This is a genomic window from Ruegeria sp. H4 (genome assembly GCF_056533065.1).
This window is the reverse complement of record NZ_JBQFOC010000006.1, coordinates 1-54,956: the sequence shown is the minus strand read 5'-3', so window position 1 is coordinate 54,956 and position 54,956 is coordinate 1. Positions and strand designations below refer to the sequence as shown.

At 56.1% G+C, this 54,956-nt stretch carries 63 protein-coding genes and 1 pseudogene (1 of these 64 running past the window's edge); 30 read left to right on the top strand and 34 right to left on the bottom strand.

Features of this window, described 5'->3' with window-relative positions:
* Nucleotides 1–264, bottom strand: partial view of a lysylphosphatidylglycerol synthase domain-containing protein gene (locus ACR0KG_RS20025; RefSeq protein ID WP_170417940.1) — the beginning only. 765 nt of this gene lie to the left of the window's left edge; the window shows 264 of its 1,029 coding nt (coding positions 1–264); its start codon is at nt 262–264; its stop codon lies beyond the left edge, outside the window.
* Nucleotides 265–353: 89 nt separating this feature from the next.
* Between ACR0KG_RS20025 and ACR0KG_RS20020 the strand changes: the two genes are divergently transcribed.
* The gene (locus ACR0KG_RS20020) at nt 354–767 is read left to right on the top strand and encodes a heavy metal-responsive transcriptional regulator (RefSeq protein WP_170417943.1); all 414 of its coding nucleotides are present in this window, start codon (nt 354–356) and stop codon (nt 765–767) included.
* A gap of 437 nt (nt 768–1,204) precedes the next feature.
* Entirely contained in the window at nt 1,205–1,528 is a 324-nt protein-coding gene (locus ACR0KG_RS20015; protein WP_480828231.1) for a DUF411 domain-containing protein, read from the top strand.
* A 211-nt stretch (nt 1,529–1,739) separates the two neighbouring features.
* Here ACR0KG_RS20015 and ACR0KG_RS20010 read toward each other — a convergent pair whose 3' ends face one another.
* Nucleotides 1,740–1,958, bottom strand: a complete 219-nt coding sequence (locus ACR0KG_RS20010; protein WP_237215937.1) for a GDCCVxC domain-containing (seleno)protein — start codon at nt 1,956–1,958, stop codon at nt 1,740–1,742.
* Nucleotides 1,959–1,962: 4 nt separating this feature from the next.
* Nucleotides 1,963–2,286, bottom strand: coding sequence for a hypothetical protein (locus ACR0KG_RS20005; protein ID WP_170418031.1), 324 nt, complete (start codon nt 2,284–2,286; stop codon nt 1,963–1,965).
* A 145-nt stretch (nt 2,287–2,431) separates the two neighbouring features.
* On the opposite strand from ACR0KG_RS20005, the gene ACR0KG_RS20000 reads away from it, so the two are divergent.
* Nucleotides 2,432–2,851: a MerR family transcriptional regulator gene (locus ACR0KG_RS20000; protein WP_170417953.1), complete on the top strand. Its 420-nt coding sequence runs from the start codon at nt 2,432–2,434 to the stop codon at nt 2,849–2,851.
* 263 nt (nt 2,852–3,114) lie between these two features.
* Here the strand turns inward: ACR0KG_RS20000 and ACR0KG_RS19995 are convergent, their stop codons facing one another.
* The 3 genes from ACR0KG_RS19995 to ACR0KG_RS19985 form a co-directional block, all read right to left on the bottom strand.
* Nucleotides 3,115–4,068, bottom strand: a complete 954-nt coding sequence (locus ACR0KG_RS19995) for a LuxR family transcriptional regulator (protein WP_170417956.1) — start codon at nt 4,066–4,068, stop codon at nt 3,115–3,117.
* A gap of 187 nt (nt 4,069–4,255) precedes the next feature.
* Complete coding sequence (locus ACR0KG_RS19990; protein WP_170417959.1) at nt 4,256–5,545, bottom strand: helix-turn-helix domain-containing protein; 1,290 nt, start codon at nt 5,543–5,545, stop codon at nt 4,256–4,258.
* 367 nt (nt 5,546–5,912) lie between these two features.
* Complete coding sequence (locus ACR0KG_RS19985) at nt 5,913–6,635, bottom strand: hypothetical protein (protein ID WP_170602107.1); 723 nt, start codon at nt 6,633–6,635, stop codon at nt 5,913–5,915.
* Nucleotides 6,636–6,790: 155 nt separating this feature from the next.
* Between ACR0KG_RS19985 and ACR0KG_RS19980 the strand changes: the two genes are divergently transcribed.
* From ACR0KG_RS19980 to ACR0KG_RS19900, 17 genes are all read left to right on the top strand, one after another.
* Nucleotides 6,791–7,147 carry a hypothetical protein gene (locus ACR0KG_RS19980; protein WP_142638830.1) on the top strand — a complete coding sequence of 119 codons (357 nt, stop codon included), beginning with the start codon at nt 6,791–6,793 and terminating at the stop codon, nt 7,145–7,147.
* Nucleotides 7,148–7,195: 48 nt separating this feature from the next.
* Nucleotides 7,196–7,609 (top strand): thermonuclease family protein, encoded by a 414-nt coding sequence (locus ACR0KG_RS19975; protein ID WP_170417964.1) that lies wholly within the window; start codon nt 7,196–7,198, stop codon nt 7,607–7,609.
* A gap of 462 nt (nt 7,610–8,071) precedes the next feature.
* On the top strand, nt 8,072–8,755 hold the full coding sequence (locus ACR0KG_RS19970) for a lytic transglycosylase domain-containing protein (protein ID WP_331252774.1): 684 nt from the start codon (nt 8,072–8,074) through the stop codon (nt 8,753–8,755).
* The gene (locus ACR0KG_RS19965) at nt 8,752–9,033 is read left to right on the top strand and encodes an HAD family hydrolase (RefSeq protein WP_152460685.1); all 282 of its coding nucleotides are present in this window, start codon (nt 8,752–8,754) and stop codon (nt 9,031–9,033) included. Before ACR0KG_RS19970 ends, ACR0KG_RS19965 begins: the two co-directional genes overlap by 4 nt.
* Nucleotides 9,034–9,036: 3 nt before the next feature.
* The gene (locus ACR0KG_RS19960; RefSeq protein WP_152460684.1) at nt 9,037–9,315 is read left to right on the top strand and encodes a VirB3 family type IV secretion system protein; all 279 of its coding nucleotides are present in this window, start codon (nt 9,037–9,039) and stop codon (nt 9,313–9,315) included.
* Nucleotides 9,308–11,674, top strand: a complete 2,367-nt coding sequence (locus ACR0KG_RS19955; RefSeq protein WP_170417967.1) for a VirB4 family type IV secretion/conjugal transfer ATPase — start codon at nt 9,308–9,310, stop codon at nt 11,672–11,674. Before ACR0KG_RS19960 ends, ACR0KG_RS19955 begins: the two co-directional genes overlap by 8 nt.
* The gene (locus tag ACR0KG_RS19950; protein ID WP_170417970.1) at nt 11,671–11,808 is read left to right on the top strand and encodes a hypothetical protein; all 138 of its coding nucleotides are present in this window, start codon (nt 11,671–11,673) and stop codon (nt 11,806–11,808) included. The genes ACR0KG_RS19955 and ACR0KG_RS19950 overlap by 4 nt, the downstream gene beginning before the upstream one ends.
* The gene (locus ACR0KG_RS19945) at nt 11,808–12,554 is read left to right on the top strand and encodes a type IV secretion system protein (protein ID WP_170417973.1); all 747 of its coding nucleotides are present in this window, start codon (nt 11,808–11,810) and stop codon (nt 12,552–12,554) included. Before ACR0KG_RS19950 ends, ACR0KG_RS19945 begins: the two co-directional genes overlap by 1 nt.
* Entirely contained in the window at nt 12,551–13,051 is a 501-nt protein-coding gene (locus ACR0KG_RS19940) for a hypothetical protein (RefSeq protein ID WP_170417977.1), read from the top strand. Before ACR0KG_RS19945 ends, ACR0KG_RS19940 begins: the two co-directional genes overlap by 4 nt.
* Nucleotides 13,048–14,103, top strand: a complete 1,056-nt coding sequence (locus ACR0KG_RS19935) for a TrbL/VirB6 family protein (protein ID WP_170417979.1) — start codon at nt 13,048–13,050, stop codon at nt 14,101–14,103. Before ACR0KG_RS19940 ends, ACR0KG_RS19935 begins: the two co-directional genes overlap by 4 nt.
* A 17-nt stretch (nt 14,104–14,120) precedes the next feature.
* Nucleotides 14,121–14,765, top strand: coding sequence for a VirB8 family type IV secretion system protein (locus tag ACR0KG_RS19930; protein ID WP_170417982.1), 645 nt, complete (start codon nt 14,121–14,123; stop codon nt 14,763–14,765).
* Nucleotides 14,765–15,580 (top strand): TrbG/VirB9 family P-type conjugative transfer protein, encoded by an 816-nt coding sequence (locus ACR0KG_RS19925; RefSeq protein WP_170417985.1) that lies wholly within the window; start codon nt 14,765–14,767, stop codon nt 15,578–15,580. Before ACR0KG_RS19930 ends, ACR0KG_RS19925 begins: the two co-directional genes overlap by 1 nt.
* Nucleotides 15,580–16,260 carry a hypothetical protein gene (locus ACR0KG_RS19920; protein WP_170417989.1) on the top strand — a complete coding sequence of 227 codons (681 nt, stop codon included), beginning with the start codon at nt 15,580–15,582 and terminating at the stop codon, nt 16,258–16,260. Before ACR0KG_RS19925 ends, ACR0KG_RS19920 begins: the two co-directional genes overlap by 1 nt.
* Before the next feature lie 11 nt (nt 16,261–16,271).
* A complete protein-coding gene (locus ACR0KG_RS19915) occupies nt 16,272–17,105 on the top strand; it encodes a TraB/TrbI/VirB10 family type IV secretion system protein (RefSeq protein WP_170417992.1) in 834 nt (277 codons plus the stop codon).
* Between the two features lie 205 nt (nt 17,106–17,310).
* Nucleotides 17,311–18,324 (top strand): ATPase, T2SS/T4P/T4SS family, encoded by a 1,014-nt coding sequence (locus ACR0KG_RS19910; protein ID WP_170417994.1) that lies wholly within the window; start codon nt 17,311–17,313, stop codon nt 18,322–18,324.
* 12 nt (nt 18,325–18,336) lie between these two features.
* Nucleotides 18,337–18,495, top strand: a complete 159-nt coding sequence (locus tag ACR0KG_RS19905; protein ID WP_170417997.1) for a hypothetical protein — start codon at nt 18,337–18,339, stop codon at nt 18,493–18,495.
* Complete coding sequence (locus ACR0KG_RS19900; RefSeq protein ID WP_170418000.1) at nt 18,488–20,380, top strand: type IV secretory system conjugative DNA transfer family protein; 1,893 nt, start codon at nt 18,488–18,490, stop codon at nt 20,378–20,380. Before ACR0KG_RS19905 ends, ACR0KG_RS19900 begins: the two co-directional genes overlap by 8 nt.
* Before the next feature lie 214 nt (nt 20,381–20,594).
* Here the strand turns inward: ACR0KG_RS19900 and ACR0KG_RS19895 are convergent, their stop codons facing one another.
* The 3 genes from ACR0KG_RS19895 to ACR0KG_RS19885 all read right to left on the bottom strand — a co-directional run bounded on the left by ACR0KG_RS19895 (nt 20,595) and on the right by ACR0KG_RS19885 (nt 22,350).
* Complete coding sequence (locus ACR0KG_RS19895) at nt 20,595–20,954, bottom strand: c-type cytochrome (RefSeq protein WP_170418003.1); 360 nt, start codon at nt 20,952–20,954, stop codon at nt 20,595–20,597.
* A 224-nt stretch (nt 20,955–21,178) separates the two neighbouring features.
* The gene (locus tag ACR0KG_RS19890; protein WP_170417767.1) at nt 21,179–21,646 is read right to left on the bottom strand and encodes a DUF411 domain-containing protein; all 468 of its coding nucleotides are present in this window, start codon (nt 21,644–21,646) and stop codon (nt 21,179–21,181) included.
* A 74-nt stretch (nt 21,647–21,720) separates the two neighbouring features.
* Nucleotides 21,721–22,350: a cation efflux transmembrane domain-containing protein gene (locus ACR0KG_RS19885; protein ID WP_170417770.1), complete on the bottom strand. Its 630-nt coding sequence runs from the start codon at nt 22,348–22,350 to the stop codon at nt 21,721–21,723.
* Between the two features lie 74 nt (nt 22,351–22,424).
* Here ACR0KG_RS19885 and ACR0KG_RS19880 point away from each other — a divergent pair, with 74 nt between their 5' ends.
* On the top strand, nt 22,425–22,841 hold the full coding sequence (locus ACR0KG_RS19880; RefSeq protein WP_170417773.1) for a MerR family transcriptional regulator: 417 nt from the start codon (nt 22,425–22,427) through the stop codon (nt 22,839–22,841).
* 209 nt (nt 22,842–23,050) lie between these two features.
* On the opposite strand, the gene ACR0KG_RS19875 is transcribed toward ACR0KG_RS19880, so the two are convergent.
* The 10 genes from ACR0KG_RS19875 to ACR0KG_RS19830 form a co-directional block, all read right to left on the bottom strand.
* The gene (locus tag ACR0KG_RS19875; RefSeq protein ID WP_170417776.1) at nt 23,051–24,088 is read right to left on the bottom strand and encodes a hypothetical protein; all 1,038 of its coding nucleotides are present in this window, start codon (nt 24,086–24,088) and stop codon (nt 23,051–23,053) included.
* Between the two features lie 87 nt (nt 24,089–24,175).
* Nucleotides 24,176–26,011, bottom strand: a complete 1,836-nt coding sequence (locus ACR0KG_RS19870; protein WP_170417779.1) for a relaxase/mobilization nuclease domain-containing protein — start codon at nt 26,009–26,011, stop codon at nt 24,176–24,178.
* The gene (locus ACR0KG_RS19865) at nt 26,008–26,427 is read right to left on the bottom strand and encodes a hypothetical protein (protein WP_170417782.1); all 420 of its coding nucleotides are present in this window, start codon (nt 26,425–26,427) and stop codon (nt 26,008–26,010) included. The genes ACR0KG_RS19870 and ACR0KG_RS19865 overlap by 4 nt, the downstream gene beginning before the upstream one ends.
* A gap of 472 nt (nt 26,428–26,899) precedes the next feature.
* Complete coding sequence (locus ACR0KG_RS19860; protein ID WP_170417785.1) at nt 26,900–27,100, bottom strand: hypothetical protein; 201 nt, start codon at nt 27,098–27,100, stop codon at nt 26,900–26,902.
* 683 nt (nt 27,101–27,783) lie between these two features.
* Nucleotides 27,784–28,326, bottom strand: a complete 543-nt coding sequence (locus ACR0KG_RS19855; RefSeq protein WP_170417788.1) for a hypothetical protein — start codon at nt 28,324–28,326, stop codon at nt 27,784–27,786.
* Nucleotides 28,327–28,348: 22 nt separating this feature from the next.
* On the bottom strand, nt 28,349–28,639 hold the full coding sequence (locus ACR0KG_RS19850; RefSeq protein WP_152460667.1) for an addiction module antidote protein: 291 nt from the start codon (nt 28,637–28,639) through the stop codon (nt 28,349–28,351).
* A gap of 5 nt (nt 28,640–28,644) precedes the next feature.
* Nucleotides 28,645–28,938, bottom strand: a complete 294-nt coding sequence (locus ACR0KG_RS19845; protein ID WP_170417791.1) for a type II toxin-antitoxin system RelE/ParE family toxin — start codon at nt 28,936–28,938, stop codon at nt 28,645–28,647.
* Nucleotides 28,939–29,053: 115 nt separating this feature from the next.
* Nucleotides 29,054–30,919, bottom strand: a complete 1,866-nt coding sequence (locus ACR0KG_RS19840; protein ID WP_170417794.1) for a ParB/RepB/Spo0J family partition protein — start codon at nt 30,917–30,919, stop codon at nt 29,054–29,056.
* Nucleotides 30,920–31,137: 218 nt separating this feature from the next.
* Nucleotides 31,138–31,542, bottom strand: coding sequence for a DUF3768 domain-containing protein (locus tag ACR0KG_RS19835; protein WP_152460664.1), 405 nt, complete (start codon nt 31,540–31,542; stop codon nt 31,138–31,140).
* A 527-nt stretch (nt 31,543–32,069) separates the two neighbouring features.
* Complete coding sequence (locus tag ACR0KG_RS19830; RefSeq protein ID WP_237215935.1) at nt 32,070–32,357, bottom strand: WGR domain-containing protein; 288 nt, start codon at nt 32,355–32,357, stop codon at nt 32,070–32,072.
* Nucleotides 32,358–32,572: 215 nt separating this feature from the next.
* On the opposite strand from ACR0KG_RS19830, the gene ACR0KG_RS19825 reads away from it, so the two are divergent.
* The 4 genes and pseudogenes from ACR0KG_RS19825 (at nt 32,573) to ACR0KG_RS19810 (ending at nt 35,188) form a co-directional block, all read left to right on the top strand.
* Entirely contained in the window at nt 32,573–32,965 is a 393-nt protein-coding gene (locus ACR0KG_RS19825; protein ID WP_152460663.1) for a GFA family protein, read from the top strand.
* A 102-nt stretch (nt 32,966–33,067) separates the two neighbouring features.
* Nucleotides 33,068–33,370 (top strand): SH3 domain-containing protein, encoded by a 303-nt coding sequence (locus ACR0KG_RS19820; RefSeq protein ID WP_152460662.1) that lies wholly within the window; start codon nt 33,068–33,070, stop codon nt 33,368–33,370.
* Nucleotides 33,371–33,525: 155 nt separating this feature from the next.
* Nucleotides 33,526–33,666: pseudogene (locus ACR0KG_RS19815) on the top strand (DUF6429 family protein); the annotation flags it as partial.
* A 115-nt stretch (nt 33,667–33,781) separates the two neighbouring features.
* The gene (locus tag ACR0KG_RS19810; RefSeq protein ID WP_174819503.1) at nt 33,782–35,188 is read left to right on the top strand and encodes a DUF7986 domain-containing protein; all 1,407 of its coding nucleotides are present in this window, start codon (nt 33,782–33,784) and stop codon (nt 35,186–35,188) included.
* A 482-nt stretch (nt 35,189–35,670) separates the two neighbouring features.
* Here ACR0KG_RS19810 and ACR0KG_RS19805 read toward each other — a convergent pair whose 3' ends face one another.
* Nucleotides 35,671–35,970 carry an MBL fold metallo-hydrolase gene (locus ACR0KG_RS19805; RefSeq protein ID WP_170417797.1) on the bottom strand — a complete coding sequence of 100 codons (300 nt, stop codon included), beginning with the start codon at nt 35,968–35,970 and terminating at the stop codon, nt 35,671–35,673.
* A gap of 84 nt (nt 35,971–36,054) precedes the next feature.
* Between ACR0KG_RS19805 and ACR0KG_RS19800 the strand changes: the two genes are divergently transcribed.
* On the top strand, nt 36,055–36,966 hold the full coding sequence (locus tag ACR0KG_RS19800) for a homocysteine S-methyltransferase family protein (protein WP_170417800.1): 912 nt from the start codon (nt 36,055–36,057) through the stop codon (nt 36,964–36,966).
* A 464-nt stretch (nt 36,967–37,430) separates the two neighbouring features.
* On the opposite strand, the gene ACR0KG_RS19795 is transcribed toward ACR0KG_RS19800, so the two are convergent.
* Genes ACR0KG_RS19795 through ACR0KG_RS19760 form a run of 8 tightly spaced genes read right to left on the bottom strand, consistent with a single transcriptional unit; the run spans nt 37,431 to nt 44,811 of the window.
* A complete protein-coding gene (locus ACR0KG_RS19795) occupies nt 37,431–38,258 on the bottom strand; it encodes a citryl-CoA lyase (RefSeq protein ID WP_170417803.1) in 828 nt (275 codons plus the stop codon).
* On the bottom strand, nt 38,255–39,451 hold the full coding sequence (locus ACR0KG_RS19790) for a CaiB/BaiF CoA transferase family protein (protein WP_170417806.1): 1,197 nt from the start codon (nt 39,449–39,451) through the stop codon (nt 38,255–38,257). Before ACR0KG_RS19790 ends, ACR0KG_RS19795 begins: the two co-directional genes overlap by 4 nt.
* Complete coding sequence (locus tag ACR0KG_RS19785) at nt 39,451–40,896, bottom strand: aldehyde dehydrogenase family protein (RefSeq protein ID WP_170417809.1); 1,446 nt, start codon at nt 40,894–40,896, stop codon at nt 39,451–39,453. The genes ACR0KG_RS19790 and ACR0KG_RS19785 overlap by 1 nt, the downstream gene beginning before the upstream one ends.
* Entirely contained in the window at nt 40,893–41,588 is a 696-nt protein-coding gene (locus ACR0KG_RS19780) for a hypothetical protein (RefSeq protein ID WP_170417812.1), read from the bottom strand. Before ACR0KG_RS19780 ends, ACR0KG_RS19785 begins: the two co-directional genes overlap by 4 nt.
* Nucleotides 41,585–42,595, bottom strand: a complete 1,011-nt coding sequence (locus tag ACR0KG_RS19775; protein WP_170417815.1) for an agmatinase family protein — start codon at nt 42,593–42,595, stop codon at nt 41,585–41,587. The genes ACR0KG_RS19780 and ACR0KG_RS19775 overlap by 4 nt, the downstream gene beginning before the upstream one ends.
* Nucleotides 42,592–43,467 (bottom strand): arginase family protein, encoded by an 876-nt coding sequence (locus ACR0KG_RS19770; RefSeq protein ID WP_170417818.1) that lies wholly within the window; start codon nt 43,465–43,467, stop codon nt 42,592–42,594. Before ACR0KG_RS19770 ends, ACR0KG_RS19775 begins: the two co-directional genes overlap by 4 nt.
* Nucleotides 43,467–44,141, bottom strand: coding sequence for a hypothetical protein (locus tag ACR0KG_RS19765; RefSeq protein WP_170417821.1), 675 nt, complete (start codon nt 44,139–44,141; stop codon nt 43,467–43,469). The genes ACR0KG_RS19770 and ACR0KG_RS19765 overlap by 1 nt, the downstream gene beginning before the upstream one ends.
* On the bottom strand, nt 44,134–44,811 hold the full coding sequence (locus tag ACR0KG_RS19760; RefSeq protein WP_170474326.1) for an arginase family protein: 678 nt from the start codon (nt 44,809–44,811) through the stop codon (nt 44,134–44,136). The genes ACR0KG_RS19765 and ACR0KG_RS19760 overlap by 8 nt, the downstream gene beginning before the upstream one ends.
* Before the next feature lie 178 nt (nt 44,812–44,989).
* On the opposite strand from ACR0KG_RS19760, the gene ACR0KG_RS19755 reads away from it, so the two are divergent.
* The gene (locus tag ACR0KG_RS19755; protein WP_170417827.1) at nt 44,990–45,697 is read left to right on the top strand and encodes an IclR family transcriptional regulator; all 708 of its coding nucleotides are present in this window, start codon (nt 44,990–44,992) and stop codon (nt 45,695–45,697) included.
* A gap of 8 nt (nt 45,698–45,705) precedes the next feature.
* Here ACR0KG_RS19755 and ACR0KG_RS19750 read toward each other — a convergent pair whose 3' ends face one another.
* Genes ACR0KG_RS19750 through ACR0KG_RS19735 form a run of 4 tightly spaced genes read right to left on the bottom strand, consistent with a single transcriptional unit; the run spans nt 45,706 to nt 49,626 of the window.
* Complete coding sequence (locus ACR0KG_RS19750; RefSeq protein ID WP_170417829.1) at nt 45,706–46,509, bottom strand: ABC transporter permease; 804 nt, start codon at nt 46,507–46,509, stop codon at nt 45,706–45,708.
* 10 nt (nt 46,510–46,519) lie between these two features.
* A complete protein-coding gene (locus ACR0KG_RS19745) occupies nt 46,520–47,422 on the bottom strand; it encodes an ABC transporter permease (RefSeq protein ID WP_170417832.1) in 903 nt (300 codons plus the stop codon).
* On the bottom strand, nt 47,419–48,507 hold the full coding sequence (locus ACR0KG_RS19740; RefSeq protein ID WP_170417835.1) for an ABC transporter ATP-binding protein: 1,089 nt from the start codon (nt 48,505–48,507) through the stop codon (nt 47,419–47,421). The genes ACR0KG_RS19745 and ACR0KG_RS19740 overlap by 4 nt, the downstream gene beginning before the upstream one ends.
* 60 nt (nt 48,508–48,567) lie before the next feature.
* Complete coding sequence (locus ACR0KG_RS19735) at nt 48,568–49,626, bottom strand: ABC transporter substrate-binding protein (protein WP_170417838.1); 1,059 nt, start codon at nt 49,624–49,626, stop codon at nt 48,568–48,570.
* Between the two features lie 520 nt (nt 49,627–50,146).
* Between ACR0KG_RS19735 and ACR0KG_RS19730 the strand changes: the two genes are divergently transcribed.
* Nucleotides 50,147–50,779: a tyrosine-type recombinase/integrase gene (locus ACR0KG_RS19730; protein WP_093037018.1), complete on the top strand. Its 633-nt coding sequence runs from the start codon at nt 50,147–50,149 to the stop codon at nt 50,777–50,779.
* 122 nt (nt 50,780–50,901) lie between these two features.
* Here ACR0KG_RS19730 and ACR0KG_RS19725 read toward each other — a convergent pair whose 3' ends face one another.
* On the bottom strand, nt 50,902–52,563 hold the full coding sequence (locus ACR0KG_RS19725) for a caspase family protein (protein WP_170417841.1): 1,662 nt from the start codon (nt 52,561–52,563) through the stop codon (nt 50,902–50,904).
* A gap of 386 nt (nt 52,564–52,949) precedes the next feature.
* On the opposite strand from ACR0KG_RS19725, the gene ACR0KG_RS19720 reads away from it, so the two are divergent.
* On the top strand, nt 52,950–53,546 hold the full coding sequence (locus ACR0KG_RS19720) for a DUF6088 family protein (protein ID WP_170702629.1): 597 nt from the start codon (nt 52,950–52,952) through the stop codon (nt 53,544–53,546).
* Nucleotides 53,537–54,556: a nucleotidyl transferase AbiEii/AbiGii toxin family protein gene (locus ACR0KG_RS19715; RefSeq protein ID WP_170702628.1), complete on the top strand. Its 1,020-nt coding sequence runs from the start codon at nt 53,537–53,539 to the stop codon at nt 54,554–54,556. The genes ACR0KG_RS19720 and ACR0KG_RS19715 overlap by 10 nt, the downstream gene beginning before the upstream one ends.
* 55 nt (nt 54,557–54,611) lie before the next feature.
* Here ACR0KG_RS19715 and ACR0KG_RS19710 read toward each other — a convergent pair.
* On the bottom strand, nt 54,612–54,956 hold a 345-nt coding region (locus ACR0KG_RS19710; RefSeq protein ID WP_480828230.1), incomplete at its 5' end, for a DnaA N-terminal domain-containing protein.

Here is a 54,956-nt window from a genome sequence, read left to right as displayed (position 1 = left end):
GCCATAACCTGCCAGTAGCGCCCCCGTCAGCCGCAGGGTGCCGACGGGTTTCACGTCGAACAGGATCTGCCGCCACTTCCAGCCGCTCATCAGCTGCTCCAGCAGGATGGTGGCGGCAAGAATCGCGATCCAGAACATGTTGGCTCCGCGCAGGCCCTGCAGAAACAGCGCAAAATCGAGGCTGCCGTAGAGCGCAAACACCAGATAGAGCGCCAGGGCGGAGCCGAATATCGGCAGCAGCCACCGTTTCAGGAAGGTCCGCATTTGACATCCTCGCAACTACCAAGACCTCAATGTTTTAACCTCCGTATCATGATACGGTGTCAAGATGACGGTGACGGAGGGAGACTGCGATGCAACCACTCAAGATCGGCCAGGCCGCGCGCGAGACCGGGATAGGCGTCGAGACGATCAGATTTTATGAAAAGAAGGGCCTTGTCACTCAGCCGCCGCGCCCAATTGACGGCGGCGCGCGGGACTATGGTGGTGACACGCTTTGGCGGCTGAAATTCATATCCGGCGCTAAGAAGCTCGGATTTTCGCTGGCAGAAATCGCGGAAATTTTGGAGTTGCGCACGGCACCAAATACCGAGTGCGTCGCGATGCAGGCCAGAGCGCGCAAAAAGCGGGACGAAATTCAGGAACGGATCGAAGGGCTTGCACGGTTGAGGAACAATCTGGACGAGCTGATCGCGGCGTGTCCGGGGCGTGGTGGAATTCAGAACTGTTCGATCGTGGGCGCCATAGAACGCAGCAGTGAGAAATAGGCGCAATTCCGGCCTTGAACGGAGGGTAGCGGCGTTGCTTGCGAACCGGGTTATTGCCAAGCAGGACCCAGAACGGCAGGTGCAGCGAAAAAAGGAGAGCGAGGGTTCCGCTTCCGAGCAGAGTTTGCGCCAGATCATTGTGAGAAATCCCTGCGTCGCCCAGAAAGCCATATCTGATGAGTGTCGGAGGGTGACGGACAAGTCGGCCCTGTAAATGCGGTCCAGCTTTTATCCTACCGGTGCGATTTTATATCGGTTTAAGACAAGTTTACCCAAGAGGGAACATGACAATGAATAACCTGAGCCGCCGCCGCTTGATGCAAGGAGCCGCGGCAATTGCGTGCAGCGCGGCGCTTCCCGCCTTCGCGAAAACCGGTCCCTCAATCCATGTCCTGAAGGATCCGAATTGTGGGTGCTGCGGATCGTGGATCAAAATCATGCGGGCGGAAGGTTTTGAAGTAGGCGTGGAAAACAGTGCTTGGGAGGCCTTGAACGCTTACAAAACCGCCAATGGGATTCCGGAGGGCATGATGTCATGCCACACGGGTCGCGTGGAGGGCTACATGATCGAAGGACACGTCCCATCCGCTGACATTCGGCGCCTGCTGGGCGAACGCCCGAATGCTGTCGGACTGTCGGTTCCGGGAATGCCTTTCGGCTCACCGGGCATGGGGCCGGAAAGTGAACGCGAAGCCTTCGACGTCTTTCTGATCCGCAAGGATGGAACCACAGAGGTGTTCGCCAGCTACCCGGCCGCATAATTTCCCGATGGCGCTGGCAAGATCCTGACAAACACGGCGCTCGCTTCTGCTGCCTGGTTTACGTGACATTCTTCACGGCAAACCAGTTGATCCGTGACTTCACGCCTGCCTTGTCCTACCGGGCAAGTTCCAGCCTACGGTGAAAAAATACCTGCGTCCGCAAAGCCTGATGACCGGCTTTGCGGACAAAACCGACATCCCGGTCGCCGTATCAACCGCAGCATTTGTCGCCCGCCTGAATTGGCGGGCATGGGGCCGATCCGTAGGAACAGTAGACGCAGCAATCGCCGGGAAGTGGCTTCAGGACTTTTCCGCAAGATGTGCATTCGTAGAACCACTGGCACGCGTCTGTTGGCATCGTTTCAGGCCTTGAATGTCCACATTCCGGGCAGATGATCGTGCTGACAAGGTTCGGGTGCTTTTCACTCATGGCGTCACATCAAGGTTATCAGGAAATCATTTATTCGGATTTCGTTGAGCACGATAACCCAAGCGATGGCCGTCAACGCAAAACTGCCTGTCAGCCACCATTTGAAGCGGTCGAGCGAACCACGGCGATACGCGACGATGCCAGAGAGAAACAGCAGGGCCGTCGAACCGCCGAGCACGTAATAACTCGCGGCGGCGATCTTGCCGAATACGGCCAGCCAGCTCCCTCCCAAGCCAAGCAAAATCAAGGCCATCGGCAAGATGCAGCAGGTCGCAACGCCAAGTGCGGTAAACGATCCAAGAAAGCTTGCGCCAACAAACTTGCTCATGGTCAGCTTTCTCCGGCTTTGACGAACTCGAGCGGAAGCCGGTTCGACTTCCTCGATTTTTGCTTCGCGCGGTATGTGAAATTCGACATCATGACCGACAACATGCACCCTGTAGTAGCTACAGGTTCAAGGGAAAGGTCATCACATGATTGCGATTGGCGAAGCGGCGAGATTGACCGGTCTGTCGGTCGAGACGATCCGCTACTACGAACGGGAAGGCATAGTCGAGAAAGCCGGTCGAACCGCCTCGGGACGCCGCGCATACACGGAACGGGAAATCTCCGAGCTCAGATTCATCAAACGCTGCCGCGATCTTGGCTTTACCATTCAGGGTGCATGCGCACTTCGCGAATTGTCCAAAGCGCCCGAGCAAGCTTGTCGTGACGTCGAAGACGTCGCAACAAGACATCTCGACAACGTCAGGTCAAAAATCGCCGCCCTCCAACGGTTGGAGCAAGCACTGGCAGAACTTGTGCAGACCTGCACCGAGGGTACGGCCTCATGCCCCCTGCTAACGGCGTTGCTCAACGAGCCTATCGCCAAAGAAAAAATAAACGACACCTAATTGCAACGCCCGGAAAGGATCGAATCTGGCCAACTCAGTTTGCGGAAAGACTACAATGCGGCTCAAATCCGGCTCGCTCATCATTACCCACCCCATGCCCGAACTCTCTGCCTGTCCTCATCGCAGGCGAGAGTGACATTCCTGAATTGCTCATGGGTGACATTTGAGCTTTGCGGCTACAGATTGCGGAAGCATAAGTGAAATTATGTGAAACTTGCCCCTGCTCACAATTTTGCAAATCAAGCGGTGCACGTGGGCCGAACTCAGAGATGCCTGATCCACACGCATTGATCCCGGTTGGGTCCAAGTTCTTCGAGGATCCTTTCAGCATCCAGATTGAAGTCTTTGGCAATTTCCTGGACCTGAACCGCCTGAAAGCTATCCAAGTTCCGCACCGTTCGACCATCTTCAAAGGTGATCAACTCGTGTGATCTTCCAGACCAACGCACGATCCCGCCGCAAAGGGTCTGTCCTTCAACATCCGCAAGTTCGGCGACCGGGTCGGCAAAGAAATCGGTCCATTTAAGAATACCTGTGCTGACAGCTCTCGCCACTGCTTGTTCCGTTGTCCGGCACTTGAGTTTTGTGACGATCGAAGACGTCAAAGCATGCACCATCCTGGAGGAGAGCCCCGTCTGGCCAGCAACTACGGATGGGATCAATCCTGATGCGAGCATCTTCAGAACATCCATCTCCTGATCGGACAACGCATCCGTAGGAAAGTTGAAAACTGTATCAATCACATCGAGCGCGAGTAGATGCAGGACCTGCGCTTCGTGGCGAAGGGCAGGGAGCATACTCCCGACCAAGGCGTCCCAGTCGGATCGGCGCAGGTTGGAGGTAACCGTAAAGACACCACGCTCCCCAAACGGATTGATAACCGGAATGGATAGTCCGTGCTGACCCACACCAAATTTTCTCGCTGCATCGAATAGCGGTGCGTGTTCACGCTGATCATCAAACACAGCCCAATCAATTGGTGCGATCATTGCGGCGCCAAACCGGATGAGGGGATCGACCAGGACCATGTCGTTGTCGACGTAGTGCCTGACCCATTCGGCCGGGAACGTGGTGCAGCCGTGGACAACGTTGTGATGCTTGTCGATATGGGCGTAGGACGCATTCTCCAGTCCGAACCTCGAACAAATTTCCTGAAGGCGCGCCTCCCCGGTCTGCCTGAAATCCAGTTCAGAATTGCCAATGTCCGCGATTTTCATAGATCGTCTTTCTGTTCCGCGTTGCCGTCGAGGCCGCTTAGCAACCTAAAGCTGAACAAACCACTCGGGAATTCCCGTAGCCAATCATGCATTTGAATACAGTTCTGTTCTGGAGGCGGAAACGGAGCGAAAACCTGCCGATGAGACACATGAATTGGAGAAGCTGGCGGCTCATAACCCGGCACGGCTAAAACCCGCTGCAGTGATCTTGCGGAAGCCCGTCTTCCTCCTCTCGGGCTCTACGCGCCAAAAGCCCCATGAAACTGGAAATCAGGTTCAGTTCACCGCGCTCATCTGCGTGCACCATACCGCGCAGATATCCGCCCGGATTAACCACTGGCGGCAACCGTGGATCGCTCAGCCTCGCGTCTGTGATCAACCCGGCCAGGATTGCACCCATCACGGTCAATCGGTCAATCGCCGTACGCCAAGCCGAGGCATTGGCGCCGATCTCCGACAATCGCGACCAAACGCCGGTCTCAATCGCGTAGAGCGACGGGCTGGAATTCTGATCTCCGCCACCCGCGATATCGATATGCATGCGCAGCTCGGGTGAGGCCAGTTCATATAGGATGCGGTTATTCACCCGCGGTAGTTTTTGGGCCTTGCGCGATGCCGTATCTGTCGGATGATTGCTTTCTAAGCAATGCGGAGGGCCGTCAGGCCCGGAGCCGGAACAATCTGGTTCCGAGGCTTTTGCCGAGGACATTGAACTCTCGCCATCGGCGTTACAGGACAGAATTGTTTCTTCAATTTGGTCTTGTATATGGCACCCGAAACAAGCTTCGGGTTCACCCGAAATTTCACCGGGTTTTGCGACATGCTCTTCGATCCGGCTCCAAAGGTCGTAAGCCGCCTGAACATGTAGCTTGAGCGCCTCCAGCGTCATGTATTTCAACTTGTCGGCGCGCGGCCAGGATCGAAGTTCCTCCTTCATGCCTTCCAGACTTTCAGGAGGGCAGGGGAGTAAGAGAAGCACGGCCAGACTATGTTTCACATATCGGTAAAGCCGTGATCGATCCCCGCGCAGCTCGTCCTGTTCTTTCTTCTCGGCCTTGCTGCGCACGTCCGCGTCGCGCATCTCGGGAATGAGGTTCAGGGCAGGGGTCAGGAAGAGTCCAAGCTTCTTGCGCTTACAGCGCGCGCCATTTGCGCCAAGCCTGCGTTCGATCAGACCAATCCTTTCCAGCTCACGTTCGTGATTGTGGATTGTCCGATCTGTCACGCCTCGCCCGGCAATGAGGGTTTCCTGGCGCGCGTAGCAAAAGGGTTCCTGAGACGGGTCTCGAAAAGCACATGGCGTAATCATATCGATGATGATCTCTAAGGTGCGAATACACTGGGCTGATGCGCCTCTGATCTGCGCATATCCCACGCAGAGCTGACGTAACCTGTCACGGTTCCAGCCCTCAGGAAGGCCGTTGTGAAAGCGAATATTATCGTGGTGATGGGCGGATGCGATCTGCCGAAAGCTCATGGATTTGGCCTCATTTGGCAAAGGTCAGTGTTGATATCGCGGCTTCGCGGGGCAGGGTGTTCGGAATGGTTCAACGGTCTCATGGTCTGCTTCTCATTGGGGAAGCAAGGCGGCTCGAACCTCAGCAAAAAGACACAGAAAAACCGTTCGCACAGATGCGTTTGTCCTTGTCAGTAATTTTGGAGTTTCCTATAAATCAGGTGATCAAACGTGACTTAAGAAGATCCCCGCTGAGGCCCCGCCTTGCGGGGGTTTTTGTTTCTGGGATTAAGTTTTTCCTCCGGGCCAATCGGCCTGGTTTAAAAATGCAGCTGGCGATTTTTGGTGGCATAGCCAGGAGCAACGCGTTGTACCGCAGGTCAGCACCTCAATATCGGATGAGTTCGTAGTCGCTGAACCCGAATGTGTCGGTCCACTCGACGCCAACGCCGCGGAAGTAGCTGGGAGGTTCACAGCGATTGCCCAGTGGCAGCCAGTAAGGGATTGGGGCAGGAGCGCGCTCGGACCAGCGAAAATTCGTATTATCGTCGTAGGTGCCAACCACAAGATCAAGCGAACGCTCGCAATCTCCCTCCCTTGAACGACGGCGATAGCTGTAGTGGCGCACATCCCAAACCCTGATGGATCTCACAACGTCGAAATCGGAAGAAGAAAGATCGACGCTGATCGGGGTGGCTTGGAAACCGTCACCGTATTGGCCGTGATGTGCATCGATCCTTCCTATCGAGATCGCTGCGTCTACCAGTATTGGCTTAGCGGTGTCATCCGATGGAAGCTCTGGAACTGGGCTAGCACTGGTGCGCTTGATGGCTTCCAACCGTTCCATAGGACCCAAGTCCGAGGGGCTGTGTGACGTATTCATCGGACAGCGCCAGAGTTGAAGCGGCGGTTCGACCGGGTAGGGTGTGATGCGCCGAATGAACTCCGCCTTGGCTGCGACGCAATCAGCCGAACTTGGCCAACCCCCGGCGAGGCAAAGGAATATGGCACAGTCAATTGGATAGGCACGAGCCTGCGTGGCTGGCAGTGCAGCGAGTGCAACTGCAAGGGCCTTCGCGCGAGTTCGATTTCCGGATTTTGAGTGTTTCAAGATGGTCTCTCCTGCTTGCGAATCGCCTAAGCAATATCCGGCCAATATATTTCTGACAATCCAATATCGTATATTGGCGGGTTTTCTTATATTGACGTAGATTGTGTTTTAGTCCACAACTTTTGGATGTAGAAGACGGCCCATAGGGGGTCGTCATGGCGGACAACAAGAGACAATACACTGTGGTAACCATCGAGATGGTCCGGGGCCTGAAAGAGGATCAGGTTCCCTTTACATGCCGCTACGAATTTATCGGACTCGCTTCCCTTGGACGACCTAAGTACCACTGCATTTACAGCTCGCCGAACTATGTCGGGGCCTTGTGCAAGTCGAAGATCTCTCGAGCGGGCGCTGAGCCCAGAGAGTTCGATCTTTGGCCGGGCCTCTTCAAGCATCATCAGGAATTTGGTGATGGGCGCATTCTCTGCGTCAAATCAGACTATACGATCGAGTCGATTACCCCAGAGGGTCTCGAAGCAGCTCAGGCCCTGGACGCGAAATCCAAAACCTGATCGGTCACGTTCGAGAACCCGGCTCATCAAAATGCTGGGGCAGGGCGCATGAAACGGCTCTTGTTTCTCAGCGCTGCACTCGCGTCCTTGTTCATTGCTGCAGTTTGGATTGAACCAGCTAGGAAAACAAAGACTCTCGGCGCATCCGAGGTGATTGCCGTTGACGGTGACACGATCGACCATGGTGACGACCGATACCGGCTTATTGGGTTTGATACGCCTGAGACATTCCGGGCTCAGTGCGATGCTGAGAGAGCTTTGGGTCTACGAGCCAAGGACCGGCTGACGGAGCTCATCAACTTCGCGGGCGTAATTGAACTTGAGATTGAGCTGCACTTTGACGTCCACGATCGCTTCTTGGCGCTTGGGCGCGTGTCTGGACAGAACGTCGGGGCCATCCTGATTTCTGAAGGTCTGGCGCGCCCGTACTCGGGTGGCAAGCGCCAGTCCTGGTGCGGCTGAAAGAAAGGATAAAACAACGATTTATGACAGCAGAGAGAAACGACTAAGCAATAAGCAGTCCTGCCGATTGCGCCAACAATCGACAGGACAAGAAACGCCCTTAATCCATCCGGGCATTCCTCCAACATCAAGAGAGAACTGTACTATGGTAAAAACAGTAGTCCGAGATGCCGGTCCTAGATTGGGCAGCACCGCGACAGAGTCAATGGGTGCAAACCTAGACAACGCGTCTGCACCTCCGATCCCTTAGCGCTGTCTGACGATTGAGGCGCGCGGGACATCCGAACGTTCCAGCCAAAACATCTGACTAAGAGATCCGAACCAGACATTGGTCTTTTGCGGCGCCACTGAAGGTTCAGTGCTGTGTCCCAGCACCCGATTCCCCACCGCTCAGATGACCTGAAGTCGACCCCATAATAGTAATTATGTAAAAACTACTGACCTAATTTGGAGGACAAATTAGTGACCAGCTCCATCAAAAGCTTCACCGATAACAGATGTCGGATCAACGCCGTTTGGCCGTTGTTGGCGTTCTTGACGGCGACTTTCGGAACGGATGTCTGTGCCCAGGTCATTGAATACGAACCTGATGGAAGCGTGTATCTAAACGGCATTCGCGCAGAAATCGTTGATGGCGTCGTTCGTCCAATCCGGATGCGTGAATACACGCTTAATGAAAAGCCGGAAGCACCAACCCCCAAACCGCAGGCAAAGATCGAGATTGCGGGCAAAGCACCGCGGCCTCGCAGATCCTCGGGCGGCTGGTCGCAAGAGCGGATCGTCAAAGAAATCCATGCAGCGGCAAAACGGCACGACATTCCGGCCGAGTTGTTCATGGCACTGGTCTGGCAGGAAAGCCGGTATCGCGCTGATGCTCTGTCGCCCAAGGGTGCCTATGGCTTCGCACAGCTCATGCCCGGAACGGCGAAAGACCTGGGCGTGAACCCAAAGAACCCTGCAGAAAATCTCGACGGTGGTGCCCGCTATTTGGCGGCGCAGTACCGCGAGTTCGGAACCTGGAAGCTGGCGCTTGCCGCCTACAACGCCGGGCCTCACCGCGTCGTCGAATACGGCGGCGTCCCCCCCTTCACCGAAACCCGCAACTACGTGCGGATCATCCTAAGCAAAGTGAGTAAAGACCTATGAAAAGAACCCACTTCTACCAGCAGATGGCGTTTTTCGCGATCACTGCGTTCATCATCACCGCAGCGCCCGCCTCCGCTGGCTGGCTGCAAGATGCCATTGGCGATTTCATCAACGAAACACTGGCCGACTCGAAGGTCGTTGGCGTCAGCCTTGCCGCTGTCGGCTTCATCTGGGGCTGTCTCGCCTATGTGTTCGGCTGGGGTTCGTTGAAAGGCCCGGTAATCGCTATCGTCGTCGGCGCTGTTATCGGCCTCGCTGATACATTCATCGGAGGCTGATTGATGCCGCGCCGCAATACGGTCTTTCGCGGCCTGAGCCGCCCCGCAGAATGGGGCGGCCTACCCGTGATCTATCTGCTGGTGATCCTCGGGATGACCATGCTTTCGTTCTTCATGTTCGGGATAGCGCCAGCAATCATTGCGGGTTTTGTTTTCTACACCGGGCTTCGCCTCTTTTACGAATGGGAACCGGCTTTCTTCCGCGTCCTGTCCGTAACCCTTTCCAAAACTCCGCGCACCAAAAACCGCCAGCATCATGGGGGAGATTACTATAGTGCCTAAGCCTGCTGCACAGGATTTGTGGACCCTTGCCCGCTCGTTGATCGAGCCGAGCTGGCGCAAGGATGAAATGAGCCTCTTTCAGATGTTGCCTTATGGCTATGTCGTGGACGATGAGGTTATTTCCACACGCAACGGTGGCCTTATCGCCGCTGCAGAAATCACCGGAATCAATGCAAACACGCTGGACGAAAACGAGTTCGAGTTCCTGGCCGAACGGTTTGAGCGTGTGTTGCGCACAACACCCAATGAGGTGGCATTCTACGTTCATCGACTGACCGTCCCGGCTGAGACGGGTCATGTCATCACAGATCCAACCGGCTTTGCCGGTGCAGTGGCACAGGCCATGCGCTCAGCTTCCGTCGATGCAGAGCTGAAAGAACGCAAGATCATCATCAGCGCCATTCTGCAAAAGCGGCAGGATGAGCGGGCAAAACAGATGTTCGGCATGTCGTCTGGAACGATAGACGAGGAACGCCGCGAAATGATCGAACAGCTCGACGGTGTTTTCACAACACTGGCGGGCACGCTGGGCGAAAGCCGGGTGCGCCGGCTGAAGCTCAGCGAGGGGCGTTGGCTCGGCTATTATGGAATGCTGTTGAACGGTCGGTATCAGCCGATCATTCACACGAACATTGCAGAACCCATCGCCTTCAACATGCCGCAAGAGGATGTGCTGTTTCAGGGCAAGACCGGCAAACTGGTCACGGGCGACGATCAGGAACGCTCCATCCGTGTCTATTCCCTGAAGAATTACCCGATGGCTTCGTTCCCCGGCATTTTCGACGGGCTGGACCTGCCGGTTGATGTTGTGATTTCGCAATCCTTCCTGCCGATCAGCCGCGCCCAGGCGCAGGAAATGGAACGCCGCAAGTCGGGACAAATGCGCTCGGCAGGCGACAAAGCGAAGTCGCTTGAAGAAGATTTGTCCATTCTGGCGGACGGCATTGCCTCCGGCACCATGTCACTCGGCAAGCACCACCTGTCGATCTGTGTGTTTGGGAACGAGGAAGATCTGAAAACCGCCGAAAAACACATCATCGGTGAAATCCAGATTTCGGGCGGCACGGTCAAACGCGAAGCGATGTCGGCGCGGTCGGTGTACTTCGCGCAGCACCCCGGCAACTTCGCATTCCGTCCTCGTGAAGAACTGATCACGGACCAGAACTTTGCGGACATGGTTGCGTTCCACATGCGCCCTAAAGGGTTGGATGCGGAAAAGCTGCCCTGGCCGGGGCCATTGGCGACTTTGCCGACAACGCACGGGGACAGCTACGATGTTTCGCTGCACCTTCCCAAGACCAGCAAAGACGCTGAAAACCTGCCCTCCGGCCACACAATCGTTCTGGGGCCGAACGGATCGGGTAAAACTGTGACCGCGATGCTGCTGGCGACAACGGCGGTTGCACAGGGCGCGCGGATCATCGCTTTTGACAAAGACCGGGCGATGGAGGCCCCCATGCGTGCGCTCGGCGCACAGTACACCCGCGTCCGAGTTGGTGAACCAACCGGCATGAACCCGTTTCAGACCGAGACGGATGAGGCTGGGCAAAGCTGGCTCGCCAATTGGGTCATTGCCCTGTTGAGCTATGACGAACCACTGACCACCGATCAAAAGGATGAAATCACGCGGGCTTGCCAAGCGAATGCCACTTTGCCGCCTGCGCTTCAGAACTTCGATTCATTGGTGGAACGGTTCAGAGCCTTTGACGATGACAAGAACCTGTACAAGCGTGCAAGTGAATGGGCTGGCGAAGGCCGCTTGTCCTGGATGTTTGGCGAGGGTGGCTCAGATCCGTTTGCTGCTGGCGCCCGTCATCTTGTTTTCGACATTTCCGAGGTTCTGGATGACGAGTTGGTGCGGCTGGCATGGATCAGCTACGTCATGCGCCAGATCGAACGCCGCTGCGCCACCAAGATACCCACTGTCTTTGTGATTGATGAAGCATGGGTAATTGCTGGCAACCCTTATGGCGCTGGCATTCTCATAAATGCCTACACCACGTATCGGAAGCTGAACGTCATGATGATGATGATGACGCAGATCCCCGATCACCTCCTGTCGTCGGCGGCAAGTAAGTCGATCCTGGAAAACACCAGCACGCAGCTCTTGTTCCCCTCTCGATCCGGCAATGAAGCAGACTACCGGGCAATCGGCTTGAACGATTCAGAGCTGGCCGCGCTGAGGGCGCATTTTGGCGACCGCGTAATGCTCATGAAAAAGGGTGATGAGAGTGTTTGGCTCGATGTCGATGTCGGCGCTCTCGGCCCGCTTCTCCGTGTTCTGAGCGGATCAGACGGAAAATCGTTCCCTGATCCTGACTGGCGAAAAAACCCCAACTTCTGGAAGGAAATCACATGAAAACCCGCCTTGTAATCGCCCTTGTAGTTCTGGCCGCTGTCTCAGCCTGCACCAGCACCTATTCGGGCTATCGCAGCAAATGCGCCTGCGACTTTGAGCGCATGACCCCCCCTGAAAACTTGGAGCTTGTCTGATGAATATTTCAAAGAAATTCCGCACAACCATTGCTGTTTCAGTTCTGGCCGCCCTGCCCGTCATGGCATCGGCCCAGGGTGTTCCGGTGGTGGACTCTGCATCCATCACGCAGGACGCCGCCAATTCGGCCAAAGAAATCGCTGAAATGGTCCGCCAGTACGAGCAATTGCTGGAACAGTACGAGAAACTGGAACAACAGCGGGCATTGCTCGAAAACTCCTTCAAAACCATCAGCGGTTTGACAGATCTGGATGAGTTCAACAGCCGCAGCTTTTTGAAACTGGCGACTGCTGCTGACACGCTCGGCTACGCACTGGATGCAGCGGAGGGCGGTATCTCCGGCCTGCCCGATGTCGCTGCGCAGGCAATGGAACGTCGATCAATCAACCTCGGCCTGAACGATGGCATCTTGTCCGACTTCAGCGGATCGGATGTGCAGGCTCGCCGCATCCTGTCTGAGCGTGGTGGTGCGGGCCTGATGGCGTCGGCGTTGGGTGAGAATGGCTATGACATGGCCGGTCAGCTCTCCGAAGATGCTGAAAAACTGCGCGGTGAAATCGGTCAGCAAGAAGATCTGAAGGATGCAATCGACTATAACACGGCGGTTCTCCTGAAACTCCTGCAAGTTGAAATTGAAATCTTGCGCGCAACCTCGGCTAATGCTCTGGCGTCGGGCACGGATCTGGCTGCAACCGCTGCTGATCTTTCGACACTCAGCAACTATGTACGAGGAACCTCACAATGAAACTCCGCTCAACTCTCATCCTGACCATTGCAGCCGCCGTCGTTATGTCGGGTGCTGCATCGGCACAGGTGAAGCTGCGCCCGTCACCCAAGGTCGATATGCCGTTCGATGAATATCGTAAGTGCCTTGGGTACTCGGGCGCGAGTGAGTACGGTCGTCAATTCGTCAAAGACGATCAAGCGCGCATGGCCGAAGCGGGCCAATCCGCAGACAAGCAGCCTCTTGTGACCAACTGGTCGGTGGTGATCCTGAATGAACAGGTCATAGCAGCGCACGAGGCCACCATCGAGCAATGTAATCTGCGCAAGTCTGGCGAGACCTACAGCACCGAATGTCCGCTGGGTGGTTTGAGCCGTGAGGACGCGGCCCAAAAGGTCGGAGCTGACCAAGACGAGTTTTGGACCCAACCGTCCGACAATCTTGCCGCGCTTAAAAAAGAGCAACGGACCCGTCTGGAAGCTCTGCGCCCTGCAATTGAGGAGGCTTGTGGGCCGTGATCCAAGATTTCGTCAGCTCGATTGAGGCTGCGCTTAATAACTTCTCGCAGCAAGCATACAACAGCCTGGCGGCGGATCTTGCATCCGCCCTCTGGGCAATAGCCGCGCTGATCTTCGTGGCAATGCTGATCAACGGTGTGCTTCAAATCCGGGAAATCGGGTTTGGTGGCTATGTCGGCTGGATCATTCGGGCGACGATCATCATTGGTATGGCTTCCAGCTGGAGCTTCTTTCAGCCCATTTATCAGGGCATTTCGAGCCTCCCAGACACGATTGCCGGAGAATTGACCGGCACAACAAATGTCTGGGAAGCACTCGATGACATTGCGCTTCAGTGTTTCTTGATGGGCCAGCAGGCCATTGAAAACGCGACCTGGGGCCTGAGCATCACCGGGGCTATTCTCTGGGTTGTTGGGGCTGTCATCGTAGCTTTTGGCACCGGCATGGCGCTGATCGCAAAAGGCGGTCTGGCGGTCCTGCTGGGACTAGCGCCTGTTTTCATCGCAACGCTGCTCAGCTCAGCAACAGCCAATATCTTCGCAGCCTGGGCGAAAACGACTGTTGGCCTGATCATGGTCATCGTCGTTCTGACAGGTATTGTTTCTCTTATTCAGGCCCTTTTCAGCTCAGAACTGACCGCTGTTGAGGATGTGAACAATATGGAGGCCAGTGGCCGGTTTTTGGCGATCTGCATTGTGTCAATCGTGATGCTCACGCAGATCCCATCGCTCGCGGGCGGAATGTCGGGTGCAATCGTTTCGGCATCCTCGGGTCTTGCCGTGGCAACTGGTGCCGTCGCTGCCGCAAGAAGTGCATTGGGCACTGCAAGCGACGGCGCAAGGGGTGCAGTAGCCGGTGGGAAAACCGCCGCCGCGATGGCCTCCGCAGCCCGCGATGGGACAGGTGTTCGTGACAGCGCCTCGCGCGCGATGCAAGCGCGTCGGGACATTGCACACAGAGCCCGCAATCAGGATGGGGCGGCTCGACAGAGCTACGCCGCTGACCGTTACCGGCAGAGCATTCGACAAGCTCGCGTCAATAAATCTTCCTAAATCGAGGTATTGAGCTGATGTCACACGTGACAGATCACGAAAAAGAACTCTTTCTGGGTGCACGCCGCGATGCCTTCAAATGGCAGGTATTCGGCATGGTCGGCATGGCAATGGGCGTGGCCTCTATGATTGGTTGGGCGATGCTCCTTCCCTTGAAGGAAATCCGCGCGGTGCCATTCTCCATTGATCCGGACACGAAACTGCCGGTCCTGCTGACTGAAAAAGTCGAAGAACTGGAACCTTCTGAGGCGATGGCCTTCCGTGAAGTCGCAAATTATGTGCGCGACCGGGAAACCTATGATGTCCAGGACAACAACGAGCGCCTGAAATCGGTGCTGCGTCGTTCTGATGAGCTGGCCGAAACGTCCTACCGCGAACTGTGGGACGGGTCGAACGACAACCATCCGGACGAAATCTATACGCCCAAGACAAAGGTGCAGACCGAAATTCTGGGCGTGTCGCCGGTCAACGATGCGACGGTGCAGGTCGAGATCCGCAAGTCCCTGATCGTTCCAAACCAAGCAACGGCCTCAGCCCGCTACGTGGTCACAGTGACCTATGGGTTTGAGGAAAAAATCGTGACGTCGATGGACGAACTTTTGGAAAATCCATTCGGCTTCGTCGTCACCAACTATCGCGTAGACGCAATGGGAGACATCTGATGCAGCGTTCTTTCAAAACACTCACCGCCACCGCCGCAGCAGTTTTGGCATTCTCTACGCCTCTGCTCGCTGAAATCACACCGACACCGGACGGAAAGAACGCGGATCACCGCATCACGCATTTCCATTACGTCGAGAACCAGGTGTACCGCATCCCTGTGGGTGAACGCCTGATTACCTATGTTCACTTTCCGCAGGGCGAAACCGTCCGCAGCATTGGTGCGGGCGACACTGAAAGTTTTCAGATCACTCGCCTTCAGGAAGGTCGCGTTATTGCGTTCAAGCCGGAAATCCTGAACTCGGATTCAAACCTGACTGTCCTGACCAATCGCGGCACATACAACTTCTATCTGGTTCCGGCCGAGAGCGCCGCCGAACGCAAACGTGTTCCGTTCCGGGTCACGTTCTACAACAAAAACAACAGCGGCGGGACTACAACGCGCCGTGGCACGGTAGCGCGCAGCGAACCGAAACCAACAGGCCGCTTCGTCAACCAAAACTACTCGCGCTCGGGCAAAGCTGACTTCGCGCCTACTGCCGTGTGGGACGATGGCGTTCACACCTATATGCAGATCCCGCAGGATGCGGAGTTGCCGGGGATCTTCCGTGTCCTGCCTGATGGCCGCGAGCTGATGGTGAACACCACAGTCAAAGAGCGCGGCATTATCCAGGTGCAAGGCCTTTCAGATCTTTGGACACTGCGCATCGAGGACACTTCGATCTGTGTACGAAACGATGGCGACGCGTTTCAGCAGGCAAGTGTGAGCGGTCGGCCCGTCACTTCACAGACAGTTAAACCGGGGGGCAGCAAGTAATGAACCGCGATCAGACAATTGCGGCACGGGCGGCGGCTGAACAGCCGTCGCAACGTGTCCGGAAGAAGTTCGACCCAAAGAAGCTGATAACTGTTGCAATCGCAGGGGCGGTGTTCCTGGGCTTTGTATGGTTTGTCATGGGCGACGAAAACAAAAGCACCAACACGGGTGTCCGCGTTGACGCTTTGCAACAAGGCGGTGGCGAGCGATACGGGCTTTTGACCGCACGGGGACCAGAGGTCGATGAGCCGGAACAAGAGGCTTTGCCCGAGGAAATTGCGGTGGCAACACCGGTAGCAGTGCCGCAGGTCGATTCCGAAGGGCTGAAACAAGCCCTGAAAACAATCGAGCAACAGAATGGCCGGATTTCCGATCTGCAAGACGAGCTGACGGACGCCAAAGTTTCGCTGTCAGAAAAAGACGGTGAAATCGCAACGCTGAACCTGACCAATGAACGCCTTCAGGTCAGATATGATGAGCGCGAGAAAAAGTTTCAGACTGAGCTTGCCCAGGCGGTTGCTGATGCAGAGGCCCGGGCGCTCGCCAGTATGAGCCACTTGCAGACTACGGGTCTGACTGATGATGAGCGGCGCAGGCTTGAAGAACTCAAGCGGATGCGCGAGCGCCAGAACCAGTCAGACGGCATCGTGTTCGATGAAAACCCATACGGCAGAAACTAATGGAGCTGACGATGAACAGAACAGCACTCACCCTCGCCCTGGTTGCTTTGGCGTCAAGCGCGATGGCACAGGAAGCACCCGGTCAAAACTACCAGCCGATCAATGGTGGATCGCAGCCGGTCATTTTCCAACCCTTCCCTGCTGCGCCGCAGCCGGTTCAAGTCCAGCCAGACGACACCCGCTTACCTGAAGAACAGCGCGGCTATCAGGAAAACCCGAATACGACATGGCAAAACAATCTGGTCGAAGAATATCCACCCATCGTCGGGGCCTCGATCATTGACGATCCGTCGCGCACCTTAACGCAAGGCACGGTCTTGTCGGCGCTATTCGGTGGGGCGGTCAGCTCGGAACTGCCCGGTAGTGTCGTGGCAACGATCACACGCGGCGTCTACTCGATGGACGGCACACGTTTGCTTCTGCCTCGTGGATCGAAGCTCTATGGCGAGTATCGAGCGGATACGACATTGGCGCAAACGCGCATCATGATTGTTTGGAGCCGTGTCATTACACCGGATGGCCTTTCCGCTCAGATCGGCTCAGTTGGCACGGACGGACAGGGCCGCACCGGCGCGACCGGCAGGGTGAACACACACTTTGGGAAGCGGTTCGGCACGGCTGCGTTGTTGTCCATCATCGGTATTGCCCCTGTGGCGCTGGTGTCTGACAGCGACAGCAACAACTCGGTCAGAACGGATCTGGCAACCCAAGTGGGGTCTAACCTGCAGAACGCCACGGCAGCGGCGCTTGATGAATACCTGCGCATCACTCCGACAATCTTTGTCGATCAGGGCAGTCGTATCAACGCGATCCTGCAGCGCGACGTTGTGTTCGATAGCTTCTGAGAGCGAGCCAATGAGCCGACCGCCTCAGCGGTCTTTCCGGCCGCTGCCAGCATGATCGAGTGCGGTAGCGGCCTTTTTTGAAGCAAATTCAGCACTTTTTGGAAGCAATGAATCTTATGTGGATGCCTTCGTGTTCGAGGCAAAGCCGAGATGCAGCGAAGGCAACCTCCAGTGTTCCAAAAAGTGCTCTACCAAGGACAAGAACATGAGCGGGCGGAACGGGAATAGCCTTCTGGAATACTATACAGGCAAGATCGAGCATCTGTTACACGATGAAAGCCTGAGCGAAATTTCTGTGAACCCTGACGGATCGGTCTGGGTCGAAGAAATGGGCACAACGCACATGACCAGGACAGACATCACTCTGAACAGAGACGATGTAGAAAACATCGGGCGCTGCGTGGCCGGTTTCAGCGATGTAACATTCGGAGAAAAGAAGCCGATTGCGACGGCCAACGTGCCGACACAGCAGGGTAAAGCGCGGGTTCAGGTCGTGATTCCGCCAGCAACAACCGGCGTGGGGTCCGTTGCGATCCGTCTCCTGCGCGTGAAAAACGTCGATCTGGGCGCGTTCAGCTTCGCCAGCAAAGAGGCGGCGTTGGCAGAAAACAACGATCATAGCGCGCTTGAAAATGCTCGGGCTGTTCTCGCTGACGGAACAATGAACTTTGACGAGCTGGCCGACCTTGCAATGCTTAGCAAATGGAACGTGATCATTGCCGGGGGCACCTCGTCCGGCAAAACCACTGTCCTCAATGCAATGCTGAAGCGCGTCGATCCGGGCGAACGGATCGTGACGATTCAAGAAGTGGCCGAGTTGGACATCGAGCAACCCAATTCTGTCGATCTGCTTGCCGACCGTTCCGAAGAAGATGGCCCTCGATCACCAACAAAGCTGCTGGAATCGGCGCTTCGCCTCCGGCCTGACCGCCTCGTCTGCGGTGAAATCCGAGGCGACGACGCGAATATGTTCTTGGAACTGGTGAACACCGGCCACGATGGATCTGTCTGCACCATGCACGCGAACTCGCCCGTAGATGCCATTGGACGGATGAGCAAAATGGTGCGTCGCGGATCTCCGACCGTTCAAAAGTCAGAAGTGGTCGATGACATCCGGGCCACCATTCACATGATCGTTCACATGAAGAAAATCGGGGACGAACGGAAGGTCAACGGCGTGATCTTCCCGCCTCTGATGACTGCTGAACAACTGAATTGAAGGAGTACAAAGATGAAGAAATTCGAGTACCGAGACGTGCCTTTTTCGGAATGCGACGACGCCAGCGAGAAATTCGCAAAGCTGGGCAAAGAAGGTTGGGAAATGGTTGGTGTCGCACGTGCAGAATTTGGCATCGTGTGCTTCTTCAAACGCGAGCTGACCGATGGCTGAGTTTCAGGATCTACCCAAAGGCAAGAAGGTCGCGATAGCCGGTACTATGGGCTTTATCGCTACCTCGGCTTGCGCGGTGTTGGTGGTCGGGCTGGCGCTCGAATACATCAACACCAGAGGCTTTCGCGGGCTGGACATCTGGGCGATCCCAGAGAAGTTCATGGCACAGCCTGCAGAGACGCAGCAGATCATGGGTCTGGTGGCGGTGGTCGCAGTGGGTGTTTTGACCTTTGCATTTGTGGCGGCTGCGCTGCGTGGTCCCTCAACGAAATACGGTGATGCGACCTTTGCAAAGGCCCCTCAGCTCGTCCAGGAAGGCTATGCGTCGGTTCTGAAGCTCAAAGACAAATTGGATAGTGAAATCGTGTTTGCCAAATTTGGTGAGCCAAAGGACAAAAACGCGATCTACTATAAGCCCGGCCCCGGTGTCCAAAAGCCGCACGCGATGTTCATTGCCCCGTCTGGTTCGGGCAAAACCAGCGGCTTTGTGATCCCGAATGTCCTGCGTTTCAATGGGTCTTGCGTCGTCCTGGACATCAAGGGCGAGATTTTCCAGACAACCGGCGCGCGTCGGGCAGCAATGGGCGATGAGGTTTTTGTGTTCGACCCCGAGAACCCCGACAAAAGCCACAGCTACAACCCTCTGCGCCGCGCAGCACGTGCCGACAATCTGGACCGGCGATGGGAAGAAGTGATTCAGGTTGCAACTCAGATGTTCGACACGCCCAGCTCGTCCGCGCAGGGCTTTATGGGTGGTGTTGAAGGCATGTTCTGCGCAATGGCGATGCTGGCGATCAAAAGAAAGCGGCCATACATTTCCGAAGTCCTGCGCCTGGTCAAAACGACCAAGCAAAAGGACTATGAGAAAATGGCTGAAGAAGTTGGATATGCGCGAGCTGCAGATGAGTTTCTGAATCTTGCAGCCGAAGAATCCAAAATCCTGCGGTCAACGATTTCGGTTATGTTGAACTCCGGCCTGCAGCTCTGGCGCAACCCGTCGGTAGCAAGAGCCACGCAGGGCAATGACATCAACTTTGAAGATCTGCGTCGGCGCCCCAGCTCGATCTACTTTTCCGTGCCAGGGAAAAAGGTCAAAGAGTTCCGGACGCTCATTCGCCTGTTCTTCCTCGATCTGGTGAACACCATCGAAACTGTTGAGCCGGGCGAAGATGAGCCGTTCAAGGTTTTGATGCTGCTCGATGAGTTCCAACGCCTCGGCCATCTTGAGCGCGTTGTTGAAGCCTATGACACCATGCGATCGTTCGGGGGCAGGCTCGTGGTGATTTCGCAAACACTGTCGCGCCTACAGGACATTTATGGGCACGAGGGTGTGCGGGCGATGCTGGCAAACGCTGGAACCCAGATGTTTGCCGCCTCAGAGGATTCCGAAGTACGCGAACATGTGTCCAGGTCCATCGGGGACAAAACGGTCATAAGCAAGTCGAAGTCTCGAGCACTCGGCAAGATGGAAATGGGCAGCATATCAGAGCGTGAAGAAGGCATTCGCCTGCTCCGGCCCGAACACGTTGGCCGATTGCCTGAAAATGAAGTTGTGCTGATCCGCGAAGGCAAGATGCCGGTGATTGCAAACAAGATCCGATACTTCGAAGATCCCTATTTCATGCAGTTCCTTGGGGGTGATGCTCCAAAGATCAAAGGTACACATCTGGATCTTGCTGAAGAACAGGCCAGGGACACGGCAAAGGCTCTGGCGGATGCGAATCCGGCCCCTGCCCCGGTGAAAGAGGTTTCTGAAAAAGACCAGGAACTTCAGGCGGCATTTGATGCGCAGCGCACGGTCGCAAAGCGGAAAAGTCGGTCAGCGAAAGATATGGCGATGGAGAAAATGAAAGCCAAACGGGCTGAAAGTAGCGCCTTCACTTGACGGGGGTAACAGGACGCGGCCGAACCGGACCTTACTTCAATATGCAGAGAACGGCAGGAGAGAGCCCTAACCTGCTCGTGCTGCGACTTACATATATGTCCGCTTCCGTGAAGCTTACTAGAATGGCGCATTGTCAGCTTTATGCCTGCTGAGAATTGTCGTCATAGTATCGACAGCAAAAACACTCATCAAAAACCAACAGATTGACGACAGATCAAGGGAACCCCGCACGCATATAAACGATGATCTTCCAAAGGTCTTCTTCGCTCAGCGCTTCCTTGAAGGCTGGCATGTCTGTTCCGAAGCGTTCGCCGCCCTCGGAAATTGCCCAAAGAAGGTACTCGTCCCCCGACATCGGCATCTGAACGAACCATCGTAGGAGAGCGGGAGAGGGCGCGAGCGAACGTCCGGCTTCACCATCGCCCAAACCCTCAGCTCCATGACAGCTTGCGCAGTTTTCCGTATATAGCGTCTTGCCCTCCGAAACATTCTCGGGCGTTGCACGAATGGTGCTCCGAGCCCCGCGGTAGGCTGCGGGCACGTCCTCGTTCATATACGTCCAATGTCGTTGCATGCGCTGCTGCTGGCCAGGCCCCATATTGCCGTGCCCCCAACCACGCATGTGCTCAGACCTCATGTGGTTAGATCCCATTGGCCCGTGACCCCACCAATCTCCTCGTTGTTGTTGTGCGCAACCCACTGTAGCAATGGTGATAGACAGAACGCTTAAGGTAAGAGTGCGTAATCCAAGCTTCGTCATCTTCTCCTCCTTACTGTTTCCGCTCGATGAACGTCGCCTCAGGCCGCTTCGTAACTCTTGAACACCTCGGTGCTACCGTCCTTGAGGATCAAAAACACGTCGTAGGCCTCACGACGATCTTCCGGCCCCATCCCAGGGGAACCGTAGGGCATGCCAGGAACAGCAAGTCCAACAGCACTGGGTTGCTCCTCCAGCAGACGACGAATGTCTGCAACCGGCACATGCCCCTCGATCATATAGCCATCGATCTCGCCTGTGTGGCAGGACATCATTTCTTCGGGAATGCCGTTGTCCAATTTGTGGCGGACAAGCTGTGTTCCAAAGCTGCGCTCCTCGGTAATGCGAAAGCCTTCCTGCCGCAGGATGTCGATCCAAACCTGGCAACAGCCGCAGTTCGGATCCTTGAGAACACGGACGGAAGGCGTGTCTTGCGCAAACGCGGCAAATGGTACTGTGCTGGCAAAGCCAGCGGCGTAAGTCAGTACTTGGCGGCGTTTCAGGTTCATGGCGAGAGTCCTTGGTATTTCCAACTAAATTGAGCCGATTTCGTATCATTCGAGATCAAAGGTCATAATCCACGTCAAACATGCTCATGTTCGCCAACTTCCCGACGCTCGGCGAGCGCTTGGCGCACGATCTGGAAAGCAGAGGAAAGAAACAACGTTGCCATGACCGCCGCAACAATCAGGTCAGGCCAACCGCTAGCTGTGCCCCAGACGCCTAAAGCTGCAAACATAACGGCCACATTGCCAATGGCGTCATTACGCGAACATAGCCAGACAGAGCGCACATTTGCATCGCCGTCCTTGTAACGGACGAGCAAGAGAACACTTGCGAGATTGGTCATAAGAGCGAAAAAGCCAACGATGCCCATGATCTCGGCCTCCGGCACTCCGACATAGAACACCCGGTACACGGTCGATCCAAACACCCAAAGACCCATCAGCAGCAAGCTCACCCCTTTCGCCAGAGCGGCATTGGTGCGTGCACGGATTGAAGCCCCGATCACTGCCAGCGAGATACCGTAGGTCAAAGCATCCCCAAGGAAGTCTAGAGCGTCGGCCTGAAGTGCCTGAGACTTTGCATAGTGACCGGCAGTCATCTCGACGACGAACATCACCGCGTTCAGAGCAATGACAATCCACAGCCTCCTTTTGTAGTCGTCTGATACGCCGTCGAATTTGGCGTTGTGTCCGCAACATGCTGACATTGGGAAGCCCTTTTTGTATCTGTCGTGACCATAGTGTAGTGTCTCTAGTTACTAGAGGTTCAAGAGGTATTTTCATGTTTTCTATCGGGGAGCTTTCCAAGCGCACGAAGGTCAAAGTTCCGACTATCCGCTACTATGAGGAAATGGGCCTGCTTGCCGCACCAGAACGCACCGAAGGCAACCAACGGCGCTACGATGTGGCAGGGCTAGAGCGTCTCAGTTTCATCAAGCATGCACGCGATCTTGGTTTCTCAATTGAAGCGATCTCCGAATTGATTGTGCTTCAAGGCCACCCGGATCGTTCATGCCAAGCCGCAACGGACATCGCCGTCTCACAACTTTCCGAAGTAAGAGCAAAGATCAAACGACTACGGGCTCTTGAAAAAGAGCTGGTTCGGATTTCGAAGGGCTGTGATGACGAAGGAGTGTCAGAGAACTGCTATGTGCTCGCGTCTCTTGCCGATCATAAACTCTGTCACCACGATCACTAAACTATGAGCGGACATTGCTTTAGTCCCAGCGAAAGACTGTTTTGTCCGCTTCTTGCCTATTCAAACGTGGTGCAGCGAATGCCCGGAATGTCCAAGGACAAGAGTCCGTCCCAATCGGAACAGACCCCACATTACTCCAACCCGGTGGTCTCGCTGTTCCCGGCAACACATTCACCGGCGCGAACAATCATCTATCATGTCCTCCGTGGTTAAAGACTGTGTCCATCATACTCATGGACGTGGGTAGCCTGTTCGCGGGTATGGGCAATCTCTTGCACCACGGCGGCAATCTTGCTGGATGAAACTTGGTGCAGCTCACCAACAACGGCCTCCGCGCGCTCGTAGCTGTCCGGAACGCCTTGGCTGTTGAAATGGGCGGCAGCGGTGGAAATGTCCGCGTCTTTCCAAGTCGCCGTTGTGCCGATTGAAACGCTGTCATGATCGTTGTAGCGGGCCAGGAACTTGCTTCCGTCGAGACCGAAGCTGTGCGCGGTCGCCACAATGTCATCACGCACAGCCAGCCATTTTTCGGCTTCCGTGGGGTCCAGGTTGTCCAACTCGGCCGCATTCATGGATGTGGTGTAGCTGTCATCAGCCAAAGTGTATGCCTGCAGGTCGGTGTCATATGGGCGCAGTTCGGCAACATCGCCTTTCAACTCCCCGATCTGAACGTCCATTGCGGCACGCAAGTGTGGATCTTCGACCTCTCGTGCAAGAGCCTCCATGTTCTCGATGGAGTTCACGATGTCCTTGGTCTGCTGCTCGTAGTTCTCAAAGATGGCCTCCCCCAAAGCGGATTGCATATACTGAACATAGCGATCACCGGGCGACTGGTAGTCGTCGGACTCCTGAAAATCCTTGTCACCACTCAGATCCGCAAGGGACGAATAGTAAGGGTGATACAGATCGTATTCCTGAGCATCACTCATGTGCTGAGAAACCAAAGCCTGCATATCGTTCAGATCAACCGGCTCCCCTGACCGCTCCGCAGCTTCAAATTCGATTTTGAATTCTTCGACCAGATCTTGTTGCGCAGTATGTTCGTCAACACGGCGGTTGGCCTGGTCCTCGATGTCGAAGCTGTTTGAGGCGATGGCTGCACGATCAAAGCCCATCGCCTGCTGTTCTTTCCTGATGATGTCGATCTGCTCTGAAACGCGATCTTCACGCGGGGCGGATTGATCAAATCTGGAATAGGGTGCGAAGTGTTCGACTTCGTTCAAAAGATAGTCTGTACGCGAAACCATAGTTTTTCCTTTGCGAGTTGATGGAAAACTCTGTGATGGGTCTGCCTGGGGCGTTGGCGCGCGCATCAGGCAGACCGGTTAAAGTCCTTACAAGCTGTGCCCGTCATCGTCACCGCGCCCCTGCAAGAGCGGGTGCGTTGCGTGGGCGTGAACGTCTGAAAGTTCTTCTGAGATTGCGATGATCCTGGAAGACGCAAGCTGGTGCAGCTCGTCAACAACGGCCTCAGCGCGGTCGTGGCTGTCGGGTAATCCTTGCGCCTGGAAGTGGGCCGCGGCGGTCGAAATGTCGTCGCTGCGCCATCCCATTGTTGTACCCAGGGTGACGTTCTGATGATCGCCAAAGCGGGCAACGAACGCCTCGCCATCGAGGCCGTAGCTGCTGGCCGTGTCGGTGACTTCTTTGCGGATCGCTGCCCACTTGCCGGCCTCTGAATAATCCAAGACATCCATTTCGGCAGTGCCCATTCCCATCATCGTTGAATAGCGGCGGTCCTCGATGATGAAGGCTTGAAGGTCCGGATCGTTGGTGCGCAGGTCCGCAACGTCGCCCTTCAACTCGCCAATTTGAATATCCATAGCGACACGCAGATGAGGGTCGTCAACCTCACGGGCCAGCCCTTCCATCTTGTCGATGGATTGCAGCAATTCTTTGGTCTGAGTCTGGAAGTCCTCATAGGCCCCCTTGCCCAAGGTGTCCTGTATATAGACCTCGTACCGGCGTGCTGCCGGGGCATAATCAGCGGACGACTGGAACGCCTTGTCATCGACAATATCAGCAAGGGCAGACAGATACGGATGGCTCTGTTCGTTGTCCCGAACGTCGCTGATATGGGCAACAACCTGAGCCTTCAGCTCGGGTGCGATTGTTTCCTCAGAACCGCCTAATTCGATGTGTCGCCGCAAGTTGCTCATGACTTCGGGCGACACATAAGACGGGTCTCCTGGCTCGCCGTAATCATCAAAATGATGGGCTTGATCCAGCAGATGTTCCATTCTCGATACCATAGGTTCCTCACTTTCAACGAGTTGGATGGCAAACTCTTCGATCCGGTCTTTGACAGCGTTGGCGCGCTCATCAAACAGATCCGACATTCTTGCGATGGAGAGTGTCATCACATCACCGGCCATGTCGCGGGCCGTAACTTCAACCTCCGGAGTGCTTTCAACAACAGACAGTCCGGCCTGAACCTTCCACGTGTCGGTCTCAACTTCCTGCCGCAAACCGCGCTCAAGGCGGGTCGTTGCGGTCAGCTCAATTCCGTATCCTTCGGCAACCTCAACCTGGATAGAGCGCTGAACGTCGATGTTCATGTCGCTGCTCATACCCATAGCCAACCACTGCCCATGTTCCACGCCTCGGTTATTCACAACGATGTGGACATGGGGGTTGTCAGTGTCGTTGTGGAACACGGTCAGATAGTCCCAGGTATCGCCAAAATCACCGCTCCCAAACAGGCGATCCGCGAAGTCCAAACCGGCCTCATGCGCGGCATCCGGATAGGTGCCTTCGGGAAAAGAAACGATCATGTGACGGGTATAACCATAGTTGGTTTTCCCGTTGAAATCCTCGGCCCAGGTCTCGATCAGATCACTCACCTGATCGGCATCGAGCGGGGTCACACCATTGTCGCGGATGTCCAACACGCCCTCTGCCCTGACGGTCAGGTAATTGATCTGGCGGCGCAGCTCATGCGCTTTTTTCACCCCACCTTTGCGGACGTGTTTCACAACCGCCTCGGGCTTTCCAACCACAGCACCAAGCCGCGCCTTGATGGATGAGGCCCGCGAGATCATGAACTTCATGCGCTTGGCGGTTTGCAGCTGCTGGCTGATCTGCTTGGACCGATCGATACCCTTCTGCGCTTCCCGGAAGGCTAGCTCCAGAAAGTCCCCTGCCGTCAAATTGTGAGCCGCGACGTTCATGCTTCAGATGTCCTCTCATCGTCGCGCAAGATTCGGCGAATGGCGGAGTCTGGCTCTCGGTTTCGGCGGGCCGCGGTGATCAGCGCCTTCAGGTCTTGCCGGTGCTGGATGATCGCACGATGGAGGTTTTCGACATCGCGCCGGTCGTCATCGGTCCAGATCACCGAACCGCGTTTGGCCGATTTTGCGAGCTGATTGAGGTTGGTGTATCCACCCTGAACCTGCCGCAAGTGCGTCTGCCAGAGATCGACAACGGCCGGGTCAGGATCGAGATACCCGATCAGACGATAGATCAGTCGTTGGATGATCTGGTTGCGGCTCTTGGCCCCAAGCGACTGCACGGCCTCCTCCAAACGCACCAACGCATCTGACGGCAATCGAACGGAAAAGACAGTGGTGTCGCCGGGCTTGCTCAATGTATACCTCTGGTTGTTTTTATGACTTGTAACACAACTACCTTATCCTGTCATACTCTCCAAGAGGAAACCGGGGGTGATTTTAGAAATCCGTATTTTCTCAAATTGCCCCCGGAACAGTTTTGCTCTTGGAGGCAATCTCCACGCCGGGAAAAGGGTCCTGCCCCTTTTCCAGCCAGCAGGCGTGGGTGCCGGTGGACCGGCGCAGGGCAATCACGCAAAGCGGGAGCTGCCCGAACAGCGCCCGTCACATACCGGCACGTTCAAGGTCAGTATGGCATTTTCCGCGCGCCTCAGCGCGCTCAATGTCCCGCCGCTTTCGCGGCGGGTGTGGCAGGGTTGTCTGCTGCCGCATTGGGGCAGGTCGGCACCCCTGCCCGGTCTTAGGACCGCGCGCCACCTGTGGCGCATATGTGGTCCGGCCTGCGGCCGGAGCAGAAGAAAGGGGGGCTTGCGCCGCCCTGCCCTCCCGTCATTCGGTGACGGGATCGTCATCGGTGCGCTTCGGGAAGGCCACCATCTCAACGCCAGGGAACATGCTGTGCTTGACCTGGATCGAGGTGATGGTGCCGGTCTCATCGGTATTGACGAAGAGCACCCCGCATCGATCCCAGAATGTCTTGCCTTCTTTTTCACCGGTCTTGACGCTCAGTTTCAGAGTTTGAGTTGCCATTGTTTGATCCTCGCTATGGCGTGTTTCGATGAACAAGGGAAAAGCGGGCATCAAGGGGATGTCAGCAGGGAATTTGATCCGCGCGGAATGCGCCGCAGGCGCAGGGGACATTCCTTGTTGAAGCGCGGCGCCCGGCCCGGGCGCCGCGCGTCTTCCCCGACTGCCCGCTTATGTTCATCCCTTCAGAAACACCGCAGCCGAGGATCTTCTCCGGCAACGTACTTGAAACTGTCAGACCTGGTGAAAGGCAAGGCTTTCTGGGATCGCTGCGCGCGGAACATCTGAACAAAACGATGTCTTTGATGGCGGCAACATCACCTCGATCCGACACAGGCGCGGCGCTCAGTTCTAAGTTGGGGGTTGCCCTTCTGGGTCGGTATGACCGTCGTCGCAAAGGATGAAGAATGACGGACGGTGCAAACCGCCCTATCCAACTGGCGGAGGCCAAAGACCGGACGGTCCGGCCCTGGTCCGTGCTTGTGCGGATCAGGTAAACAGCCGGACTCAATTTGGATTGGCGGGTTCGGTAGGACGCCCCGGTAATCCGCAAGAACTCTCTCAAGCGCTGTCGCGGGGCGAGACCGGCGCACGGGCAGATACAGTGATGAGTACGCCAAGAAAAAGGCCCACCGAAGCGGGCCACGAGTTTAACCAAAGGAAAATCTGGAGGTATTCTTTACAGGCTAACGCTTGCGCGCGCGATCGACAACACCGTCAGCTGTGATCGTGGCAATGCGATCCTCTGTGCGGCGGGTCATTTCCACCCCGTCACCCGTCATATGCGCCTCGGCAAATTCCGTGAACTTGAAGATGCTGCCATCTGCTTCAACATGGGTTTCGTCCTCTGCCGAGCGCCGCTTCACCGATCCGTCATGGCGGATTTCGATGATCGTGTTGTCGGCCATTCGGACCGTCACGGTATGCTCATCTACAGCGACACCCTGCCACCAGGCATCTGCATCGCGGCGCACAACAATGCGGTTTGGGTGCAGCTTGATCTGCACGTCCTGTACCTCGTCCGGATCAGCGGCTTTGACGACCACGATGGCCTCCTGCGCGCTGGGATCACCATGGATCGACGCGCTCCCGTTTTTTGGCGGCCAGAGCTTCGGCTGTGTGCGCGGCTTGCCCTTCTGGTCTGTATGAAACCCGACGAACATCTGCGCGGATTTCCAGACGCGGCGGGCGGCTTTTTCAACCGTAGACGGAGCTGCATCGGTGGACATGGTGGATAGCCTTTAAAGTGGGTTAATTCACGTGCATTTTCGGGGTGAGCGTCACACCCACAGCGCTCAGCACTTTCAGCACCGTGCCAAACTCGGGATTGCCATTTTCGCTAAGTGCGCGGTAGAGGCTTTCCCGAGACAGACCAGATTTGTCGGCCACACTCGACATACCTTTGGCCTTGGCAACATCGCCAAGTGCCGACGCGATCAGCGCCGTGTCGCTGGTTTCAAAAGCCGCTTCAAGATAGGCTTGAATGGCTTCCGGGCTGTCCAGATAGTCAGCCGCTTCAAACTTCGTTGTTTTGACACCCATGTTTTTCACTCCAACTCTCTTGCCATCGCCTTGGCGGTTTTGATGTCGGCTTGCTGGGATGACTTGTCTCCCCCGCACAGCAAAACGATCAAAACGTCACCGCGCGACACATAGTAAACGCGATACCCCTTCCCTTCGGAGATACGCAGTTCACTCACACCTTCACCAACCGGTTTCACATCACCGGGATTGCCCAGGCTCAACCGCGTGATGCGAACCAAGATCCTGGCTCTCGCCCTTTGGTCCTTCAGGCCCTTGAGCCACTTGTCGAACAGGTCCGTCTTACGAATTTCTATCATACCTATATGTAGCCTACAGGCTACAACCTTTCAAGTCAAAACAACCTATACCATTGAACTAAAATCAAAAATCATTGCTGAAAAGCAGGGCGCGTTGCGCCCTGCCCTGCCAGTTTCAGAAGCAATCCGGCACCCATGCATCGATCCGGGCTTTCTGTGCCTCGGTCACGCCCAGTGCCTTTTGATGCTCTGGATCATTGAAGAGCTTGTGCAGCGCCTCGTTCTTGGCACCCTTTTTGGATTTCGCGAAGGCTTTGAACATGTCGGCGTCGATGTGCAGGTCCAGCAGGTCTTTGTAGAGATCATCCAGCTGCCAGCCTTTCAGACGCTTGAAGCAGTTTTCAGCCGAAGGGGTCCAGATCGCGCGCATGTCAGCCTCGATCTCAGCCTCGATCTCCGCCATGAACTCCGGGCGTTGGGTCAGAAACCGCCGGGCCAGAAAACCCGTGATCTCACCATTGCGGGTCTTCTTGCCCAGATCGCGAAACGCTTTGAACGCTTCCACGCTGCCTTGTGCGGCAATCTCGTGGAACTGGTCATAGGCTGCCTGTGCCGCTTCATCCCGTTCTCCGCCAAGACGCGGGTCGAGGATGAACTGGTCATCGATCTCGGGTGTGTTCCGCTCGGCACCACCATAGCCAAACCCAAACAGATTGCTGCTCAGACCGGAGGCCGGGGTGGCAAAGAAAGCAAACAGGCTCAACACATAATCAGGCTTGTCCAGCAGGGCCGTTTGAACCGCTGCCAGCCGGATCGCCACCATGTCGTCGATGAACTTCTGCGAATAAACTGGTTTTGGTTCTTCCTTGATCTCCGGTTCTTTGACCGGGGCCAGAACACCAGCCTCAATGGCAGCCTGAACATGTTCCGCCGCGACATAGGCCGGGGATGTTTTGATCTCGCCATTGTTGGTGACATAGACAAACACGCCGGACAGCTTGCGCTGCGCGTCAGAATAGAACGGCGCCGTATAGTCCTCAAGCGCGGCCAGCTCCTTTTCACCATCCGCGTCCAGAGCCTCACCCTCATAGAGTTCGGCAAGTTCGTCATACCGTTCGGCCTGTCCTTCGGTGAAGTCCCGGCTCACCATGTCCAAACGGTGCATGTCTTTCGTACCCGAGAACCCATAGGGAATGTAGCTTTCCTCATGGGTGTCCACCCAGTCCCAGCCTTCCGCGTCGCGCAGTTTTTCCGCTTCTACCGCCAGTTTCTCGGCAAACAGACGATCCAGTAACGCGCCTTCATTGAATAGGGTTTCATCGGCAAACAGATCAGCGGTGACGGTGCCGCCCGCCTCAACATAAGCCTTCTGCCCGACAAATACGGCCTTGCGGCTAGTGCTGCTAACAGCCTCCGACGTCAGTGCCTGTTTGACATCATGCTCACTGAACCACCGACATTCTTTGGCCCGTTCCAGAACCTCCAGAATTTTCTCTTCTTCGGTGCTGACGGTCATGGCCTTGGCCAGCCCCATGCTGATCTCACCGGCTTTGAGCGCATCCAGAACGGCGGCGGGCAGACTGGCAAGCGCGAGGCGGCGGCGCACATGGGATTCGGTCACGCCAAACGCATTGCTGATCTTGGCAATAGACAGAGATTTCTCGGCCATTTTGCCATAAGCACGGACCTCGTCCACAGGGTCCAGTTCTTCACGGGCGGTGTTCTCCGCATTGGCCCATTGCTCAGCCACGAAGGGATTGTCCGTGACCTTAACGGGAACCTGTGCCAGATCAGCGCGCTCAGTCACGGCGATGTTCAGAGCCCGTAGGCGGCGACCACCGGCAACGATTGCGACTTTGCCATCGGTATCGCGCAACCCGCTGAGGTTCTGGATCAAGCCACACATAACCAAACTGTCGGCCAGAAGTGCAATACCTTCCTCACCAACCTCCTGTCGTGGGTTGATGTCAGACAGGTAGAGATCGGACAGGGATACGGTTTCGATGGTTTCCGGTGCGGTGAATGTTTCGACTTTGCTCATGGGGCAAATCCTTGTTTGAGTGTTTGAGATCGTGTTAAGGGTGCCCTACCCCTTCCGGGGTAGAGCGGAGCCGTTTAGATGGCTGCGTGTTGGATCAGGAAGCGGCGCGCGATGTGGAAATTGTCGCCCTTCCTGATTAGCGCCCACGCTTCTGCGATACGTTGCTGCAAGATTTCATTGCTCATGGTGTTCACCTCCTTTCCGGTTTGGGATTGAGATCAGTATTCGCTGGGGCACATGATGGTCAGAACGCGGCGCGTCACTGACGTGTCAAACGGCCGGTCGGACCCATACGTGTAGTCCGTGTCGTAAAGATCGATCTTCCAGAACAGCTTCTGGTCACGGACTGTCACCGCCCCAAAGGTGTGATCGCCATAGGGGTCATTGCCCTCGTCAAACTGGTCATCCGACGCCACCGCTGCCAAAGCTGCAGTCTGGAACTCCATCCCTTCACCTGACACGCCGGGCGTGACAAATACCTGACCCTGAATTCCCTTAGAATGCATCTCGATTGCCGCAGTCGGATCGATCAGCGCTTTCCGAAATAGGTCATTCTGGGTCGCAATCTCTGCCGCCTGCAGGCTGGTGTCAGTGTCGATGTCTTTTGTCTTTTCAATGTCCAAAACCGTCTCTCCTTTTGTGGTGCGACCTCTGGGGTTGATCCCCTTTGGTGCTGGTTTTGAGCCGAGCCCTGAAAGGGCGTCGTCTCTAAAACCTGCCCCGTGGCGAACGCGGAGAGGGGCGAGACAGGACCAATCGACAAGAGTGGTGCGGCCCGCAGCGCAGGCGCGCGAGGACACGGTATTGTCTATTTGTCTTGTCCGAGGGGGGAGGCCGCGCCTTCCCCCTTACGGAAGGTAGCGTTTGGCTTGTCCAAATCCCGCCTGACCCACAAGGAAAGGACAAAGGATCTCTGATCCTGCGTGAGCGCAAAAGGGACCGTCACCCGAATGGGCAGATCACCACGGCATGGACCGACCATGACCCAAAGCCCCTGCCCCGGCTCGCAAGAGACGGGTCAGGGGCTACTGGGACAGGGAGATCATTCTGGGGTGTTCTGGGTGGAAGCCGATACGTCGGCTGAAACCTAGAGCCTGCTCACGAGCCGAAAGGCTCGGGATTTGCCACAGAAACAGACTGCAGCCCGAAGTCACTCACCGACCGGAACATACCCTCGACGGAGCTTTTGCTTTTCGAGATTGTGGAGCGCTTCACTAGCCAGGGCTTCGTCATCATACGTCACCATCATGGCTTGCCCGTTCGTGCCAATACGCCCCCAGGTACGAAGCACTGAAACCTCCCCAAACAACGTCGGCTGCAACTCGATGCCATAGAACCGCGCCATGTTGATCTCAGGGTCCACATGGATCAGGTGCACAGGTGTGGTGTCTGTCAGCTCCATGACGCGATTGTCGATCAATAAAGCTCGTCTGTCCAATGACTTTGCTGGAACAGTCAATTGGCAAGGATTCAGAACCGTGATGAAAACATTCGACAACTCAATCTGTCTGATGCTTGCCTCGTACCCATCCAGGTACAGGAGCTCATATTGGCACCATTCCACATTCCGCTGCTGGAACCGTTGTGACCACTGGCCAGAGTAGGTACGGTTTTCTCATATCTTGCAAAACGAAATAGAAGGATGAAGGCAACGTGGCTGAAATCTTGGAAGGCGGATGTTTTTGCGGTGAGGTTCGATACCAGGTCACTGGCAGCGCAGTAATGCAACTCATGTGTTTTTGCAGTGATTGCCTATCGATGACCGGAACGGACGGTTATGCCGGGTACATGATAAAGTCGGAAGACCTGCAGCTGCTGAAAGGCAAACCACGGACCTTTGAGAAGACCTCAAAGGAAGGTCGACCTGTCATCAAGCATTTTTGTGGCACCTGCGGATCAGGCCTGTGGGGCGTGACAGCCTTCGGATTGACGAGCATTGCGGCTGGGACATTGGATGAGCCAAACAACTTCAAGCCAACGAGCAAGGTTTTTGTGAAAGATGCCCCCAACTGGGCCAGGGTTCCCCACCATTTGGAAGAAATGTAGCGTTTGAAGCTTTGGTATCACCTACATTTCTGTCTTGGAGTTGTTCCTCTTGGTGACCCGAGTTGCTACGATTGTCGTTGAGGCAATAAGCAGGACATCGCGATGCGCAATGCAATCTTTTTACCCCTAATGGCTTTGTTCCTGGGGGTCGTCATGGACGTTAAACCGGCGGCGGCCGCGTCACTCGGAACATATGAGGTTTTTGGCGTCGAAGACGGTGACATGCTAAAAATGCGCAGTGGGCCTGGAACAGGGTTCAATGTGATCGTTGGTCTTCCAAATGGAACCGCACTACGAGTTCACGGCTGTGAGCAGACCGGTGGCACCCGTTGGTGCCGCGTCTCTTTGGAGCGCGCGCGCAAGCTTAAGGGATACGTCTCTTGGGCATATTTGCGGAAAATCTAATACGACAGCGATCAGCACCACCATCTTTTAGCAATCATAGAATACCGGCGGAAACGCCCTGACGAATCCACTAGTTGGGCTCACACCCGTCGTCGAAGCGGCTCGCAACATCCCCGAATTCGCTGGGTTCAGGACGGCCCTAAGGCTTTGACTGGGGAGCGCTTGATCGCCTGCACCGTAACGGATTGATCCTGGACCCGGTTGGAAAGGCAAAATCGGTGGTACTGACCGATGAAGGCCTGCGCCGCTCCGAAAAGCTTTTCACAGAGCTTTTTGGGCGGGAGCCAAAGACATAGCATTCGCCATGACAAGTCCCTCCATGTAACGCAGGTCTGCATACGCGTGTGGGCTGGCTGGCGGTTGCAATCTGCGCTAAATCGCCCCTGTCCGGCAAACAGGGAGAAGCTGAAGATGACAACGGGGAACGATCTTGGTGGGCTCATCGGGTTTATCACCCGTGACGAGATTTGGCATGAGCGGCTCGCTGATGTGTTGGACGAGCATTTTCTGCCAGCGCTCGAGGCCTTCGATCTTGAGTTCGAGGATCTGGGCGACTTGCTGGGCGAGGATTGGCCGATGGTCCTGTGGGGTGGTGGCCTGGAAGATTTGCTGGGCAGGACATTCGGAGCGGACGCCGAAAACGCTGCGGATGCTTATCTGAAAGGGAGCGGTTCCAAGGAGAGTGCGCAGACCCGCGCCTATATCAAAGGATTGCGGGACGCGTCGGTCAGCCTTTATGAGGTGAGCGAGGTAGACCCCGGCAGATCCATGGTCTTGCGCAACATGCTTTCGGACGCAGAGCCGGTTACCGTCCGGGAACACAGCGCGACGCAGATGCTGCAGCGATGGGATCGCATCGCAGCTCGGGTTGTCGCACAGGGGGATTATAACGTGATCTCGGGGGCGCTGCTCCCATTCGACCCCGACACCGTCGCGTTTTTTGAAGACGGGCTCCGCTCCGTGTTGAAATTGAACCCCGACGTTGAACTGAGGCTGACACAGGATCAGCTACACCGTTCCGCACCCCTCTTCACCAATGCCTGGCTCTTCGCACATCTGCCGAACCTACTGGATCCGGAACCACCACAAATCAGCAACAGCGATGGCGACAACCTGCTCTTTCACGACATGCGCTTCCCCCTCGCCAGCAAAGTGACGCAAAGCCAGGTATCTGAAAAGCTAACACAGTCCGCAGAACTCGTGATCTCAGGCCAGAAGGATTGGACCTGGCTTGACCTCGACACCCCGTCCGGCACCAAGCACGGCACCGGCCTCGTGTTGGACAAATCAATGTCAGGGGCCTCCGTGCTTGGGTCCCTAGATCTGAAAGGTCGGACACTCACACTTTCTGTGAGCTCTACAGCGCGCGCTGAACGCGGCGAAGCCCTGGTCCGGGACCTCCTGGGCGACCTGGTGAAATCTCCGCTGACATCAATCCAGACCGCCGAACAGATGATGGCGGATGACAGCACGAGTAACGGAGTGGCAGAAGAAGAGGACATCCCCCGTGCCCTTGCCCGTCAGATGGCCCACGAATATCTCGAACAGCATTACCGCGATACGCTTGACCAGCCGATTCCTGCCCTGGATGGCAAGACCCCGCGCCAGGCCGTTCGCAGCACGGCGGGCAGGAAGAAAGTCATAGACTGGCTGAAGACAATCGAAAACCGCAGCGCGCGCCAGACCGGCTCTCCGGTGGCTGAGTATGATTTCGGCTGGATGTGGGACGAGCTTGGTCTGTCAGACTACCGAAATTGGACCAGCGATGGTTCTTGCAAAAACCGTTCCAAAGCTTCGCCTCCTGAACCCATCGACTAACCCATGTTTTCCCGGCTGCGTCTTGCAGAGATGTGGCAAGGGTTATGCTGTCGCTGCGCGTCCAGATGGTTTGCCTCGTGACAGCTGGGGCACAACAAAATTTCAGTCTCCGTGGACACACCGGTTTCATAATCGAAACAGTACTCTTGTCCACATATTTCCAGCACCTCTCCACTCTTGGCCAGTTCCGAACTTGTCACCTCGCAGTGATCACAAATTCCGTCCAAGAGAGCTGATTGGAGTTCAGAAAGAACCACTGTTTTCTGAAAATTGCACACTCTGTCACTCATAACTGCTTCAGGCTTTCACAAAATGGTGAAGAGAGAAAGCTTGTGAAACAAGAATTCAAGGGAATGTGACATAGCCCAATGGGTTCGAGATTTAGTTTCGCCGATCATTGCCTGTAAGCTGCGCGGCGCGTCGAACTTTCACGTCAGCCGCCATCCCACAACAGACCCGCGCACATCAAAATACAACCTGGGCTAGTCCTCCCAGCGAAACGCGTCGTTGTCCGCCTTCACCCGACCAATAGACGGCAAAGCGAAGTGGTTTCCCAGCACAATACATCCCGTTTCCGAGGCGCTTTCCAACAGTTTCCGACGGGATGTCACGGCCATCTCAGCATCGGAATCAAACATAAAATGCCACTCGGGATGCCAGCACTGGGCGGTTGTATGGATTGCATCACCTGTAATCAGAGCGCGCCGGTCGCCACTGGTGATTTCGACCGAGACATGACCTGGTGTTTGGCCTGGCGTGGGGATCAGAGTGACGGAATACACCCTGTCGCAGTCCTAAGGTTCACAGGAGGCCCGAGACAAAGTAGGTTTCTTGTGCAGAGGTAACGGCAATAGGCGTGGATCAGAATGGCGCGACAGCTCCCACTCGAAGGTAACAAGCCCTTTCTGGTTTACGCCGGCACTGGCACCGACCTGATTTTCAATCATGGAATTGAGCTTCCCGGTTTCGCGTCGTTTCCATTGCTGGAAGAACCTGGCACCAGGGTGATACTGGCCGGTCAAATGCAGGCTCTTGTCGATCTGGCCCGTGAAATGAATGTCGGATGCATCCTTGATGCGCCCACATGGATGGCGAACGCCGACCGGGCAGCGCCCTTGGGGTACGATGCAGAGCGGCTCGCCGAAGTAAACAAAGATGCGGTCAGTCTAATGGAAGACGTGCGCCAAGCTGCCGCTCGCGATGATGTACTGGTGTCGGCCTGCATCGGCCCGCGCCATGATCCTTACGCCGACATCCCGCCGGTACCCGTCGAAGATGCACGTCAATACCACGCCGCTCAAATGCACAGCCTGAAAGACACAAGCCTCGATCTGGTCACCGCTTATACATTCAACCGCCCAAGCGAGGCAGCGGGATGCATCCTCGCCGCCCGGGACGCTGAACTGCCGATCATCATGTCTCTGGTTGTTGAGACAGACGGGTGCCTGGCAGACGGGACCAAACTTGTGGACGGAATTGACCAGATCGACGCAGCAACCGACTCGGCGGCGCTGTTTTTTATGGTCAACTGCGCTCACCCTACCCATTTCGCCGGAGCGCTTGGCAACCACCCCCGGCTGAGAGGCCTTGTGGCGAACGCTTCGAGTTGCTCGCATGCGGAACTTGACGAAGCAGATGAGCTGGACGAAGGCGATCCAGCTGAACTTGGTAAACAGATTGCCGCGATTGCGAGGCAGAATCCGTCGATCCAAGTATTTGGAGGATGCTGCGGTACCGACATGCGCCATCTGAAATCGATGATCAGCGAACTAGCATAGCCAACTTGGTTCAATCTGAGCGATAACGCTGAGATCTAAGGTGATCCCGTAATTTCTTTCCACAACTTGTTAGGAGATCGGCCCTTTGCTGCCGTTGACCGAGGGCGCGCATCGCTGCGGTGCGGCCCACCAGACCGGACTTTAGCTGCGACTGCGAAATCCAGCGATCGACAAACTCACGCATCGCGGACCAAGTGTGAATTCGCCGCGCTTGTCGCGATGGCAGCTCGGTGCGCTTCGCTGACGTCAGAACAAGCATGAAAATGTATCGATTCTCGCCTGGATTGAAATACCTTCAAAGACAACACCAAAGAAGTGAATCTTTGTTCAGACTAACATGTTGGGTCTGCTTCTAGGGGGGGATGCCCAATGACCGAGACCGGCAAAACAGTCCACACGCCAGTGGCGCTTCAATGCCAAGTTCGGTGTGAATTTAGGCGTTCGCACCATCAATGGTCATCGGGTTAGCGCTCCGATTTGACACCAATATATTCCGGCAGATAACGCGGCGGCATTGGCCCCTTGTTCCGCCCGCCCTGTTGAATCTGTTCCCAGCCATGAGACAAGACGCCAACCGAGCGGGAAAGACAGAACAATCCCCGGGAAAGCGGTGCCGGGAACCCCAATTCGCAAAAGATAACAGCCGTGGCCCCATCGATATTCATCGCGATATCGGCACCGCGCTTACGTCCGATTTCCGTCTGTATAGCTTCACCGATATCGGCAAATCGCCCTTCTACAGTGCCTGACATCGCGGCCTCGCGTACCAACGCCATCAATCGCGGTGCGCGGGGATCGACGGGCTTGTGGAAACGGTGGCCAAAACCCGAGACGATCTTGCCATTTTCCTCACACCAGGCGGCGATACCGTCGCGGACGGCAACTTCCTGTTCAGCGCCGTCATCCATCCGTTTGGCGACGTCGAAATAAAGCTCGGCGCATTGTTCACCGGCGCCGCCATGCACGTCACCCAACATGTTGACCCCGGTGGCCATGACGTTGTTGAGCCCCAGCCCACAGGTCGCGGCCATACGCGCTGCGGCTATCGATGGCGCCTGCGGACCATGATCCACGCCCGCCACCAGCGCGCATTCAAAAAGCGCCGCCTGTTCTGGCGTGGGCAAATTGCCGCGCACCATGAGCCAGATCATCTGAGCAAAGCTGACGTTTCCGATCAGGTCCTGGATCGGGTGGCCGCGAAAGGCGATCCGCCCCGGAGCCATGTCGATAATTTCGGTGCGCCACCAGTGGCAAATGGCATCGGCGTCATTGCGTCCTGCGGGGTCCGTCATATCGCGCCATCCTTTGCCAGTTTTTCAATGTCTTCCGGTGAAAGACCTAACTCGCTCCAGATTTGAGAGTTGTGCTGCCCCAATGTGGGCGGTGGTGCATCGACGGTGGGCGCGCTGCCGTCCAATTTGATCCCGGTCGTGGCAACCTGAATGTCGCGTCCGACGCCGGGGACGTTTTCAAACTGGTCGAGGAAACCGCGGTCTGCAACCTGCGGCATTTCCAATACTTCCGGCACTGTCAAAACCGCTCCTGATGGCACACCAATGCTATTGAGTTCCTTGGCCCAGTCGCGCGGTGACCGGGTCTTCAACACGGTCTCCAGCTCAGTTTTCAGAGCCAGCCTATTGCGTTTGCGATCCTCGCGCGTGGCATATTCAGGCCGCTCGCGCAGCGCGGCCAATCCCAGGTGGTCCGTCAGTAGCTCCCATTGCTGGTCTTTGTTTGCGGCAATGTTGATCAACCCGCCCTTCGCTTCAAACGCACCGGAAGGCGCCGAAGTGGGGTTTTCATTGCCATTGGCAGTCGGATTGACGCCGGCGATCAGATAGTTCGACACCACCCAGCCCATTGTCGCCAGCACCGATTCCAGCATCGACACATCAATAAAGGTGCCGCGCGGATTGGCGTTCAGAGCAGATGAAATCGCAAAGGCTGCGGTGATGCCCCCCACAGTGTCTGCCACCGGATATCCAACGCGCAGCGGCGCGCTGTCGCTATCCCCGGTGATCGACATCACACCCGAGGTTCCCTGTATGATCTGGTCATAAGCCGGGCGGCGTATCCACGGGCCCTCTTGGCCAAAGCCGGAGATAGCACAATAGATGAGGGTCGGATTGGCCTCTTTCAGGGTCTGGTAGCCCACGCCGAGGCGCGTCATGACGCCGGGCCGGAAGTTTTCAACCACGACATCTGCAGTTTCGACCAGTTTCAGAAAAATCTCTCGACCCCGTGGGTTCTTGAGGTTGACCGTGACCGATTTCTTGCCCGCGTTCTGGGCGAGAAAGGACACGCCCATGTTGACTTTGTTCAGCTCTGGGTCGGCCCCCAGTTGGCGGGCGAGATCGCCCCGACCGACGGCTTCGACCTTGATAACCTCGCCGCCCAGATGCGCCAGATGATGACAACAGAACGGACCGGCAAGGACATTGGTCAGATCAAGAACACGAATGCCCTTCAAAGGTGTCTGCGACATTATCCGCGCCCCGCGTGTACAACCTTGGCCGCCGTGAAAAACTCGCGGCAATAGCTGCCTTTTTCCGGTGCACCATAAGAGGATCCCTTTCGGCCCGTAAAGGGTGCGTGGAAATCCATGCCGGCGGTGGGCAGATTGACTTGTATCATGCCTGCTTCGGCGTTCTGCGAGAAGTGATCGATTTTGGCGGGATCCCGCGTGACAATTCCTGCGGACAATCCAAATTCGCAGTCGTTGGACGTGGCCAGGGCGGCGTCGTAATCCGGCACGCGTAACACGGCGGCGATGGGCCCAAAGATTTCGTCTCGTGCCACGGCTGCGTCGGGTGACACATCCGTAAACAACGCAGGCGCAAAGTAATGGCCGGTTGTTTTGGATTTGACCTCGCCACCACCTGCGGCAAGCGTTGCACCGTCATCCACAGCCTGAGACACGTATCGTTTGTCGATGGCGAGCTGCGCTTCACTGGCGACCGGACCAATCTGGGTTTCCGGAGCGCGCGCATCACCGATCCGAAGGTCTTTCATTGCCGCGCAAAGACGGTCAACAAATGCGTCGTGAATGCCCTCGGTCACAATCAGGCGGGAAGACGCTGTGCAGCGTTGTCCGGTTGAGAAAAAGCTGCCCTGAACGGCGCAGTGCACCGCCAGATCCAGATCGGCGTCATCCAGCACGATCAAGGGGTTCTTCCCCCCCATCTCCAGCTGCATTTTCGCTCCTCGCGCAAACAGCGCCGCCCCCATATGGCGACCGACGGGTGTGGAACCGGTGAATGTGACCCCGGACACCTTGGGGTGCGTAACGATTGCCTCCCCAACCTCACGGCCTTTTCCCATCACAAGGTTGAACACCCCCTCAGGCACGCCCGCACGGGCAATAATATCGGACAACATCCATGCCGATCCGGGCACCAGTTCGGCAGGTTTGAACACAACCGTATTGCCATAGGCCAGAGCGGGTGCGATTTTCCATGCGGGGATCGCCAGTGGGAAATTCCAGGGCGTGATTACGCCCACAACGCCGATTGGCTCGCGTACAACATTTAGCGACACACCTTCGCGCAGAGATTGGTAGGTGTCGCCGGTCGCACGATACGCCTCAGCCGCGAAATATTTGAACAAATGCCCGGCGCGATGCGCTTCGGCCTTGGCTTCGGGCAAGGTTTTGCCCTCTTCGCGGGCCAGCATATCGCCCAGCTCGTCTACACGGGCGAGGATTTCCGACCCGATCCGGTCGAGCGCTTCGAACCGGACCAGAGGCGATGTCTTGCGCCAATTCGGCAGGGCCGCGGCCGCGGCCTCGATTGCGTCAACCGTTTGATCGGCGCTTGCCCGGGCATACTCGCCGATCGTGTCGTTCAGGTCGGACGGGTTGACATTGGGGGCCGCGTCGCTGCTAGCAACCCATGATCCGGCGATAAAGTTGGCAAAGGGGTTTGCAGTCATAGCGCTTCCTCAAGAACTGGTCGCCACCCGATATCTTCATGCCGGTGGTCCACAGTATTCACGTAAAAATAGGTCGGGCCATGATAGCCCCTGCACACCCGCCCATCGGCCCGTCTGGCAACCGGTTCGGCGGTCCAGCTGACCGCGCCGAACCAGTTCCACAAACGGTTATGAGGCGAGGTCAGATGATCCGGGCAAAGCGGTGCTGTACTATTGGCCGGGTCCGGTTGCGGAGCGTTCAACGCCCCGCTGCCCCCCACCAGCGCATCCCATTCATTGGGGCGCGTCGCCCCCTGAAAAGGGTCACTACAGGGCGTATCCCCCCCCGTAAGCAACCGGCAGCGAAACAGGCGTCCATCAATCGACAGCTCTGTGCCATGGACATACCCCGCATCATCCAGATCCTGCCAGCTGACGCGGCTCATAAGCATCCGGTCGGCGACCATCAATCTTCTTCCACCGTCCTCAAATAGATGCCAGTTCAGGCGCAGGTTCGGGTCTTTGGGACTGTCGGTGAGCGCCCAGTTGTCCCAATTCGGGTCGCGTTCAAATTCCGGTAGGTTCCCGGGTTGCAGGCCCTCGTAAGGGCAAAGCGCTGACAGGTCTGTGATCCAGGGCCGTGTCGCGGGCGCAAGTGTTTTTCCTGCATGGGAAAACCCACCCAGCTGCTCTGTTCCTTTGTAGTCCATCATTGCTCTGTCACCGCCCCGGTCACAGGTTGTGTGCGGAAGCGACGCAGGATCCGGAACAACATTTCTGCAGCCAGAAATTCGGTACGCTCCGACGGATCAAGAGGAGGGGACACCTCAACAATATCCAGTCCACCCAACGGGGCCTCGGCCAGCCCATCCAGCAGATCGTAATACTGACGCGGTGTAATACCGCTATGAACGATTGAGCCGGTGCCGGGGAGGTAGCCAGCGTCCATCGCATCGATGTCGATTGACAGATACAGTTCGTCACATCCCTTCATGGCATGCTCCAACGCCTGACGAATTGCCTCTGCCGTCCCCAATTTATGTACGTCGCCAGCCGAAAACACCCGACCGCCCTGCTCTTCGATCAAGGCGAGTTCACCGCTGTCGACCCAACCGGTGATCCCGACCCAAACCATATTGGACACGTCGACATTGGGCAGTTCGGAAATCCGACGGGCATTGGTTGCGTGGTTATGGCTGCCCCACGCGCCAAGCCGGTCAGAGAAATCCAGATGACCGTCGATCTGGATATACCCAAAACGTGCATTTGGTGCGCGTTTGGCCAACCCACGGGAATAGCCAAGGCAGGCCGGGAAGCTATTATAGTGATCACCGCCCAGTGCCAGAGGGATCGCCCCTCCAACGCTCAGCGCCTCGGTCATTGCGGCAATGGCCTCGGTGGTTGCGTCTACATCCTCAGGGGTGATCACTGCATCCCCGCAATCCACGAGCCAGTCGCTGGCCGTTGCGCTTCTTTGGCCCGTATCTGGATCAAAACTGACCCCCTGCGGTCGCATGGATTGCAATACCGTCGTTGCCTTACGCAGCGCCTCGGGACCAAACCTGGTTCCGAGCCGGCTTGAATGTGTCCAATCGCTGGGCATACCCACCACACCGATTTGGCCCGGACGGACGTCGGCGGCATCGAGCAGAGGCCCATCAAACAGCCGATACCCCGGTTGTGCCAGAGGCGGGAGAAATGTCGTTATCGCTGCAGTCATGTCAGTACTTTTTCCTTGGAAGTTTGGCGGCGCGGAAAATCAATCCCAAAGCCGAGGCGCGCATAGATAAACGCCAGAAGAGCCGTGACCATCAGGCGTTGGCCAACCTTCACGACACCCATTCCGGGACGGTTCGGATTCAGACCGGTCAACATAATGGCGCTGACCTCGTGCCGTCCCAAAAGCTCAAGCCATTGCACCACCGTCGCAAGATCGCAGCCCCCCAAACGGGGCCGATCACAAAGCGCACTGAGCGATGTTTCAAACACCGAGAGATCAAACCGAACAAACAACGGCTTTGATGGATCCCGCCACTCTGAAAACGCGGCACGCTGCGCGGCAGTATCTCTATTTACCGGCGTGGTCGTTCCGTTCGGCAAGGGCGCAATATGAAAATCGCGCGCATCGGCTGGTGTACCGCCAAGCTGCACTGTCTGACAATGAGGGAGCGCGCTCCGCGCCGTCTCGGACATGCGATCTGATCCGCCCAAAAAGATTGCACAGGCGCCATTGTCGCTGATCTGACGCATGGCCGCCTTCAAGGCCGCGTGGATCGCATCTTCGGACCCCGGTGCAATATCTCCGAGATCACAAAGCCGCTCGTGCAGGCCATCGGTACTGATATCCTGACGCGCATCGATATCTACGGGGTGACTGAATTGTGGATTTGCGTGCCAACCGAAATAGACCGAGGTTTCGCGTAATGCACGCGGCGCCAGAGATTGCCCTGCATGAGGTGCGTTTGTATCTTCAAACGGGATGCCCAGTACGGCCAGATCTCCAGACCGGACGTCGCCGATTGCTTTGGTCTGAGAGCGCATGAACGACAGATGCCCTGCCATGCGCGGCAACGGGGCCGAACGTAGAGGCATCAGCCTGCTCCTTTCTCAAGACGAGCTGTGACCGCTTGCAGGATCGCCAGTGCAGCGCGGGTTTCAGCCTTGCCACGGTTGTCCAGTTCCGGGGCAAGCCCAAAAACCGCAGCCGCGATGGTATCGCCCGGGGTGGCGTCAATTTGCGCGATCATTTGTGCTGGTGACATTCCCGTCAGGCGATGCGGGTGCGATACCCATTTGCCCGCAAGCTCTTGTAAATCCACAGACAGGATGACCGGTTGGGTGCGGGGCAAATGGCTCACTGCGCCGCCATTGACCCCAATGATGGGAACATCCGCACCTGTGACCTGTCTTGCGGCGACGTCAAGCGCTTCCAAACCGCTGGAATCGCCGCCTACCAACACCATGCGGGCACCGGTTTCAAGAACCGATTCACATTGCGAGGCAACTGCGAGAAAATGCTTGTCAGGTTCTAGCGGAAAGACGTTCACGTCCCCAAGGTCAATTGCATTCGCGGGTGTTACTGTGGGGCAGGACGCATACCGAAGCTGGCGCGCGAGATAGCGTTGCCCTGCCGATGGCCGGGCGAGATTGTCACAAAAATAGCCTGCAATCGCGACCTGACCGGGCACGAGATCTTCCAGATCGCCAATGGATGCGCCCAGAAAACTGGGGATCGCGTCAAACTGTATTTGCGCCGCTTCACTCATTGTGCAACGCCGCGTTCAGGGTTTCGATCGCCGCCAGTTCCGACATTCCCCTGGTGTCGCGCGCAGGCGCAAGGCCGGTGATCACAATCGCCTGCCATTTACAGGACATGGCACCAATGACGGAAACCAGCGTTTCAGGTTTCATCCCGCCGGGATTTAGGCCGACGCTGCCAGCTGCATGCCCCAGATCAATGACCGATATGTCGATCCACAAGACAGCGCGCTCGGGCGTGTCAGAATAGTCGCCGTGCCCTTCATCCAACTGCCGCGCGGTGCGCCAATCCATCTTGCGCTGGCTGATCAGATCCCAGACACCAGCAGGTTGATCGCCGTTCAATCCCACCCAGATCGTGTTGGCTGTTCGCGTCGCGATATCACGCCGGGCCAACGGCATGGCCGCGACAACTGGCAGATCAGGCAAGGCCCCCAGCACACCCGAGGCGACATCAGACGCGCCACCCAAGACAACGGGTACAACACCGTGATCCACCATTTGCGTCACAAGTTGTTCCAACGCGGCAGGCCAATCCCCTGACAGGTCCAGATTGCCAAGATCCCGACCATCTACAGGCAGTCCGATCCCAAGTTGGGCAGTCATTTTGCGCAGCGCATCGGGTGCCAGAGAGGTGCCGGATCGGGGCCCGGTGTTAACTTCGCTCGGAACGCCCATAACCCCAACACAATCAGCCTTACATTGCGAATGAATGCCAAAAGGAAGGTCCGCATAACCAGCTGTTATCATTTGTTTCCGCGCGCTATTCATTGCCAGACGCCTTCGTTATTTGCGATTTCCAATTGCGCTCAAACCGGCTATAAAAAGCGACGGATTTGCGTCGAAAGGTCTGCCTATGCCCGACAAGCCCCGATCCCCTGACGCCAATGGTGGTGTCGAAGCGGTAGAGCGCGCATTGCGTGTGCTGGACATCTTTGAGCCGGGCGATGCAGGCCTCTCTTTGAAGGAGGTTGCGGACCGCAGCGGGGTCAACAAGGCGACAATTCTGCGTCTGAGCGTGTCGCTTGAAAAGTTTGGTCATATTACGCGAGACGCCGAGGGTCTGTTTCACCTCGGGCCGTCTTTGTGGCGTCTTGGATCCGTGTTTCGCCAAAACCTGCGGATGGGGCCAATTGTGCGACCGGTGCTTGCGAATTTGGTGAATGCGACCGGCGAAAGTGCGTCGTTTTATGTGCAACGCGGCAACTCTGGCGTGTGCCTCTACCGGGTCAATTCGCCAAGGCTTGCGCGGGATCACGTTCAGGAGGGCGAGATCATTCCGCTGAGCATGGGCTCTTCGGGTCAGGTGCTGGATGCTTATTCCATCCGGCAGGGAAAACAGGCGGCCAGCATCCGAAAGGCCGGGTATTATCTCAGCCTTGGTGAACGCGATCCTGACGTCGCCGGACTGTCGGTTCCTGTTCTTGGGTTCGAAGATGAATTGCTGGGCGCGATCAGCTTGTCCGGCCTGCGCGTCCGCTTCAATGACACAGCCGTCGAAAAGTATCGCGCGGCGGTCCTTGATGCCGCCCGCCAGATTCGGGTGGAGTTTGGCGAAAAATAAGACCCGCATCATTGTGCCTTGTCTTTCCGACGCCCGATCATCTGCACACCGATAAGCGCCGTGATGGACACGACAATCAGACAGGTCGAGATCGCCGCGATTGTCGGATCAAGCTGATCACGCAGTGAATTGAACATGCGCCGGGTGATTGTGGCGTTTTCCCCGCCCGAGACCAGCATCGAGATCACAACCTCGTCCAGCGACGTGATAAATGCCAGAAAAGCCCCTGTCTGGATCGAGAATTTCACCTGCGGTACGGTGATTGTCCACAATGCGTATGCACGGGACGCCCCTAAGCTGCGCGCTGCAAGCTCCTGATCGAAATCATAATTCTGCAATCCCGACATCACCGTCACGATCACGAATGGCAGCGCCAGCGCAGTATGGGCGATCACGATCCCGGTCAGTGTGTAATTGAGCCCCAGCTTGGCATAGAGGCTGAACACTCCAACAGCGATCAGGATCACTGGCACGACAATCGGCATGATCACAAGGATTTGAGCCGCGCTCCTGATACGAGGCGCAGAGCAATGCAGACCATAGGCACAAAGTGAGCCCAGGGGCGTCGCGATTGCCGTGGTCAGCGCCGCCGCGATCAGCGAGGTCTTTGTTGCGCTCATCCATTCCGGCGACGTGACATAGGCCACGTACCAGCGAAACGAGAGCGATGTCGGCGGGAATTCCAGATAGGATGCCCCCGAAAACGACATCGGGATAACGATCAGCGTGGGCAGGATGAGAAAGAACAGCACAGCAATGCCGACCACTGTCAGCCACAGGCCGTCGATTTTACGTTGTCCGACTTGTTCCATTTTCAGATCCTCAGCGCATAAACAGTTTGTCGAGCCCGAAGACACGGTTCATCAGCCAGATCATCGCCAGCGCCAGCAACAGCAGGACCACGCCCAGGGCTGATGCGGCCCCCCAGTTCGAATAGACTGTGATGGTGCTTTCGATACGCTGCGCCAGCATCTGAACCCGGCCACCGCCCAGCAAAGCCGGTGTGACAAAGAACCCAAGCGACAGGATGAAAACCAGCACGATGCCGGCAAAAAGGCCCGGCAGGGACATTGGGAAAAATACCCGCCAAAAGGCCCCGCGCGGGCTGGAACCAAGGCCCACGGCGGCTCGGACCAGGTCGCCGTCAATATTGCGCATAGTGGCGTAGAGCGGCAGAACCAAAAAAGGCAGCATGATATGCACCATGCCAATGATGGAGCCGGTCAGATTGTGCGCCAGTTGCAGCGGTTCTTCGATAATGCCAAGTGACATCAGCGACGAATTGATGATCCCATTGCGCTGCAAAAGCACCAGCCACGCATAGGTCCGCACCAGAACCGAGGTCCAGAAGGGGACCAGCACAAACACCATCAGAATGGCCGCTGTTTTGTTCGGCATCTTTGTCAGCCAGTAGCACAGCGGGTAGCCGAGAAGGACGCAAATCACCGTCACGGCAATGCTGATCTGAAACGTGACGACAAAGGTTCGCCGATAGAGAGCACTACTAAAGATGCGCGTGTAATTTTCCGTGCTCAGTTCGCCTGCCGCATTGAAAAACGACAGCGAAGACAGCCAGAAAATCGGCAGGAAGACGACGATCAAGATCGTCAAAACCGCAGGCATCGAAAGCCCAAGAAACGTCAGTTTTTCGCGGCGTTCTTCGGATTTGAGCGTGCTGGCATTCTGAAGAGTCCCAGCACCTTCATACGTCTCGGCGATACTCATGCCACATGTTCCGGTACGATGATCGTATCTTCGGGATGCAGGGCAAGGCCGATTTGCTCTCCCTTCGACGGCAACCCGGTTTGGCCCGCGCGATTGGCAGGCACACGCACATTGATCTGACCAGCGCTGTCGTGCTGAACGATCACTAGAACGCTGTCGCCCTGATAAATGATGTCATGCACTTGGCCGGACAGGTCATTGGCGGCGTCTGGCACCGCGCCTGCTGTGACTTCCAGCAACTCGGGCCGGATGATCAGACGATGGCCTCCGCTGCCCAGCGCAATAGGCGTATTGGATTTCAGAACGCGCTCGCCAAGCTGCGCCGTGTCATTCGCTACACTAACCGGCAGGGAAATGGATTCCCCGATAAAATCCGCCACAAAGAAACTATGCGGCTGGCGATAGAGCCGCTCAGGCGTCGCGATCTGTTCGATCCGCCCATGATTGACCACTGCAATCCGGTCCGACATCGTCAGGGCTTCGCGCTGGTCATGGGTCACGTAAACGACAGTTGCATCCAGCTTTTCATGCAGCGCCTTCAATTCGATTTGCATATGTTCGCGCAACTTCTTGTCGAGCGCTGACAACGGCTCATCCATCAGAATGATCTGCGGCTCAAAAACCATGGCGCGGGCAAGGGCCACGCGCTGTCTTTGTCCCCCGGATAATTGCGTGATGCGCCGGTCGCCATAACCGCCCAGCTGCACGGTCTCCAGCGCGCGCTCGGCGCGGGCCTTCTGATCGCTTTTGGACACCCCGCGAATTTTCAACGGATAAGCCACGTTTTCTGCGACCGTCATGAACGGAAACAACGCATAGCTTTGGAACACCATGCCAAGGCCGCGCTTGTGGGGCGGCGTTGCAATCATTTCCTGTTCGCCAAACCGGATCGACCCGCCATCAGGACGCACAAATCCGGCCAGCGCCATCAAAAGCGTCGTCTTGCCGGAGCCTGATGGCCCCAGCAATGTCAGGAACTCGCCCGCGGCGATGTTCAAAGACACGTCATTCAGCGCTTTGACCGATCCGTAGGCCTTGCACAGGTTGGATATATCGATGGGAAGGGAGTGGGCTGCAGGTGACATGGGGGCTCCTAACCTGACAAAAATGGGCGCAGCACAAGATGTGCCGCGCCCAGATATTTTTTACTGTTGGATCAGCGTGTCAAACTCTTCGGTCAACTCGCCCAGCTGGCCGATGTAAAAGTTCGGATCGACCAGAAGCTGCTTGCCATAGTTGTCGGGATGTGTGTTGACCTTCACTGCCATCTCATCCGAGATTATCCCGGTGCCGAAGGCACCCGAATTCACCGGACCCAACGGCATGGTCACCGCCAGCCTCGCCTGTGCTTCGGCGCTCAGCAATTCGTTGATAAGGCGCATCGCGTTGTCTTTATTCGGAGCCCCCTTGGGAACCAACAAGCAGTCCACGTCCATCGTGCCGCCATCAAAGGCATAGGCCACATCAATGCCCGACGCGATCACGCTTTCTACGCGGTTATGGCCCATATGGATCACGTCCACTTCGCCGTCACGCAGCAACTGCGCCGATTGCGACCCGCCGCGATACCAAACGGTAACTTCGGGGGCAATCTCACCCAGCTTGTCCCATGCGCGCGCCTTGCCCTCATTCGTGGCCAACGTGTCATAGATCTCGGCCATCGGCACACCATCCGCCATGAGCGCGGCTTCGAGGTTATAGTTCACCTTGCCGTGCATACCGCGCTTGCCGGGGAAGTTTTCCAGATCCCAGAACTCTGCCCAATTGGACGGGCCATTGTCGCCAAATGCATCCTTGCGATAGGCAATCACCTTGGTGAAGTTGATGAAGCCGATGTAATTGTCATGGATCAGCTCTTTCGGAATGCCTGTGGTGTCAACAATCGAATAGTCGATCGGCTCAAGGCTGCCTTCCCGGCTCAGGGTTTCACACGAAGGCAAATCCTGTTCTGTAACGTCCCATGCAACGGCACCCGCCGTGATCTGCGCGCGCACGTCCTGAATGCCGTTTGTCGTATCTTCCTTGACAGTGATATTCAGCGCACCAGCGGCAGGTTCCAGCATGGCTGAGCGCAAGGCATCCTGAAACGAGCCTCCCCAGGACGCAAACACGACCTCTCCCTCGGCAAAGGCAGGCGAAGCAATGGCCAGGCCACCTGCCACTAGCGCCGTGGTGAGCTTCAGTTTTTGGTTATCTTTCATCATGTCAGGCTCCTCCCGAACTGTTGGTTGGTTTGTGGCTTCGCGACATGCGCGGCTCCACATAATCATTCGCAATCGTTTCATCTAGCAAAACGTCATTTCAGTTTTACTAGAGCTGATGTTGGAATTGGTCAAGGATTCTTTTGCCCCGTAGGATTCACACTCCCGTTTCCTGAGCATCAGAGCCTGGAAAATCTCGCAATTCGCGCATTGGTGCAGCATTCATCTGGGTTCGATCTTGCACATATGGCGTCTGAAGCGATCTTCGTCTGACCCGAAGTTAACTGCCACCGATTGAAGCATTTGGTGGAACGTGCGGACCGCAAACTCTCACTCGCTTTGCGTTGATCCGCGAATTTGAGTGGCAGCTTCTTGACAGTATGCGCCAATTGATCCTGACGACAGAATTGGTCAATTTGGGCTCAGCCCCGACCTCGGATGCGACGCAGCATCCCGTGATATGGAGGCATCGTCAACGTCAGGTTGTCGTTGTGGGAGGGCATGGCGGATCGGAGGATCAGTCATGGAAACACCAAACTTACCGGCCATTCGTGCGCTTCGCCCGGCTTGGAACAAAGGGCGCATCGTTGGGCAAAAACGGCCACTGAAACCAAAACACGTCTGGGCAATCCGTGTTCGACTTGAACTCGCCGAGAACCATCGGGACCTGGCGCTGTTCAATATGGCAATCGACAGCAAACTGCGTGGCTGCGATCTCGTGAAGATGAAAGTCGTCGACGTGATGGCGTCCGGCCAGATCAAGGAACGAGCTTCGGTGTTGCAAAGCAAAACGCAGAAGCCGGTTCGTTTTGAAATCTCCGAAGGCACACGCGCCTCGGTTGAAAAGTGGATGGAAGATGAGCTCATGGTCGGCTCGGAGTACCTATGGCCGGGTCGTTTCCATGAACGCTTGCACATCTCGACACGCCAGTACGCCCGGATCGTCCGGGATTGGGTCACGTCGATCGGTCTGGAGGCCAGTGCATACGGAACGCATTCGATGCGGAGGACAAAAGTCACACAGATCTACAAGAAGACCGGCAACCTGCGGGCGGTCCAGCTGCTACTTGGGCACACCAAGATGGACAGCACCGTCCGGTATCTCGGTGTTGAGCTGGAAGATGCGCTTGCGATCGCAGAGGCCATTGAAATCTAACAACTTGGGCCGTCTTCGCGGACGGCCCAAACAAGACCTTGGCGAAATCTGCGGCGAACAGCGACGAGGAGCCCAGAGCGACGGTCTTCTTGCGGAGCAGGCAAGGACATCGCTTTAAAGTTTCAACTGACACGGCGTATTAGAAAATTCAGAAAAAACTGCCCGTCAATCCTGCGCGGCTCGTAGACAAGCCTTCTTCCTGGCGAAAGTCCTTCGGGCAGTTTGACGCTTATATTGACCTTATAGGGTGTCGCCTGCCCGAAATGCGAACTCAATGTGAAGCGCAATTTCAACTGACCGGAGTCATCGAATTTGCCAGTGAAGTCCCTAAACCAAGGCCCTTCGGCCGCAAAGCCTTGGGCAGATAGCAAGGTCAGCTTGTCTCCATTGCGATTGATGCGCAAGGCTGCAAGTGGCTCGATTTTTCCGGGGAAATAGGCCTTGTCGGGCCGACTGGTTGTTTGCCAATAATCATCGTCCCATCTGCGTCTGATTAAGACAATGTAGTCACCATCAAAAGTCGCGAAAGACGGCGCGACCAACTGATTACAGACTCTTCCTTGCTCTCCTCGAAGTGCGGCAAGAGTTTCACTGGTCTCGAGGCTCTCAGGCGTCAGTCCAAGATTCTCTCTAGCGCTGATATACCGAGAGAAAGCAGATCTCGTGCGTGGGCCCGCAACACCGTCCGCTGTGCCAGCGCTGCAGCCAACGCGATTTAGCTCAGTTTGTATATCACGGATCAGGCTGCGCGTCTCTGTATCATCCTTCGCGCTTTGAGGCGATGTCGGCACAAGAGCTGCTACTTTGTCTCGCGCAGTACTACTGTTGCCCGGCACTTCGTCCTTCTGGTGCTCAGCAAGCAAGTCGTCCCGCAACGAAAGGGCGAGCGCGACTGCAAAATGATCCCTTTCGCCTTCGTATCGCTCCAGAAACATCTCGATCGCATCAAGCCTTCCGAGCGAACGCGCAAGTTCAAAGTCCGCATAAATCTGGTCTTCGACACGCTCAATTTCTTCCTCTGGCGTCGAGCCTGCAGCCGCATCTGGAACAAGAAAAATGTCTCTGGCGGGAAGCGAGCCATAAGTAAATGGCTCCTGATAGCCTTCTGTCAGAGTGTAAACCCTGTCGCGGACTCGCCGAAACAACTTGCCAATCTCAAGTCCGGGTTCCTCGATGTGGTTGAGCAGAGCCTGAGCATAGGGGCTGTTGCGGCCATCGCCGTCAAGCGCCAGCGTTCCGCTCCTTGCAGCATATCCAACCAACACACCTCCCGGATCGATACGTGCAAGTCCGCGTCCAATTGAGCGGGTGCTGTTTGTGCGCTCCATAGTCGCGAGGAATGGATTGTTGCGGCAGGCGTCAACCAACACGATCTTCAAGCCGGGTGCGCCCGCGATGGAGCTAATCAATGTGTTGAGGCGGATTGCCTCGAGTTCGATGTCACGGTCGCTCCGCAGTTCCGCACTGACAGGGATCAGGAAGTTCGTGTTGTCCAACTCGATGCCGTGGCCGGCGAAGTATACGATGACCGACTCGGCGTTTTTTGCCTTTTCTCCAAAGTCACGTATGGCAAGGCGCATGTCGCGGTAATCCAGATCAAGACCTGTTGTGACCTCAAACCCGATCCTGCGCAATGCCTCTGCAATGTCGATCGCATCATTCGACGGGTTTTTGAGATTGCTGACATGTTGGTAGTTCGCATTGCCAATTACCAAGGCAACTTTGTCCGCCAGCACCATCGCAGGCAGAAAACAAAACACAACTGAGAACAGGATACGCTTCATGTGAAATATCGCCGTTAACGCGTCTACCATATGAACGTTTCCACACTTTCGGAATTCAATCAATATGACCGGCGTGGACAAGCTCTAGCTCGGCTTAGGCCGCATAGCGGAGTTCGGGATTGACACGACGAAGGTTCGTTTCCCGCCCATTGCGCCAGTTTCGGCATGGACCATTCATATGAAGTACGAACTCGGAGCCGCCTTGCGGCGGGACAGAAAGATGCTCGCTTGGGAAGCTATCTAAACGTCAGCTTCCGCATTTCCTGCGAGCATGCGTAGCGACTGCAGCGAACTTCCACTTCCCGCTCAACTTACAAAATCACCCAGATACTCTGCTAACTTGTAAGTCAGAAAAAAGTATTATATTTTCTGACAAGGAGAAAACTATGATCACTTCATCGATTAGACAACGCATCATCGGAAAAGGCCGGGGCGCAATCTTTGCGCCAACCGACTTTCTGGATATTGGCTCCCGCGCAAGTGTGGATCAGGCATTGTCGCGTTTGGCAGATCAAGGGATGATCCGACGGTTAACGCGTGGGCTTTATGACTATCCGAGAAAGAGCGCCCGATTAGGGCTGTTGTCTCCGTCAGCCGATGACATTGCCAAAGCGATTGCACGCAAAGACAATCAGGTTCTACAGCCCTCCCCTGCCATGGCAGCCAACCAGTTGGGGCTGTCGACCCAAGTGCCGTCCAAGCCGACTTACATGACCGACGGCCCGACCCGCACCAAGACAGTTGGTCGACAAGTCATCCAGTTCCGGAATGCATCATCCAAAACGCTAGTTGGTGCAGGCCAGAAAACCGGCGCCGTATTTCAGGCGTTACGCTATGTTGGCAAAAACCGGGTGGATAGCCGTGTTGTCGACACGCTGGCCCGCAATCTGGATGTTAAGGACCGCGCATTGCTCGCAAGACAAAGTAGATATGTTCCGGCCTGGATGCACCCGGTAGTGCAGCAAATCGTGGCATGGGTCTGATCTTGGACCAGTTTGCCAACGATACTCCAAAGAACCGTGAAGAAGCGTTTCAGGAAACGGCCGCAAAGCTTGGCATTTCCAAGGCAATCGTTGAGAAGGATTTCTGGGTCTGCTGGTCGCTGAAACATCTATTCGCCCTGCCCTCTTTTGGCACTCACATGATCTTCAAGGGTGGGACATCGCTATCCAAGGTCTATGACATCATCCATCGGTTCTCAGAAGACGTGGATCTGTCTCTCGACCGGGCACAGCTCGGTTTCGACGGCACACGTGACCCCGAGCACCCTGCCCTTTCAGGCAAAAAACAAAAGCAACTGCTGCAGGAGCTTCAGGATACGGCCACCAAAGTAGTCTCAGGACCGCTTCTGAAAGAAACCAAGATCAAGTTTGGCGCCGTGCTTGATCAGCACTTTTCCCTCTCGGTCGATCCTAATGATGCACAAACCTTGCTTTTCGCCTATCCATCCGAGACAAGTGCGGCCAGCGGCTACATCCAGCCGGTAGTGCGGTTCGAATTTGGCGCCCGTGGGGTTCACCTTCCAGCCGAGTCCCGCAGGATATCACCTTATGTGCATCAGGCATTTCCAGACCTGTTGGAGGCGAGCGACGTCGATGTGAAGGTCTTGGGTGTTGAACGCACATTCTGGGAGAAAGCCACGATCCTGCATATGCTCTATCATCAGGACATCACCAAACCTCTGGCTGACCGTATGTCGCGCCATTATTACGACATGGCTCAGTTGATCAAACACGAGACCCATTCTCGCGCTATCGAACAGATCGATTTGCTGGATCAGGTTGCACACCATAAGTCCGTCTTCTTCAAAGCGGCTTGGGCTAACTACGAGAATGCCAGGCCCGGATCACTAAGATTGCTACCGAACCCTGAGCTGAAAGCAGCGCTGCGCCGGGACTATGTGGGGATGCAAGAAATGATCATCGGGGATCCCCCCTTGTTCGACAACATTCTGAAAACCATCGGGATGTTCGAGGCCAAACTCAACGGTTGAAATCAGCAATTTCGGTTGTCTCACGGCACAGCGTGCGACTTACAAATCTGGATTGTTAGCCGAGCAAACACACTTTCTGAATTCGCCCGAACTCGAGCTGGACCGCTCCAAGTAAAGGTTTCAAATGGTGAGATTGAATGTACTGTGCGATGAACTTGCTGGGTGCGCGCAAGGTGATTGTCTGATCTTGTATTTCAACAAATTTGAGATCGCAGTACCAACTTTTAAACAATAGTGCTTCAGACTCTGATAGGCGCCGAAGCGCCCTGCCCCACGGATCCTGAAGGTCTTGTCCCTCATGTTCAACAGCTTCTGGTTTTTCTTGGCCAAATTGTACATGAACAACCTTTTCGGTCGGTTTTGGAGTTTGTGTCTCCATGCGCGATACAAAATCAGAACC

Bases quoted from the DNA above. Each gene is read 5' to 3' on its own strand.
- ACR0KG_RS20020 (WP_170417943.1), top strand. From the start codon at position 354: ATGCAACCACTCAAGATCGGCCAGGCCGCGCGCGAGACCGGGATAGGC.
- ACR0KG_RS20015 (WP_480828231.1), top strand. From the start codon at position 1,205: ATGCGGGCGGAAGGTTTTGAAGTAGGCGTGGAAAACAGTGCTTGGGAG.
- ACR0KG_RS20010 (WP_237215937.1), bottom strand. From the start codon at position 1,958: ATGAGTGAAAAGCACCCGAACCTTGTCAGCACGATCATCTGCCCGGAA.
- ACR0KG_RS20005 (WP_170418031.1), bottom strand. From the start codon at position 2,286: ATGAGCAAGTTTGTTGGCGCAAGCTTTCTTGGATCGTTTACCGCACTT.
- ACR0KG_RS20000 (WP_170417953.1), top strand. From the start codon at position 2,432: ATGATTGCGATTGGCGAAGCGGCGAGATTGACCGGTCTGTCGGTCGAG.
- ACR0KG_RS19995 (WP_170417956.1), bottom strand. From the start codon at position 4,068: ATGAAAATCGCGGACATTGGCAATTCTGAACTGGATTTCAGGCAGACC.
- ACR0KG_RS19990 (WP_170417959.1), bottom strand. From the start codon at position 5,545: ATGAGCTTTCGGCAGATCGCATCCGCCCATCACCACGATAATATTCGC.
- ACR0KG_RS19980 (WP_142638830.1), top strand. From the start codon at position 6,791: ATGGCGGACAACAAGAGACAATACACTGTGGTAACCATCGAGATGGTC.
- ACR0KG_RS19975 (WP_170417964.1), top strand. From the start codon at position 7,196: ATGAAACGGCTCTTGTTTCTCAGCGCTGCACTCGCGTCCTTGTTCATT.
- ACR0KG_RS19965 (WP_152460685.1), top strand. From the start codon at position 8,752: ATGAAAAGAACCCACTTCTACCAGCAGATGGCGTTTTTCGCGATCACT.
- ACR0KG_RS19960 (WP_152460684.1), top strand. From the start codon at position 9,037: ATGCCGCGCCGCAATACGGTCTTTCGCGGCCTGAGCCGCCCCGCAGAA.
- ACR0KG_RS19950 (WP_170417970.1), top strand. From the start codon at position 11,671: ATGAAAACCCGCCTTGTAATCGCCCTTGTAGTTCTGGCCGCTGTCTCA.
- ACR0KG_RS19945 (WP_170417973.1), top strand. From the start codon at position 11,808: ATGAATATTTCAAAGAAATTCCGCACAACCATTGCTGTTTCAGTTCTG.
- ACR0KG_RS19940 (WP_170417977.1), top strand. From the start codon at position 12,551: ATGAAACTCCGCTCAACTCTCATCCTGACCATTGCAGCCGCCGTCGTT.
- ACR0KG_RS19930 (WP_170417982.1), top strand. From the start codon at position 14,121: ATGTCACACGTGACAGATCACGAAAAAGAACTCTTTCTGGGTGCACGC.
- ACR0KG_RS19925 (WP_170417985.1), top strand. From the start codon at position 14,765: ATGCAGCGTTCTTTCAAAACACTCACCGCCACCGCCGCAGCAGTTTTG.
- ACR0KG_RS19920 (WP_170417989.1), top strand. From the start codon at position 15,580: ATGAACCGCGATCAGACAATTGCGGCACGGGCGGCGGCTGAACAGCCG.
- ACR0KG_RS19915 (WP_170417992.1), top strand. From the start codon at position 16,272: ATGAACAGAACAGCACTCACCCTCGCCCTGGTTGCTTTGGCGTCAAGC.
- ACR0KG_RS19910 (WP_170417994.1), top strand. From the start codon at position 17,311: ATGAGCGGGCGGAACGGGAATAGCCTTCTGGAATACTATACAGGCAAG.
- ACR0KG_RS19905 (WP_170417997.1), top strand. From the start codon at position 18,337: ATGAAGAAATTCGAGTACCGAGACGTGCCTTTTTCGGAATGCGACGAC.
- ACR0KG_RS19900 (WP_170418000.1), top strand. From the start codon at position 18,488: ATGGCTGAGTTTCAGGATCTACCCAAAGGCAAGAAGGTCGCGATAGCC.
- ACR0KG_RS19895 (WP_170418003.1), bottom strand. From the start codon at position 20,954: ATGCAACGACATTGGACGTATATGAACGAGGACGTGCCCGCAGCCTAC.
- ACR0KG_RS19890 (WP_170417767.1), bottom strand. From the start codon at position 21,646: ATGAACCTGAAACGCCGCCAAGTACTGACTTACGCCGCTGGCTTTGCC.
- ACR0KG_RS19885 (WP_170417770.1), bottom strand. From the start codon at position 22,350: ATGTCAGCATGTTGCGGACACAACGCCAAATTCGACGGCGTATCAGAC.
- ACR0KG_RS19880 (WP_170417773.1), top strand. From the start codon at position 22,425: ATGTTTTCTATCGGGGAGCTTTCCAAGCGCACGAAGGTCAAAGTTCCG.
- ACR0KG_RS19875 (WP_170417776.1), bottom strand. From the start codon at position 24,088: ATGGTTTCGCGTACAGACTATCTTTTGAACGAAGTCGAACACTTCGCA.
- ACR0KG_RS19870 (WP_170417779.1), bottom strand. From the start codon at position 26,011: ATGAACGTCGCGGCTCACAATTTGACGGCAGGGGACTTTCTGGAGCTA.
- ACR0KG_RS19860 (WP_170417785.1), bottom strand. From the start codon at position 27,100: ATGGCAACTCAAACTCTGAAACTGAGCGTCAAGACCGGTGAAAAAGAA.
- ACR0KG_RS19855 (WP_170417788.1), bottom strand. From the start codon at position 28,326: ATGTCCACCGATGCAGCTCCGTCTACGGTTGAAAAAGCCGCCCGCCGC.
- ACR0KG_RS19850 (WP_152460667.1), bottom strand. From the start codon at position 28,639: ATGGGTGTCAAAACAACGAAGTTTGAAGCGGCTGACTATCTGGACAGC.
- ACR0KG_RS19845 (WP_170417791.1), bottom strand. From the start codon at position 28,938: ATGATAGAAATTCGTAAGACGGACCTGTTCGACAAGTGGCTCAAGGGC.
- ACR0KG_RS19840 (WP_170417794.1), bottom strand. From the start codon at position 30,919: ATGAGCAAAGTCGAAACATTCACCGCACCGGAAACCATCGAAACCGTA.
- ACR0KG_RS19820 (WP_152460662.1), top strand. From the start codon at position 33,068: ATGCGCAATGCAATCTTTTTACCCCTAATGGCTTTGTTCCTGGGGGTC.
- ACR0KG_RS19810 (WP_174819503.1), top strand. From the start codon at position 33,782: ATGACAACGGGGAACGATCTTGGTGGGCTCATCGGGTTTATCACCCGT.
- ACR0KG_RS19800 (WP_170417800.1), top strand. From the start codon at position 36,055: ATGGCGCGACAGCTCCCACTCGAAGGTAACAAGCCCTTTCTGGTTTAC.
- ACR0KG_RS19795 (WP_170417803.1), bottom strand. From the start codon at position 38,258: ATGACGGACCCCGCAGGACGCAATGACGCCGATGCCATTTGCCACTGG.
- ACR0KG_RS19790 (WP_170417806.1), bottom strand. From the start codon at position 39,451: ATGTCGCAGACACCTTTGAAGGGCATTCGTGTTCTTGATCTGACCAAT.
- ACR0KG_RS19785 (WP_170417809.1), bottom strand. From the start codon at position 40,896: ATGACTGCAAACCCCTTTGCCAACTTTATCGCCGGATCATGGGTTGCT.
- ACR0KG_RS19780 (WP_170417812.1), bottom strand. From the start codon at position 41,588: ATGATGGACTACAAAGGAACAGAGCAGCTGGGTGGGTTTTCCCATGCA.
- ACR0KG_RS19775 (WP_170417815.1), bottom strand. From the start codon at position 42,595: ATGACTGCAGCGATAACGACATTTCTCCCGCCTCTGGCACAACCGGGG.
- ACR0KG_RS19770 (WP_170417818.1), bottom strand. From the start codon at position 43,467: ATGCCTCTACGTTCGGCCCCGTTGCCGCGCATGGCAGGGCATCTGTCG.
- ACR0KG_RS19765 (WP_170417821.1), bottom strand. From the start codon at position 44,141: ATGAGTGAAGCGGCGCAAATACAGTTTGACGCGATCCCCAGTTTTCTG.
- ACR0KG_RS19760 (WP_170474326.1), bottom strand. From the start codon at position 44,811: ATGGGCGTTCCGAGCGAAGTTAACACCGGGCCCCGATCCGGCACCTCT.
- ACR0KG_RS19755 (WP_170417827.1), top strand. From the start codon at position 44,990: ATGCCCGACAAGCCCCGATCCCCTGACGCCAATGGTGGTGTCGAAGCG.
- ACR0KG_RS19750 (WP_170417829.1), bottom strand. From the start codon at position 46,509: ATGGAACAAGTCGGACAACGTAAAATCGACGGCCTGTGGCTGACAGTG.
- ACR0KG_RS19745 (WP_170417832.1), bottom strand. From the start codon at position 47,422: ATGAGTATCGCCGAGACGTATGAAGGTGCTGGGACTCTTCAGAATGCC.
- ACR0KG_RS19740 (WP_170417835.1), bottom strand. From the start codon at position 48,507: ATGTCACCTGCAGCCCACTCCCTTCCCATCGATATATCCAACCTGTGC.
- ACR0KG_RS19735 (WP_170417838.1), bottom strand. From the start codon at position 49,626: ATGATGAAAGATAACCAAAAACTGAAGCTCACCACGGCGCTAGTGGCA.
- ACR0KG_RS19730 (WP_093037018.1), top strand. From the start codon at position 50,147: ATGGAAACACCAAACTTACCGGCCATTCGTGCGCTTCGCCCGGCTTGG.
- ACR0KG_RS19725 (WP_170417841.1), bottom strand. From the start codon at position 52,563: ATGAAGCGTATCCTGTTCTCAGTTGTGTTTTGTTTTCTGCCTGCGATG.
- ACR0KG_RS19720 (WP_170702629.1), top strand. From the start codon at position 52,950: ATGATCACTTCATCGATTAGACAACGCATCATCGGAAAAGGCCGGGGC.
- ACR0KG_RS19715 (WP_170702628.1), top strand. From the start codon at position 53,537: ATGGGTCTGATCTTGGACCAGTTTGCCAACGATACTCCAAAGAACCGT.